Below are 54,590 nucleotides of genomic sequence, written 5' to 3'. Positions count from 1 at the left end.
TGTTTGAAAGCTCTGTCAACTGCCCCATGACGATTTCCTGCGCGGCGTCCGGCAGGGCTATCGCCAAGCTTTCGGAGGTTTCCGCCAGTTCGGCGGGCGAGATGAAGAGGCCCCTCAGCTCAACCAACGCCGTCAGGCCGGGAAACAGTGCCAGAAGCGCGTAAAAAGCCACCCCAGCGGCCACAAGCCCAAGGCGGTCTTCCTTGAACCGGCCGGCAATGCGTTTGGTGATTTGCCAATAACCCTTGAGCGTGATGTCAGTCGGTCGCCTTGCGGTGGCCCCGTAATGAGTTGCGGTATCGCGGTCAGACGTGGCGGACATGGTTGGCTTCCTCGGGTGATGGGGGGAAAGCAAAAGGGGCCCCCATTTTGTAGGGGCCCCCTTGCGTATATCGTGGTTCAGGCCTGAGCGGCAGCTTCGGCCTTGCCGTTGCGCGTCGCCCTCGTCTGGTCTTTTTCGGCGTTTTTGCTGCCGCCGGTCACGGCCTCTTTCACCTTGGCTTGTCCGTCCGCGATGAAGCCTGTCGCGGCCTCGGTCAACTTGGCGCGCTCTTCTTGCAGAACGCGGTCCGCTTCGTCGAACAGACGGTCACGTTGGCCGCCGACAATGCGATTTTCCGTCGAGGTGCGCGGCAGCATTGCGGCCAGCGCGGCCCCGGCGGCGAACGCGAGGGCGCCGACAAGCATGGGATTCTCATGGGCCGTCGTGCGCACGGTATCCGCAGCTTTGGCAGCCTCGATCCTGGCGCGCTCTTGTGCGGACATCGCGGCTTCGCGAGCGGCACGCACACGCTGTTTCGCGGCATCGGGCAGACCATCGAGGCCGTTTTCGATAGTCTCGCGCAAGCGGTCCATGCGCGTGGTGTCGCTGTCGGTCGGGGCGTGTTTGGGGTAGGTCATATCGTAATCTCCTTCCTGAGGGTTCAATGCCGCGTCGCGCTTCATCGCGCGGTCAGCGGCGGCGACCCGATCATCGAAGTCGCCAAGGGATGGATCGTTGACGTGTTCATCGCGAAGACCCGGCGAAGTCGGTTCCGAGCGTGTGTCGTATGCCACGCGCGGGGCGCTTGGGCGGGTTCCGACGGCAGCACTGATGGCAAGCCAGGCAAGGCCCGTGCCGGTCAAAGCGAGGGGCATCTTGTTGTGCCGCGCCACATCGACTGCGCCGCGCACCAGCTTGCCGCCGATAACCTGGGCGGTCTGGCTGGCTTGGGTCGCCATGCGGTCAGGCGTGAATTGTGACCCCAGAAGGCTCAGCTTCGAGCGGAGAGCTTCACGCTCCAAACGCAGTTCTTCCTCAAGCCTGTCGGCGTCAGGCATTGATCTGCTCCTTGATGACGTTGAAGTCGCGTTTCACGTTTTCGATGCTGCGCGACGGCGCGAGGCTTTCGGGCTTCAGGCCGCGCACGCCGATCGTGGCGAAAATCGCGGCAATCACCGCAAGGCCGCCGCCGACCACAAGGGCCGAGAGCCATACGGACCAGCCAGCCGCCACAAGCCCGGCAACACCGGCCCCGGCGAGCGTCACAAGGGCCACGAGAGCCAGAACGACGGCGCCGACCAGAAGGCCAAGCGCCACGCCGGCGCGGCCCAGGTTCTCGGACAACTCGGCCTTTGCCAGCGACGCCTCCTTCCGCAAGATGCGAACACCTTGCGAAAAGATGTCGCCGATCAGGGATGCGGCGGCCGAGGGGGAAAGACCTGGCTCGACCATTACGACTGCCCCCACTCGGCGCGTGCGCTTTGATCGGGCAGACGGTGTTGCGACACAGTGGCAGGCTCAGCCCGCTCGGACGCTTTCAGAGCGCGCGCGGCAAGGAAGCCCACTGCCGCCGAGCCGCCGAAAAAGACCAACGGATTGCGGCGCGCGAAATCGGCGACATCGTGTTGAATGCTCGACAGATCCGCCTCGCGCAGGGCGTGGGCGGCGGAGCTGAGGTTTTCAGCAATGTGATGCGCGGCCTCACGGGCGAAGGGGTTACCGTCGAAGGCCTCGCCAGCGCGGCGCATCTGCTCGGCCTCTTGCTCGGCGCGGTGGGCGGCGTTGTCCTTGACCGTTTCGCCGCTTGCCGACAGTTCGGCCTTGGCTGTGTCGGCAATGTCCTTGGCGGCGTCATTGACTGTTGCTTCGACGTCTTTCGTGCATTTACGATTTGTCATGTCAAGTCTCCTTCGGGTTGGCGTTGCGCAAGCCTTCATCGTGCACCGGAGGGGCTCCGGCGTCGAAAGTCATCGCAAGAGGTGGTTTGGTTTGGGTGAGCGTGGCGGCCTAGTCGCGCAGCGCGTCGACATGCGTGGCAAGGGCCGCGCGATGCTTCTCAATCAGGCTGCGTTGGGCCGGGTGCTTCTGAAGGTCGTTCAGCGCCGCGTCATAGGATGCGATGATGGTGTCTTCCCCGTCGATGATCTGCGGCAGGCCCGACGCGTCAAGCGTGCCGGTCCAGTCGCGAAGGGTGGCGACGGCCGTATGGACCGTTGCCATGTAAGACCCGGTATCCTTCGGATGCCCGCCCAAATGCTGCAGTTCGGCGAACAACTCGCGGAGGTGGCTCACGTGAAGTGCGCGAAGCAGTTGAACGAACGGCTTCAAATCATCTTCCGCGCGGTCAATCATCGTGACGTAGCCTTCGGTGACGTCTTTGACATCGGTCGCGACGGCGGAAAGCACGTCCACGGGGCGCGTGTCGGTGGGGGTGACGTGTTGATGGGCTTGCATAGCGACTTCTCCATCATGGATCAGAATTGACGTTTCTTGCCAACTCAACATGTGACAGCGCATTTGGTTCCAATCGTATCGTTCAACTTCGTGAGGCGTGAGGTCCTGCCCCAACTCACATCCGAAAGACGCCACGTTCCCGCCAATCGCGCATCTCGCCTTGTGTTGGGCTTTCTCGTGCCCGCTCAAACGCCCCGGCTGTTGTCCTTCTCGATGTCTATCCACCTGACATCGCCGCTTCTTTTACGCGTTCGCGACTACATCCCGCGCAGCACTTCGCGAAGCGCCTTGGCGCGTCTGGAACCTCTGCCTGGGCGACGCGTTATCTTGATGACCTACTAGTAAGGAGGTTTCAGATGACACAATTGCCTCATGACCCGATCGAACAAATTCCGACCACATCGCCGACGGCGTACGCGTTTCGCATTACCTGCCGCGTGGACGACGACGCATCCGAGGCCTTGGCCAAATTCATGCTCAAGGCGTTCGATAAGCACGACTAAAAGGTCGATATCCTGCTTGATATGACGCCATTCACCGGTAGCGACTGGGATGCAATGTTCGACAGCGATGACATCGCCTCTCGGTTTCGAGCCTTGTCGGAAGTTCGCCACTATGCCGTGATCGGCGCGCCCGACAGAGCCGCTAAAATGATCGGCTGGATGGACAAGGTTATCGCGGTGAAGGCCAAGGAATTTGATACCAGCGAACGCGCAAAGGCTTGGGCCTTCATCGGCGCGTCCGAGGCGGACACCGCATCCCGCATCAGGAGCGCCTGAAAAAGGTGAACGCCTGAAAACACCCTGCCCAAGCACATCGGTTTGAGAGGTTCGTCGCTGCCACGCCGCTGCGATCTACGAGTGACAAGCGCCCGCGCCGGAACATGACATTCGCGCGGGTGTTTGTGTCGTTCTTCGCGCAGGGACAAGGTCGGCTCCCTGTTAACGCCCCAAGCATTTTTCCGATTTGTGGATCAGCCATCGTCTGACACCGCGCGTTTGAGGGCATCGGCGATCTGGGTGTCATCGTCTGACTCTGTGACGGCTTTCTCGATCTTATCTGACGCTTGCGTGTCGCCATCGGCATGGTCGGGGTCCTCCGCGTCACCAGGTTGGTCTTTCAGGTCGTGGTGCAACTCAGAATTCTTGAGGTCGGGGTGCTTGACTGTCGGCTGGGTCATGGGCTGAAGCGCTCCTTGGTTGATGAATGGCACACCGAGATTGGCGCGCCTTCTCCATCACAACGCACAGATGCCCCATTCCGTTCCCGGCTTCGATGCGCGTGAGGTGACCGTTGGACACGACTGTCAGGAAGGCCTAGGCACGGCGCTCCGCGCCTTCAATGCAGCGCTTGCTTTCGCGCTCTGCGCCTTCCGCAAACCGTAAAGCGGCTTCCAGGTCCTGTTTGAACCACGCCAAGCCTTCGGCCTTCTTGTCGGCGTCCGGAATACGCAACAGGTAGGACGGATGCACGGTGATCAGGACTGGAGTTCCCCCCGTCGTTTCTACCACCTTGCCGCGCCGCGTCAGAAGATCCTTGCCATTCCCGGTCAGCGCCTCTGCCGCCACGGCGCCCATGGCGAGGATCAGTTTCGGCGCAACGCACGTCACCTCAGCATCAAGCCACCACCGGCAATGGGATATCTCGTCTGAGTTGGGGCGCTGGTGCAGGCGGCGCTTGCCGCGTGGCGTGAATTTGAAGTGTTTGACCGCATTGGTGATGTAGGCACGCGACCGGTCGAGGCCCACCGACATCGCCATCTCATCGAACAGACGCCCGGCGGGACCAACGAAGGGTTGGCCTGCAAGGTCCTCTTGATCGCCCGGCTGTTCGCCTACGATCATCAGCGCCGCGTCGCGGGGGCCCGCGCCGGGCACCGCTTGGGTCGCATCGCGGTGGAGGGGGCAGCGCGTGCAACCGCGCAAGGCCGCGACGAACGCGTCGTCTGAGCCGTCCCACGTCGACACGAACCGCTTGAATTGCGATTGCGCCGACGCCGCCCGCCGGGGGGCGAGCGTGGGGGCGGAGGCCGCCATGGTGCGTGCACGAGCCGGCGCGCCCGCGATCAGATCCGGGATCGCGGCGGCCTCGGGCAGGTTCTTCCAGTATTTCTTGGGCATTTCCGATTGCATCGCCTGAACTTTCAGGCGCGCGGGATTGAAGATGTTCTGGAAGTACGTGATCCACAGCGCCTCGCTTGCATCGTCGGGGAGCTGCGGGTTCGGCTGGTCCTCAAGAAACCTCAACGTGCCATCATCGAACACCGCGGAAATGTCCGGGGTGATGATGCGCCAGTCCATGTCGGCAAAGCGGCGCACGAAAAACTGGGCTGTGGGCTCGACCGTGTGGTGGGTCGGCTCGAACCACGCGGCAAAGGACCGTCGCGGGGCCGCCGGATCGCCGATCTCGCGGAACCGCACGAAAGCTTTCATCTTGTGCTGGCAGCGGCGGACGCTTTTCTCCATCGCGCGTAGCCGGGCCAGATCTGCATCGCCCCTGTCAGACATCAGATGGGGCGCGTCCCGCAGCCGCCACAAGAACGCATAGAGCCGCGCGAAGCGGGCCGGGTCGCTGTGCCACACGACACGGTCGGCCATGTCGATGAAGGCGCGCGGCACGGTGATCTTGCCTGCTGGGGGGAGGGCGGCCTGTTCGTCGAAAAGCCCCCGTTCGGTCGTCGTGTCGCCCCATGCGATCTGATCCGGCGGTGTGCCGGCCACCATATGCGCGCGTGCCGCGTCGCGCCAGGCCTCTGCCGTCCCGATCCGGGGTAGGGTCATGATCCGGCTCATAGCAGTGTCAGCTGCTCGGGCGGTGGCGCAAAACGGGCGCGCAGGGCCTCACTGTCAAGCAGGCCGCCGGGGGTCCACCCCAGTGCCGTCACGAACGGGCGCGCCTTTTTCATCAATGCCCCCATACGCGCGATATCGTCGTAGCGAAGGTTGCGATGGCGTCGGGTGCTCAGGATGCGTTTGACCGTTTTCACGCCAAACCCCGGCACTCGAAGCAGCATCTCGCGGCTGGCGGCGTTCACATCCACCGGAAACACCGCGCGGTTAGCCAGCGCCCAGGCCAGCTTGGGGTCCACCTCCAGATCCAGATTGCCATCCGGCGCGACTGAGGTGATTTCATCAAGCTGGAAGTCATAAAAGCGCAGCAACCAGTCGGCCTGGTACAGCCGATGCTCGCGCTGCAAGGGCGGGCGGATCAGCGGCAGTTTGGCAGAGCTGTCGGGGATCGGCGAGAACGCGGAATAGTAGACACGCTTCAACTTGTAGCTGGAATATAGCCGCGTCGATTGGCCCAGAACCGTGGCGTCATTCGACCCATCGGCGCCAATGATCATCTGCGTGGACTGACCGGCTGGCGCAAAACGTGGTGGGCGTTTGCCGGTGAAGGACCGCTCTGCCGCGCCCTCCTTGTGCATGCGCACGTTGGCCATCGCCTGGCGGATCTGCGCGGGTTTCTTTTCAGGCGCGTAATGGGCGACCGCTGCGTCCGTTGGCAATTCCACGTTGATCGACAGCCGATCCGCCAGTAGCCCGGCTTCCGCGATCAATTCGGGTGCCGCGTCGGGAATGGTCTTGAGGTGGATGTACCCGCGAAAGTTCTCTTCCTGCCGCAGGCGACGCGCGATCTGCACCATGTCCGACATCGTCGCATCCGGTGAGCGGATCACGCCCGAGGACAGAAACAGCCCTTCGATGTAGTTGCGCCGGTAAAACTCAATCGTCAGCTTCACGACCTCGTCGATGCTGAACCGCGCCCGTTCCACATTCGACGACACGCGGTTCACGCAGTAGGCGCAATCGTAGATGCAGAAATTCGTCATCAGGATCTTCAGAAGGCTGATGCAGCGGCCATCGGGCGCATAGGCGTGGCAGATGCCGGACCCCTCGTTCGAGCCGAGCCCCTTGCCATCGCGAGAGTCGCGTCGGGTCGATCCCGACGAGGCGCAGGATGCATCATATTTGGCCGCATCGCTGAGCACGGCGAGTTTTTCAGAAAGGGAACGCTTTGCCATTTGTTCACCTTATGTTCCAGGCGACGCCGGAGCAACAAGATAGATTAATCGTGGCTAGACCATTGCGTCAGGCACACCCGGCAGATCGGAGGCAAGCTCTGCGTGGCGATCGGTATCGTAGGGCAGCAACAGGTGTTGCCGGTCCGGCGGCGCGAGCGCTGCATTCTTGCACAGCAGGGCGTTGATCGAGGCAATGAATGCGGGTGGGTTGCCAAAAGGGTCGGCGGGAACATGAGCCCCAAGCCAATGGTCGAACACGCGCGGCCAGAGGGGTTTCACCATCGCGGGATCAGTCAAATGAATCCCCGCTTCCGTATCCCAATGCATGCTGCGCCCGTTCAGGTTTGCAGAAGATATGATCGCGGCGTCGGTGCCGAACAAGGATAATTTGGAATGCACATAGATCAACGGCGCGCCGCTGATTGTCGCGGCGTCAGGTGTCGTTTCGCCCGCATGCTCGGGCTTCGCCGGGGCCGCGATGGCAAGCCGCTCGCCCAGTCCGTCGGCCAGAATGCGCAGGGCTTTCGTTTGTTTTTCGGCCCCGAATTGAGCATCCTCACTGGAATTGCCATTGAAGGCGACATCCTCGGGCGCGGCTGGCAGGACCAACAGCACGGCGATATCATCGCAGCGCTTTGCTGCGGCCGCCAATGCCTTGGCCAAGGGGGCGTGGCGGAAGAACTGCGTTTCAAGATAGATGAGGCCCCGCGCGCGTTCGATCTCGGCCAAATGCGCGTCCTCCACCTCGGACACCAGTGGCTTCGGGCCGATGTGCAGCAGGTTGCGCGGGCGCTTGCCCGACAGCGTCCGCAAGAACCCGGGCGCTTGCGGCGGCGCATCCATGCGCGCATCGGTGACGTCGAGAAAGGATCTGAGGTGATGCTCGGCCGCCGCCACGACCGGGCCGCGCACGATGGCTTGGATATCGGCCCAGGTTTGCTCGGACCCTCTCTCGTGATCATTGGTGTCATAGCGGCGATCGTTAAGGTCCAAGCCGCCGATATAGAGCGTCTGCCCGTCGATCACGGCCAGTTTTTGATGATGGGTGGCAGGCACCAATGGCAGATCATCTCCGGGTGACAGATCTTCCAGCCCCGGCGTCAGCGCGTCGGCATCGCTGTCCTTCAAGGTGTCGGTGGTCTTCTTGCTCAGGATTTGCCGCGGGACAAACCCGACGCGGGCCGGGTGCATGGCGATGCGAAACGACAGGGCCGCGCCTTCTGACAGCTCGTTCGCGGCCGCCATCTGGCGCGCGCTCGTCCATGATCGCCGATGATCGTCGGTCGCGACAATCGGATCGAAGTCGGTCACGGTGATCTCGAAGCGAACCCCTTGATTCAGCATATGCAGCACAAGGTCGAACCAGGTCTGCCCGATCCGGCGGGCGGCGTCGCTGCGCAGCTTCGTCGTCAGGTCGAAGACCCGAAAGCTTGCGATGACCTCGGTATGGGCGGACAGGCAGAGTTGTTCGAAGGCGGGATAGGCGTCCTCTGCATTGAAGCAGACCTGACACTCCGTGATTGCCGGCGTGTCCTCGGCCGTCTGATTGTCTTGCATCGAATACTCCTGCCGGGATCAGCTGGAAATGGCGCGGCTTGCGCGGGGGGCGGCATCTGCTTCGCGAGCTTGTTCAATCTTGCGTTTTGCGGGCCCGTCGTTGTGGGTCTTGAATGTTACTGTGACACGATATTCCGTATCGCTGTGAGTGATATCCATCTCGCCCATCAATTGAGCGGCAAATGCCTCGATCAATTTTGCGCCCAGGCCGGTTCCTTCGGTCGCGAGGTCGGTTTGCAATCGTGTCCCCACGGTATTGGCGATTGACAGGCGGACAAGCTGATTTTCATCCACATCCAACCGGATCTCCAGCTGGGGCGCGCCATCGGTCGGCTTTCCAAGGTATTTTGCGGCATTGGTCAGCGTTTCCGTGACCAGCAGGGCAAGGGGAACGGTCTGGTCGGGGTCCAGCATCAACGGCTCAAGATGGGTTTCGATCTTTACCCCCGCGCCGGGCTTGATCCCGATCGCGAGCGTTGCCTGAATGACCTCTTCCAGCAGCCGGTCCGCCTGCGCGGTGGAAACGGTGTCGCCGGAATAGAGCATCTTGTGGATCGACGACAGGTTCATCACCCGGTCCTGCACCCGCTTGAGAACATTCTTGGACGGCCCCTCCGGGATCGCGCGCATCTGCATGTTGAGGATTGAGGCGATCAGCTGGAGGTTGTTTTTCACACGGTGGTGCACTTCGCGCAGCAACAGCTCTTTCTCGGTGATCGTCTCTTGCAGATCGCGGCCATCGGCAAGGATGCGATCCACCATTCTGTTGTAGGTGTTCGCAATATCGTTGATTTCCGCCGGTGCATTGTCGAGGGCCGAATAGGAATCCTTGGGTTCATCCAGAGAGAACGAGCGCATGCTTGCGCGCAACCGCTTGAGGTGCCGAAGCACCAGCCGATCAACAGCAAGCATCGCCACGGCAAGGGTCGCGGCCCACATCAGAAGCGGGAACACGGGCGCGGCGCGGGCCAGAAGCGGCTCCATCGCGGCGCGTGAGCCCGGTTGCCAGATGCCGGCAACAAACACGCGATCTTCCAGTAACGGGACGACGGTGACCAACCGGTCGTCGCCATCCACCGCCGTTGCCGTAAAGGCCGCACCGGTGGCGGGCATATCCATCGTGGAGGGGGTGATCCCAAGTCGATTGAACAATAAGAGATCGTCCGCGCTTCCCTCGGCGGTCAGGATGCGCCCGTCTTCATCCAGCAACGCCAACGCCACGTCCTGTGTGCCCGCGCTAAGCAAGGCGTCCGTCAGCCGAACGGGGATCGATATCGACGCAGCCCCAAGCAACGTCGCGGTGCCGCTTTCGTAGACCGGCACGCTGATGATGATCACCGGCAGACCCGTTACCGCGCCGCTATGATTGATCTCGATCAGATCGCGCGGCTCTGCCAAGAAACTTTGCCAATTGGCATACCCACTGAAATCCACCGCCTCTGACCCGGACGAGCAGCGCATCATGCCATCTGCGGCGATGAACCCGGCAAACGAATAAATCGTGTTGCTGACAACCATATCGCTCATGATGTCGGAGCACGCCTGTTCATCGTCACCGAGGTTGGCGGCGGCCATCCCCAGCGCGTCAGCCACGCCGTATGTCCGCCTGAGGACACCGCCTTCCGCGCTTGCAGCCTGAACGGTACGGGCCAGAAAATCCCGCTGCTCCAAGGACCGCGCTTCTTCGATCACGGTGATGGTTTGCAGCACGGCAATGACCCCAAGGGGCAGGACCGCAAGGCTAAGCATGATGACAAGGCGCGCCCTGAGGGATTGTACAGCCGAGCGTAGTGACGTGATCATGCCGCCGGTCGACCCGTCACCACGGCAGCCGTCGCCGCGTCCGTCATCTCCATGGCCTCGTTTTCGTCCAGGTGCAGAAGTTCGGCCAAGCGCTTGCGGCCACGGTTCGCGCGGCTCTTGATCGTGCCCACGGCGCAGTCGCACATGTCGGCCGCCTCTTCGTAAGAAAAGCCGGTCGCACCGACCAACAACAGGGCCTCGCGCTGTTCATCGGGCAACTGCGCGAAGGCGGCCGCGAAATCCATCATGGCAAGACGGCCATCATGGGCTGGTTTTTCCGACAAATGTGCAGCCATGTCGCCGTCGATGTCCTCGACTTCGCGGCTGCGCTTGCGGCGCAGCGAATAGAAGGTGTTGCGCAGGATCGTGAACAGCCATGCGCGCATGTTCGTTCCCGCCTGAAACTTGTCGATGTTCGACCAGGCCTTCACGACGGTGTCCTGCACCAAATCGTCCGCCGCCGAGGCGTTGCGTGTCAACGAGCGTGCGAAAGCGCGCAACGCACCCAGATGCTCGACGATTTCGTCGCGTGGGTCATTTGTCATCGGAGTCATCCTGACCCTTGGAGCGCAATTGCGCGATGAGATCAGTGAAGCGGTCGGGCAAGGGTTCATGGAGCGCATCGTCGTAGACGCGCTTGAGATTCTCATCGATCTGCTTGTCGATGTTCTTCTTTTGTGGGTTTGATGGCATCGGGTTCTTCTTCAACGAAAAAAATGTGTCTGAGTTGGGAACTTTCGAGTTCCAGGTTAGTTCCATACCAAATGCAAATAAAGGAGACGCACGATGGACCCTAAGGACCTTTCGCAACAATTGGCACAGGAGTTGCCGTTCCTGCGTCGCTATGCGCGGGCTCTGACGGGCGGGCAGGGGACTGGCGATCGCTATGCGGTCGCGACCTTGGAAGCGATCGTGGCCGACCCCGGCATCATCGATGCAGCCGCCAGTGCCCGCGTCGGCTTGTTCCAGACGTTCCACGGCATCTGGATCAGTGCCGGAGCACCGGTGCCCGATGCTGATGACGAAAGCCTGGACCTTTTGGAGGGGCGCGCGCAATCGCGGCTCAAGCAACTGACGCCCAACACGCGTGAGGCGTTGTTGCTGCATTCGATCGAGGGCTTCGGCTTCGATGCGATCTCGCAGATCATGCAGTTGCCGCAAAGTGAGGTGGAACAACTCTATGCCCTCGCGATGGCTGATATGGGCCAGATGGTCACCGGCGACATCCTGATCATCGAAGATGAAGCGATCATCTCGATGGATCTTCAGTCGATCGTCACGGACATGGGGCACAACGTCACCGCCATCGCCCGGACCCGCGATGACGCCATTGCCAAGGGCAAGGCGAAGGTGCCGGATCTTATCCTGGCGGATATCCAGTTGGCGGATAGATCCTCTGGCATCGATGCGGTCAATGCGCTGTTGCGTGAACTTGGTGATCGTCCGGTCATTTTCATCACCGCCTTCCCTGAGCAGCTTCTGACCGGCGAGCGGCCAGAGCCCGCGTTCCTGATCAGCAAGCCCTACGCGGAAGAACAGGTGCGCGCCGCCGTCAGCCAAGCCATGTTCTTCGCCACGACCGAGCAGATGCAAGTCCCGGCCTGAGACCGCTTCAACCGATAGGAAAACGCCCCGACCGCAAGGCCGGGGCGTTTTTCGTTCATCCATAAGTTCATCCTGTCAGGACGCGATCAACGCCCGCAACATCCAGGCCGCTTCTTCGTGAAACGCCGAACGTTCGGTCGCCAGATCCTCGGTCACGGGATCACGGCGGCCTTCCGTCAGCTCGATCAAGGCATGGAGGCGGTTCGCGAGTTTCTCATGGTCGTTGGCAAGATCGCTGATCATGTCGCCAGCAGAGGGTGTGACATCCAGGTCGGTAACGCGCGAGCGCTCCATGATGTCCGCCATCTTCATCGGTGCCAATTGTCCCAGGGAACGGATCCGCTCGGCCAACTCATCAGCCGCCGCGAACATGTTCTCGTATTGCCCCTCGGTCAGTTTGTGGACTGAATAGAACAGTGGGCCCGTCACGTTCCAATGATAGGCGTGGGTCTTGAACGTCAGCCGATAGGTGTCGGCCAGAACGTTCGCCAAGCCGTTCGCGATGCCCTCGACGTCGCGAACACCGGTTTTGACGGTGTCTGGGTCGGGCACGATATTGAGCGTGTTGGTCATGGTAGATCTCCTTTCGACACACTCAACCGCTCCGCCCCGGTGAAGTTCCCGCCTTTTTGGAGGGAACTCTTTGCGTCCACCCACGTTGAGGCCTGCATCACGGAGGGTCCCATGCGCGAAGAAGAAGCCATTGACGAGGCAACGTCTCTGTCATCCAAACTTGTCTACGAGGTTATCCGCCGTGAGGGGGAGGAAGAGCTGTCGCGACCCGCGAAATCTCTCATCTATTCGGGCATCGCGGCGGGCATCCTGATCTCATTCTCGGTCATCGGGGAAGCGATCCTGCGCACCTATCTGCCCGATACGCCCTCACGTTACCTGATCGAGAACCTCGGCTATAGCTTCGGCTTTCTGCTGGTCATCATGGGCCGGATGCAGTTGTTCACCGAAAACACGATCACCACCATCCTGCCCCTTGCCGCCGAGCGCAGCATGAGCTGTCTGGTGGCTGTCGTGCAGCTTTGGGTCATTGTGTTAGTGGCCAATGTTGTTGGTGCCGCGGTTGCAGCCGCCTTCATCGTTTTCGGCGGCGCGCTTGCCCCTGAAATCGTGACGACGATCAACGACCTGTCTTATCACGCCACCGGCTTTCCGCCGCTGGAGGGGTTCATGCGCGCAATTCCTGCGGGCATCCTCGTGGCGGCCATCGTGTGGATGCTCCCCAGCCAAAGTGGCAGTGAACTATTGTTGATCGTGCTGTTCACATGGCTCATCGCGGCGGGTGATTTCACCCATATCATCGCCGGCTCGGTCGAGATGTGGGTGCTTTTGTTGCAAGGCGACCTGGTGCTTGGCCAGGCCCTCTTCTCGTTCTTCTTGCCCGTCCTGACAGGCAACATCGTCGGCGGAACGCTTGTCTTCGCGCTGCTGGCCTGGGGTCAGGTGAAATCAGAGGTCGAGGAGGAAGCATAAGCGGCATCGCTTCAAGGTTTGCAACAAGCTGTGGAACCAAACCACGCGAGGTCGCGTTTACCCTCGGAAAGGAGAACAAACATGTCCGCACCAGATACCAACGTCGAAAAGCAAGCCCGTCGCCACAAGGGGTCCTTCTGGGGCCTCGCGATTGCGCTTTTCGTCGCCGCAATCGTGGCATTCTACTTCCTCGGTTGGACCAACGTCCCGGATGAAGAGCAGGCCGCACCGGCAACGGTCGTGCCCGCAACCGACTGATGGCATTCAGCGTCGGCGACAGCGTCGCTTGGGAGTGGGGCGAGGGCACCGCAGAGGGCAAAATCACCGAGCGCTTCACCGAAAAGGTAACGCGCACGATCAGCGGCACAGAGGTGACGCGCAACGCCAGCAGCCAAGAGCCCGCGTTTCTGATCGAGCAAGAGGACGGAAGCCGCGTCCTGAAATCACGTACGGAATTGAAGGCGGCTTGAGCCGCGCGAAAGGAGCAATACAATGCTGGAAGTAACTGGAATTGGCGGCATCATCCTGTTGGGCTTGGCCATTTGGGCCATCGTCTCGATCATCGGATCGAATGCATCAACGGGGAAAAAGGTGCTTTGGTGCCTGCTCGTGCTGGTGCTGCCGCTGTTGGGCTTCATCCTGTGGTTCTTCCTGGGGCCGCGATCGAGCCAGATGAACGCGTGATCCACAGACGAGTTCGAAGATAAATCCAATGACAAGCCCGGCCTGATTGGCCGGGCTTTTTCGTGTCCGATCAGTAGACATCATGATTTCAGATCAACGGCCGCCGCGCAGGTTGTTCGACTTCAAGGGGGCTCATTGTGCTTAGCTGGTCGCGATCCATGATGCTCAGGGTTCCATCTTGCACCGAAAGGATCTGCTTGTCGCGCAGCTTCATCAGCGTCTTGTTGGTATGCACAAGCGACAACCCAAGCGCGTCGGCCAAGTCCTGCTGGCGATAGGGAAACGGACAGCGGGCGCCTTTGGCCAATCCCAAGGCTTCGCATCGCGTCATGAAGCGCAACAGGCCCCAGCCAATCCTTTGCAGGGCGGTCATCTGGCCGACCGAGGTCAACGCGTCGCCCAGAAAATGCTCTTCAACCGATGCGCTCCACGTCAGGTCAAAGGCGCGCTCCGGTTCGGTCTTGAACAGGTTCCACAATTCGGATCGGTTGAAGACACACAGAACCATGGGGGTCGTTGCCTCGACCGAGTGCTTCATCTCGCCCATGACACCAGCCTGAAGGCCCAGAAAGTCGCCGGGCATCACGAAATTCACAACCTGCCGGTCCCCCTCGGGCAGCAACTTGTAGCGTAAGCCCATCCCCTTCAGGACGGTGAACAATTGCGGGCTGTTGGACCCTTCCATCAGCAGTGTCGTGCCCGCGTCGACCTTCAACTCGCCGGACTTGAACCGCCGCATGAAGGTCACGCCGTCGGGCGTCAGGTCCTCGAAGAGATCCAGTTTTCGCAATGGACAGTTCGCGCAATCAACAACCATTTTTCCCCGCGTCAGCTATGTCACAGTTTAATGCACCGACGTTTTCGCCGGGTTAGTGAATGAAACGTGCACGCTGCGCGAATGTTCCGAAACCGACTGAAAGCGCCATGGATCGATCTGCCAAGACCACCGTGGCGCCCTGTCTGGTGATCCACGACAGCCCCATTTTTGCACAGGATTTGTTGGAAATCCTAGAGTCCTGTTGCGCGGGCGACGTCGCTGTCGCGCGCGACGTCTCCCAGATCACAATCACGCCTGTCCGCGTCGTGATCATGACGCATGAGGCGTTCTTGTCGATGCCAAAAGACCGCATCGCGCAGTGGCGCGCCCTGGATGTGCCGATCCTGGTACTTGATGGAGCGCCCTGCGACGACCCCGGCATAGGCATGGTCCAACAGCCCTTCCGACGCGAAGACATCACGGCGGCCTTGGGCGACTTGGGCATTTTCTGATCCTTTCTGGAACCAAGCCCCAAGTCGGGCGTTGGAAATGCATACCAGAAAAGGAGAGAACCAATGCTCAGATGGGCTATCGCATTCCTCGTCGTCGCACTGATCGCGGCTGTTTTCGGCTTTGGCGGCATCGCCAGCGCCTCTGCCGGGATCGCTCAGGTGCTGTTCTTCATCTTCATCGCCTTGTTCGTGATCGCCATGGTCGCGCGCGCCATTCGTGGCACGACATCCTGACACCGCACCGGTGTCGAAAAAGGGCGGCTTGCTCCTGACCTCGTGGAGCAAACCGCCCTTTTCTTGTGAAAAAAAAGGAAAATTCATGGGACGCGAAGCGCTTCTTGAAGGATTCATGGACCGGGTGGTGGAACTGGCGCCTGATCAACCCGAATTTCAGCAGGCCGTAGCCCACGTCGCACGCGACGTGATCACGATAGAAAAGGCCCATGCCGGCTACGCCCGCGCCAAGGTGCTGGAGCGGCTGGCCGAACCTGATCGTATCATCGGCTTCCGCGTGACCTGGCTGGACGACGAAAACGAGGTGCAAGTGAACCGCGGCTGGCGCGTGCAATATTGCGACGCCATTGGGCCCTACAAGGGCGGTCTGCGGTTTCACCCCTCCGTCAACCAATCGGTGCTGAAGTTTCTGGGCTTTGAGCAGACCTTCAAGAACGCGCTGACGGGCCTGCCGCTGGGGGGCGGCGAGGGCGGGTCGGATTTCGACCCTTCGAGCCACTCAGAGGCGGAAATCATGCGTTTTTGTCAGGCCTTCATGCGCGAGCTTGCTCCCTACATCGGGCCCGACCGTGATATTCCGGCCGGGGACATCAATGTTGGCACCCGCGAGATTGGCTGGCTTTTCGCGGCCTACAAGGCCCATGCGCGCGAGTTCGCCGGTGCCCTGACCGGCAAGGGCCAAAGCTTTGGCGGGTCAGCCATGCGCGTGGAGGCGACGGGTTATGGCTTGATTTATTTCGTCGAAGCGATGCTGGCCGAACAAAGCGCTGATCTGCAAGGCGCACGCGTCGCGATTTCCGGCAAGGGCAATGTCGCCACCCATGCCGCCGAGAAAGCATTGGCACGCGGGGCGCGCGTCGTCACGCTGTCCGATACCTCCGGCACGCTTTTGGCAGAAGACGGGATGACGCAAGATCTGATCGATTGGGTGCGCGCGCGCAAAGCGGCGGGTGAAGACATCGCAAGCCCGCCGGGTCAGACGCGCTTCGTCGACGGGGCCGTGCCGTGGGAACATGAGGTAGATATCGCACTGCCCTGCGCCACCCAGAACGAGCTTGATGCGGAAATGGCTCAACGGCTGGTCGATGGCAGCACCAAGATCGTGGCAGAGGGGGCCAACATGCCCCTGACCGATGGTGCGCGCGAAGTGATCGAACAAGCCGCGATGCTGCACGCGCCGGGAAAGGCGTCGAATGCCGGGGGCGTCGCCGTCTCGGGCCTTGAGATGAGCCAGAACAGCCACCGACGGTTCGACCGTGTGGCAGAGGTGGACGCGGATCTGAAGCAGATCATGTGCGACATCCACAAGCGCGTCGCCGACGAGGGGCGCGACGGCAATCGCATCGACTACAGCCGGGGCGCGAATATCGCGGGTTTCCGCAAGGCGGCCGACGCGATCAGCGCAATGGGTGCGATATGACCGGGGCTGAGCTGTTCGTGCGCTGCCTAGAGGAAGGCGGCGTCGATACGGTCTATGCCTTGCCCGGGGAAGAGACTACCGATCTGATGGAGGCCTTGGGGGCATCCGATATCGACATCGTGCTGTGCCGCCACGAACAGGCGGCTGCGTTCATGGCATCGGTCCACGGTCGGTTGACGGGTCGCCCGGCGGCCTGCCTTGCGACGCTGGGGCCGGGGGCTACCAATCTTGTCACTGGCGTAGCCGATGCCCAGTTGGACCATGCGCCGCTTCTGGCGATCACCGGACAGGGCGCGCGGTCGCGCATCGGGCAGGGGCAGGACAGCCACCAGATCATTGATCTTGAGCGTCTGTTCGCCCCGGTCACCAAGTTGTCGCGCAACTTGCGTACAGCGCAGGAAATTCCGGGCGCCGTGGCAGAAGCCTTGCACACGGCCACCCAACCGCGCCCCGGTGCCGTGCATCTGAGTTTGCCGGAGGATCTGGCGGCCGAGGAAACTGACGGCACGCCGGTGCCCGCCACGCTCGCCACTCAACCCGGCCCAAGCGCGGAGGCCATGGCCGAAGTCGCCAAGCAACTGGCCGCCGCCAAATGCCCGATCGTGTTGGGCGGGGCCGGGGTGCTGCGTGCAGGTGCATCAGACCCTTTGCGCGCGTTCCTGGAAGAAACCGGACTGCCGCTGGCCACCAGTTTCATGTCAGCGGGCATTCTTCCCGCAGATCACCCTCAGAACCTCGGTGCATTCGGATTGCCGACGCACGACCATGTCGACGACGCGATTGCGGCGGCGGACATGATCCTGACGGTGGGTCTGGACCCAGTAGAATACCCGTTGGGCAAGTTGACGAAACACGGGCAAACGCCCGCGCTGTCAATTGCAGAGGTCAGTCTGCCGCGCGATGCAGGTTGGCACCTTCAGGCTGAAGTGGTGGGCGACGTGGCTGTCACGTCGCAGCAATTGGAAACCACGTTGTCAGCACAACGGTTGGCACTGCCCGAAGCAGCCATTACAGCGCGCGACGCCCTGCGCACTGATCGGGCCGCAGCCGCCTGGCAGCCCGTAGGGGAATCGAACCCCTCTTTCCAGGTTGAAAACCTGGCGTCCTAACCGATAGACGAACGGGCCGCAGTTGGCGGTAGCGCGTCTTTAGAAAATGCGGGCGGGGGGTTCAAGGGGATTCTTTCACTGATTGTTCAATCAGCCCAGGCCGCGTCTTCGAGGCGCAGCTGAACGCGGGCGCGACCCTGCCAGTGGTTGAGCTCTACACGGCCTGCCACATGGACGCTGCGGCCATTGTGGGCCTGAAGCGCATCGAGGCCCGAGCGCACGGCGTCAAAGCAGATTGCGTCAAGCGTGACAGGGCCTCCATCACTCAGGGTCAGCTTCAAGTGGGTCTCTCCGACAGGGCGCGTATGGCGGATGCGCAGGGCAGGCAGGGCGAAACGCGGGGCAGGTGCGCCCGCACCGTAAGGGCCTGCTGCTTCGATCTTTTCGATCAGCTCGGGCGTTGCGGCGGCGGGCATCAGGGTTCCGTCGAGGCGCAGATCGGCGGGCCCGCCCGTGCCCGCGCCCTGCTTGGCCAACAACTCGGTCAGGCGCGCCATGGCAGGTTCCAGTTGCATACGGCTAAGCGACAGGCCCGCCGCCATCTTGTGGCCGCCGCCCTTCTGGATCAGCCCCTCGGCGGCGAGTTTCTGGATCGAGGCACCGAGGTCCACGCCCGCCACGGATCGGCCCGAGCCTTTGCCGTCGTCACCGTCAAAGCCGATAACAATCGCGGGCCGCCGCGTCTGGTCCTTCAGGCGCGATGCGACGATACCGACGACGCCCGGGTGCCACCCGTCCTCGGCAGCCCAGACCAACGGGGCCTCCAGCCCACGGGCCTCGGCCTGTGCCAGCGCAGCCTCGCGCACGCGCTGCTCGATCTCTCGGCGGTCGGTGTTCAGGGTGTCCAGTTTCGCGGCCAGCGCCTCGGCCTCGGACATGTTGTCGGTCGAGAGACAACGCGCGCCCAGGTCCGCCGCGCCAATGCGACCGCCCGCGTTGACGCGGGGGCCAAGGACAAACCCCAGATGATAGGACGTCGGCGCACGGTCGAGCCGCCCAACGTCCGACAAGGCCACAAGGCCCGGGCGTTGCCGCCGCGCCATGACCTTCAGGCCTTGCACCACCAGCGCCCGGTTCACGCCGATCAACGGCGCCACATCGGCCACGGTCGCCAAGGCGACCAGATCCAGCAAGTCCATCAAATCAGGGCCTTTCTCGCCCGCCTCGCGCATGCGGCGGTTGGCGTCGACCAGCACCATGAACACCACGCCGGCGGCACAGAGGTGCCCGGACGCGCCATCTTCATCGACGCGGTTGGGGTTCACCACGGCCACGCAGTCGGGCAACTCGGCGGTGGCAAGGTGGTGGTCCAGCACCATCACATCTGCCCCTTTTGCCGCCGCAATCGGGCCGTGGGACAGCGTCCCGCAATCGACACAGATGATCAGGTCATGGTCTTTCGCCAATGCGGCCATGGCTTCGTCGTTGGGGCCATAGCCTTCGTCGATGCGGTCGGGAATATAGAGCGTAGCTTGCCGCCCCAGCGCGCGCAGCCACCAGATCAGCAGCGCGGCCGAGGATCCGCCGTCGACGTCATAATCGGCGAAGATCGCAATGCGCTCTCCGTTGCGGGCGGCCGTCACCAGCCGTGTGGCGGCGGGTGCCATGTCTTTGAGGGTCATCGGGTCGGGCAACAGGTCGCGCAGGGACGGCGCGAGGAAACTGGCGACGTCCTCGGGCTGCACGCCGCGTCGCGCCAGGATCGCGGCCACGGCGGGCTCTACATCGGCACGTTGCACAAGTGTCTGTGCCAGACGCTCGACCTCGGCCGAAGGGCCGACCCAGCGGCGGCCCGTCAGCGATGTTTCGACGCCCAAAAAGCTCATGGCCCTTCCAGGAGAACAGCGTCCGTCGTCATGGCGCGCGCAAATTCGCCGTGCAGGTGGCTGATCGCGGTGTCATGGATGACCTGCGGCGTCAGGGCCGCCAGACTCTCGGCCCATTCGGTCGAGGCATTCGCCGCGAAGGCCGCGCAGGCGTCATGGGCCAGCCGCACGCCGAACCCAAGGTTCGCGGCCATGCGCGCGGTGGTAGAGACGCAGTGGGGCGTCGTCAGGCCACAGATCACCACGTCCGCGATAGAGGAATGGGTCAGGTGATTTTCCAGATCTGTGCCGATGAAAGCGGAATTGACGTGTTTCTCGAACACAGGCTCATTGCCCTGCGGTGCGACCTGGGGTTTGAACGCGGCACCGGCACCGACCAGAGGGCTACCGGGTTCTGTGCTGATATGGCGGATGTGGCAGATCGGGGCAGAGGCCTTGCGCCAGGCGACCAGGAGCCGCGCGGCGTTATCCTCGGCGCCAGGATTGTTCCGGGCGCCCCAGACAGGGCTTTCAAAGCCCTGCTGGATGTCGATCAGGATCAGCGCAGAGGCCATATCTCAGCTTCTCGGGTTGCGGTAGCTCATCCGCCGCACGGAGCCGGTCTTGGAGCGCATCAAAAGCGTCTCGATCGTCAAATGCGTGGGTTCACGTTTGATGCCGGGCAGGATGGAGCCATCGGTGACGCCTGATGCCGCAAAGATCACATCCGCCGTGACCATGTCATCGCGCGCATAGATCCGGTCCAAATCCTCGATCCCCGCCTTTGCGGCACGGCCCTTCTCGTCATCATTGCGGAATACCAGACGGCCCCACATCTGCCCGCCCATGCATTTCAAAGCCGCGGCCGCCAGCACGCCTTCGGGTGCGCCACCCAGACCCATGTACATGTCGATGCCCGTCACATCGGCCTCCGCGCAATGGATCACGCCTGCGACGTCACCGTCGGTGATCAGACGGATCGCGGCGCCGGTTTTGCGCAGCTCGGCGATCATTTCCTCGTGGCGCGGGCGGTCGAGCACGCAGACGGTGATGTCCGCCGTAGTGCAATGCTTGGCGGCCGCCAGCAGACGCACCCGCTCACCGGGGGTTTGGTCAAGCGACACGATGTCCTTGGGATAGCCCGGCCCGATCGCCAGCTTCTCCATGTAGACATCGGGCGCATGCAGCATCGAGCCGCGCGGGCCCATGGCGATAACGGTCAACGCGTTGGGCATATCCTTGGCGGTCAGCGTCGTGCCTTCCAGCGGGTCCAGCGCGATGTCCACATCGGGGCCTACGCCACTGCCGACCTCTTCGCCGATGAACAGCATCGGCGCTTCGTCCCGCTCACCCTCGCCGATGACCACGACGCCTTTGATGTCCAGCTTGTTGAGTTGGTCGCGCATCGCGTTCACAGCCGCCTGATCCGCTGCCTTTTCATCCCCGCGTCCGATCCATAGCGCCGAGGCAATCGCCGCCGCCTCGGAAACACGGGCAAGGCCCAATGAGAGCATACGGTCGTTGAAGTCAGTCTTGGGCATGAGGTCCGTCCCTGCGAGATGTAAGATCTGTAGTCTTCGCCTTACCGGGCGCGGCGTGGGGCGGCAAGGCTGGGGGCGCTAACGGCGCGTCGATGCAGGCGCGCGGGTGTGTCAAGTCGGTGCGTTAAAGGGTCAGGGCAGGCGAGGGGCCGGAATGCTCGAAATGCCAGACGGCCTGCCATTGATCCCCGCGCCGCGCCAAGACCAGCGCATTGCGCTCTGCCACATAGCGTAGCTTCTGCCCGGGGATGCGGCGGATGCGGATGCGGTGGCCGGGCAGGGGTGCCTCGCCCAACCGCGAGAGCGCGCCAAGGGTGCGCGCCCAGGCCTTGGGCGGCGGACGGTGTGTAATGCCCGAGGCGACCAATTGTTGCAGCACCTGCCCATTGAGTGTCCCCATGGTGGCGCGGGTCGCAAGGTGGATTTCCCCCGACAAGATGGTGACGTCTTGACCGTCTTGTTCCTGCATCTGCATCATCAGGCGCAACATCCGTCGCCAGCTGTCGCGGTGCGCACGGCTTTGCCATTGGTCGCGCAGATCGTCTTCGTATTTCTGCATCTTGGGCGTCAGCACCATCAAAGCCTCAAGGATTGAAAGGCGCGGCCCCAATAGCGGGACCGAGGACATGACCAGCGTGCGCCCCTCGAACACCGCCCCGGCGTGGGCCTCCACATCCGCCCATCCGCCCGTGTCCATCACCTGTCGGCGCGTCCTCTCCGATCGCAGGTCAGGACCAAGCAGGCGCAGGCCCGGGGCCTCAATGGCCCAGTTCAGGTGATATCCCGCAGGGTCGGCGAAACGCGGTGGCAAGTCGCCCGCGACCGTGCCGTGCTGGAACGCAAGCGCGGCCTCTTTCGCGACGTCGAACAAGACCTGGCCGACCGGAGAATAGGTCCGGGACCGCCGCAACGATCCCCAACCGTCACAAATGTCGTGATCATCCCATTGCGCAAGGCTCGGCACGCGGGCCACCAGCCACGCGTAGTCCGCATGTTTCAGCTGCGCAATGTAGCGCGCCGCGAACCGCTCGCGCAGGTGTACGCGCAGATCGTCAAGGTCGTGGGGCAGGGGATCGCGGGGCAGACTGTCGGGCCATTCCTCGCTCAGCGGATGGCCCTGCGTGGCCTCATCGGCGTAGACCTGATCACCCCCGTGGAGCAGCAGCGCGAAGGGCGCCTCGCGGTGCTGCGCGGCCAGGTGCGCCCACATCGCGTTGCGCTCATCCTCATGGCGATCCATGTCGCCATGTTCTTCGCCATTGCACGAGGCATAGGCCAGCCGCAGGTCGCCGCTGAGGTCACTCGCTAGATCATACCGCGTGCCGTCCCATTCATACGCCGAAGGCGCATTGGCGGGCCGCACAAAGCGCGCCCGCCACAGGTGTGCCGAACCGTAGGCGAGAAGGGGCTCCACGGGCACGGCCCCATCATCAACGCAGACCGGAGGGACACTTTGCCCGGCAGGCGCCACGAAAATCGCAGCCAGATGCATCTGGCCCTCGGCCACGTGATCGAGGATCAGAAGCGGCCCGAGGATGCGCTCTACCACTTAGCTCACACGTCCTCGATCCGAAGCGCCACCGGCGCGCCCGCGACCACGCCTGTCGCGGGCAGGGCGGCCAAAGCGGCATCCAGATCAGGCCGTGCGGCTTTGTGGGTGATGATCAGGACCGGCGCGTTGGTGCCGTCATGGTCATACTGGCGCATCCGGTCGATAGAGATGCCGTTTTCGCCCAAGGCCGTCGCGACCTTGGCCAAGGCGCCGGGTTTGTCGACCAGTTCCATGCGCAGGTAGAAGCACGCGGGGCTTTCCGCATTGGCAGGCGGTGCCGTCGTCAGGCTGCCCGCGGGTTGGCCGAAGACTGGCAACCGCAGGCCGCGCGCGATATCGCAGATGTCGCCCACGACAGCGCTGGCTGTGGGGCCTTCACCCGCACCGGGGCCGCGCAGGACGATCTGCTCGACCGCGTCGCCCTCGATCACCACCATATTGGTGCCGCCAACCAACTGTCCCAGCGGCGAGGTTTCGGGCACCAAACAGGGTGTCATGCGCTGCTCCAGACCCCGGCCCGTCATCTGCGCCACGCCCAGAAGCTTGATCTTGTAGCCCAAATCACCCGCGCGGCGGATATCGTCGATGGATACCGCGCCGATGCCTTCCAACCGCATATCGTCGAAAGCCACCTTGGTTCCGAACGCGATCGAGGCCAGAAGCGCCAGCTTGTGACCGGCGTCGATGCCGCCCACGTCCAGGTTGGGATCGGCCTCCAGGTAGCCCAAGCCGTCTGCTTCATCGAAGGCCTCCTGATAGGACAACCCCGCCTCGTCCATACGGGTGAGGATATAGTTGCACGTCCCGTTCATCACGCCCATGACGCGGGTGATGCGGTTGCCTGCCAGGCCCTCGGTCAGGGACTTGATCACCGGGATGCCGCCCGCCACGGCGGCCTCAAAGCGCAGGGCCACTCCCTGGGCCTCGGCCAGTTCCGCCAGCGCCTGCCCGTGGTGGGCCAAGAGCGCCTTGTTGGCCGACACCACGTCCTTGCCCGCCTTCAGCGCGGCTTCGGTCGCGTCCTTCGCGGGGCCTTCATCGCCGCCCATCAACTCCAGAAACACGTCCACATCGTCGCGTTTAGCCAGCGCCACCGGGTCATCTTCCCATGCATAGGCCGCAAGGTTCACCCCGCGATCCTTATCGCGGGTGCGCGCGGAGACGGCAGATATCGTGATCTCATGCCCCGTGCGCGCGGACAGCAACGCCGCCTGCCGCTGGACGATCTTCACCACGCCAACGCCGACGGTGCCAAGCCCTGCGATGCCAAGTCTGAGAGTGTCGGTCATGGAGGCCTCCGGGCGCTTCTGTAATGGTCGCGTCGGTGTAGCGGCTTGGGCGCAGGCCTGCAACGGATCGTGGGTCCGAAAGCGACATCGCCCGAGGGCGCGCGCTAAAGCGCCATGGCACGCAGCCACGCGGCGCGGCGGCGCAGATCCTCGGCGCGGGCTTCCAGGCTGCTGCCCTCTGTGGCGGCGGTGCGGAGCAGCGGCGCCTCGGCCTGAGCAAGCAGGGGCCCAAGGGCCACAAGGCTGGGGTACCCGGCGGCTTGCGCCTCGGGGCTCAGCTCTCCCTGCAGGTCGGGCATGCCAGGGCCGCATGCGACAGGAAGCAGACACAAGAGAAGGGCGGCGGATCTCATGGAACAGGCGTAGCGGATGGGTGGGGGGCAAGTCCAGAAGGGACAGACAAGCGGGTTGAATTGAACGTGTGTTCATATAATCATCCCGCCCATGGCACGCACACAAGGCAGTCACGCGGGCACGACCGGCCCGAAAGTCCGTGAAGCAGCCCTGCGGCTATTTGCGCAGCACGGCTACGCGGCCGTATCAATGCGCCAGATTGCCCGCGAGGTTGGCGTGCAGGCCGGGGCGCTTTACCTCTATACCCCTGACAAGCAAGCGCTTTTGTTCGAACTGATGCGCGGCCATATGGAAGAGTTGCTTGCCGATTGGACGCCTCCTGGCGGCGGCCCCCTGGCAGAGCTGGAGGATTTTGCGCGCCACCACATCCGCTTCCACCTCGACCGGCCCGAACTGGTTTTCATCGCCTACATGGAGCTGCGCAACCTGAGCCCCGAGAACTTCGCCGTGATCGAGGGCCTTCGCGGCACCTACGAGGCGCGACTGGAGGACATCCTGCGTGCCGGTCTGGTCGAGGGCGTGTTCGACGTGGCCGATCTCCGGCTGGCGACGATGGGCCTGATCTCGATGCTCACGGGCGTGACCACGTGGTTCCGCGACGGTGGCCGCCTGACGCGGGCGGATGTCGAGACGATCTATTGGGACATGGTGCGTCGGGCAGTTGGTGCGCAAGCCGCTGGCGCCGTTTGATTATTCCGCTGGAACCACCGGGACGCGTTGTTCTTGCGCCTTCGGAAAGGCGACAAGTCGTCCCTGATTCTCATCCCACAGCTTCAACGTGAACGACCGCAACGCCTCGCCCCATCCAATGGTTTGAACCTCATAATGCTGCCGCAGCGCGCGGTGACACTCGCGCAGACGATAGCTTGGGATGTTCGCATTGAAATGGTGGATGTCGTGATAGGTGATATTGGCCACGGCCAGATCGAACCACCACCCCAGATCAAGCGCGGAAGACCCCTGCAACGCGGCGCGCGCGGGGTTGAGATCCGGCTTCCGATCCCACCACGTATCCTCGAAATTATGCTGCAAATACACAAGGAACACACCGATGCAGCCCGCCGCAAACACCGTGCCGCCGTAGACGACAAGCCCGGGAATGCCCGCGATGTACCACAGCAATAACACCCACAGCGCGAGGCCCACGTTGTGCATAAGCACTTGGAACGGCGCCACTTTCGCTGCGTTTTTGGGCCAACGATAGGCAATCGCATAGGTGTAGATCCCGCCTACGGGGATCAGCAGAAGCGGATGGCGGTAAAGGCGATAGAACAGCCGCCGGAACGTGCTGGCCTCCTGCCACTCGCGCAGGGTCATGGTGAAAATCTCGGTCGTGTCGCGGGCGTCCAGATTGCCAAGGTGGCTGTGATGGGCGTTGTGATTGTGCTGCATTACCGCGAAAGGCGTCAGGGTAAACACGCTAAGCCCATGGCCCGCGATCGTGTTCATCCGCGAGGTGGAGAACAGCGAATTATGCCCGGTGTCGTGCTGCAAGACGTACAGCCTTACCCCGATAAAGGCGTTGAGCACGATCAGGGGCACCACCGCCCAGGCCGCGGGCCAAGCCCAGATGCTAAGGGCAAGCGTACTGAAATATGCAATGAAAGTAAGCGCATAGCTGGTGGCGGCCAGGGTGTCGTTGCGCTTGGTCCAGTCGCGGGTGAAACGGCGAATCTCGCGTTCGGCCTCACGGGTGTAGGTCTGGGTGATCTCGGGATGGGACGATATGGCGTGCATGGGTCCGGTCCAGGTCTCGAATGATTTGATTCAAAGTGTGTCTACTCAGGCAGATAAAAGACGGCGATCCGTCGAGGGGTATGTAGGATGTCGTTTGCAAAGTGCAAAGTGCAAAGTGTCATGGCGGCAAAAACACCGCAACGACACTGCCGCGTTGGTCTGAGTTTGCGCAGGAAATGGCTTAGGGGAATAGGGGTTTTCCTTTGCTGGCCTGCCCTGATAGATGTTTGAACGACGTTCAGGAGACTCCGAGATGGCAGGAAAAGTAGAGGCCCGCAAAGCGGCGTTGCGAGAAAAACTGATCGACCTGGCCGAGGCCCAGATCGAGGCGGAGGGCCTTGCGTCCTTGCGTGCGCGCGAATTGGCGCGGCAGGCGGGCTGCGCCGTAGGGGCGATCTACACGCATTTTGAAGATCTCAACGCTCTGACGCTGGAGGTGAACGGGCGCACCTTCACGCGCCTCGGTGCGGCCGTAGGTGCGGTTGTGCAAAGCGGGCAGGGGCAAAAACCCAACGCGCGGCTGATCGCGATGTCCCATGCATACCTCGCCTTCGCGCGTCAGCATCCCAAGCTGTGGCGCGCGCTGTTCGATGTGGAAATGCGCAGCGACGGCCCGGTGCCGGAATGGTACGGGCACGCCATGGCGCAGCTTTTCTCTTATATTACCGCGCCCTTGGCCGAGATTTTCCCGGACTTCGACGGGGCCGAATTGGACCTGATGACCCGCACGCTGTTCTCCAGCGTCCATGGCATTGTGCTTTTGGGGTTGGAAAACAGGATATCGGGCGTGCCGGGGGAACAGTTGAAAACCATGATCCGCCTGCTTCTGGAGCAGGTCGGTCCAAGAAATTGAACATCGTTCAAAATATTTCTTGAACATCGTTCACAAATTGGGTATAGGCGATTCGCTGAACGATGTTCATTAATTGGAGAGCTAGGATGTTCAGAACGTTGACGACCCTTGTGAACGGCGCCAATGCCCGCGCGGAAGAGCGGGTGAGGGACCACTACAGCATTGAACTCATTGACCAAAAGATCCGCGAAGCGGAGGCGAGCCTGAAGGCGGCGAAGTTCTCGCTGGCCTCGCTGATCCAACGCGAACGATCCGAAGCGCGGCAAGTCGATGCGCTGTCGAACCGGATCGCGGACCTGACGTCTCGCGCCAAATTGGCGCTGGCCGATGGCCGAGAGGACATGGCGACCGAGGCCGCGGGCGCGATCGCACAGCTGGAAAACGAGTTGAAGGTTCGCCACACGACAGTGGAACGGCTGGAGACGCGCATCTTGAAGCTGCGCCACTCCGTCGAAGGCGCCACGCGGCGAATTACTGATCTAAAACAAGGCGCTATCGCGGCGCGCGCGGCCAAGAAAGAGGCCGACATCCAGCGCCATCTGGGCCGCCACGTGAGCCAGGACACGGCGTTCGAGGAGGCGGAAGAACTGATCGCCCGGGTCCTTAACCGCGATGACCCGTTCGAGCAGACGCAGATTCTGCGCGAAATCGACGAGGGGCTGGACCGCTCAGACATGACCGAACGCCTCAGCGATACGGGCTACGGTGATCCGCTGAAATCAACCGCCGCAGACGTGATGCAACGCCTGCGCGCCAACACTTGAACCCAATTGTTTTGGCCTATCGCGCTGTGCGCTACTTGAGGCCCCATAAGGAGAAGACCTATGATTGACCGTCACCATAACACCCTGATTATGAACCTGAATTTCCTTGGCGTCGCCGTCGCCTATGGCCTGCTTGGCATGTCCCTGTGGCTGTCAGTGGACGTACCGCTGGCCACGAAAGGCTACTGGGGAATGGGCATTCTGCTGCTGACCCTTAGCCTCATCAACGTGGTGAAATACCGTTTCGACATGCGCTTCAGCGACGACCGGCTGCGCAAGATCGAGGACGCGCGCAACGAAAAGCTGCTGGAGGACGCGTTGAAAGAAGAGGTCTGACGCGCCCTCACCTGCTGACAAAAAGGCCGCCGGGGAGGGATCCTCGGCGGCCTGGTCTTTTCCCCAACAGGACGGCTCAGGCCGCGACGGGGTATATCAATGGTATATCAATTCCGAAATCAGAGGTTCGGATAGATCGGGAAGCGGTCGCACATTTCCTGCACTTCAGCCCGCACCTTCGCTTCGACCGCACCGTTGCCATCCTCGCCATTGGCGGCAAGACCGTCGACCACCTCTACGATCCAATCGGCGATCTGGCGGAACTCGGCCTCACCAAACCCGCGCGTGGTGCCTGCCGGGGATCCAAGGCGCAGACCAGACGTGATCATCGGCTTTTCAGTGTCGAAGGGAATGCCGTTCTTGTTGCAGGTGATGTGTGCGCGACCCAGGGCCTTTTCGGCGGCGTTGCCCTTCACCCCCTTGGGGCGCAGATCGACCAGCATCAGGTGCGTGTCGGTGCCGCCGGTGACGATGTTCAAGCCGCCCTTGATCAGCTGCGCGGCCATCGCCTGGGCATTGGCGATCACTTGCGTCTGGTAGTCCTTGAACTCGGGCCGCAGCGCCTCTCCGAAGGCAACGGCCTTGCCCGCTATCACATGCATCAGGGGCCCGCCCTGGATGCCGGGGAAGATGGCAGAATTCACCTTTTTCGCGATTGCCTCGTCATTGGTGACGATCATCCCGCCACGGGGGCCGCGCAGGGTCTTGTGGGTTGTCGTCGTCGCGACATGCGCGTGCGGGAACGGCGAGGGGTAGTGGCCAGACGCGACCATGCCTGCGAAATGCGCCATATCCACCAAAAGGTACGCGCCCACGGTGTCCGCAATCTCGCGCATGCGGGCGAAGTCGATGATGCGTGGGATGGCAGAGCCGCCGGCGATGATCATCTTCGGCTTATGCTCGGCGGCGAGCGACGCGATCTGGTCGTAATCGATGTCGAGCGTGTCTTCCCGCACCCCATATTGCACGGCGTTGAACCATTTGCCCGACTGGTTGGGCCGCGCGCCGTGGGTGAGGTGGCCGCCCGCGTCAAGGCTCATGCCAAGGATGGTGTCGCCGGGTTGCAAGAGCGCGGTGAAGACACCTTGGTTCGCTTGAGAGCCAGAGTTCGGCTGCACGTTGACGAAATCACAGCCAAATAGCTGTTTGGCGCGGTCAATCGCCAGTTCCTCGGCGATATCAACGTATTGGCAGCCGCCATAATAACGACGCCCTGGATAGCCCTCGGCGTATTTGTTGGTCATCACGCCGCCCTGGGCCTCCATCACGGCGGCGGAGACGATGTTCTCGGACGCGATCAACTCGATTTCATCGCGTTGGCGACCCAGTTCCTTTTGGGTGGCGGCGAAGATCTCGGGGTCGCGGGTTTCGAGGCTTTCGGTGAAAAAGCCAGCGTCACGATGTGGGGCATTCATGAGGAAACTCCTGCCTTCGGGGAAATGCGGTTGGGGTGCATGTAGGGCAGTTTCGGCGATCGGGGAAGCCCGGATTGCGGCGCTGAGGCTACGTAAAACGGCAAAAGCAGGCCGTCTGAGGCCGCCAAGACCCCGATGCGGGATTGTGTTTCTTATAGGCGCGCGCAATGGTCTGCGGTGTAAGTCCTTGATTGAAAGGGGCATCGGTGCCCTCTGCCCGTAATATTTCATTCCTGGCCTCCGACACGCCCATGGCGCTAGAGGCCAAGGCCGCGTTGGAAGCGCGCTACGGCAGCTTCGCGCCAGCGGATGCAGATGTGATCGTGGCGCTGGGGGGTGACGGCTTCATGCTGTCGACGTTGCACGGAACCCGCGCCCTGCCTGCGCCGGTCTATGGGATGAACCGGGGAACGGTCGGTTTCTTGATGAATGCCTACGCCGAAGAGGACTTGATCGAGCGCTTGGAAAAGGCAGAAGAAGAGGTGATCAACCCGCTGCACATGCGCGCGGAATGCGTGGACGGCACCGTGGTGGATGCGCTGGCGATCAACGAGGTGAGCTTGCTGCGGGCCGGGCCGCAAGCGGCGAAGTTGCGGATCTTTGTTGATGGCAAGCTTCGCATGGATGAATTGGTCTGTGACGGCGCGCTGATCAGCACGCCCGCGGGCTCGACCGCCTACAATTACTCGGCCCACGGGCCTATCCTGCCGATCGGATCAGACGTCTTGGCGATGACGGCGGTCGCCGCGTTCCGGCCCCGGCGCTGGCGCGGGGCGCTTTTGCCGAAATCCGCTGTTGTGCGGATCGAGGTGGTGGAGGCCGCCAAACGCCCGGTGATGGCGGACGCGGACAGCCGCTCGGTCAAGGGAGTGGTGGCCGTGGAAATCCGCTCGGAGCCGTCGGTGGAGCATCACATCCTGTTCGATCCGGGCCATGGGCTGGAAGAACGCCTGCTGCGCGAGCAATTCCAGTAGCCAGTGGCAGTGGGCAAGGTGCTGTGCTAGGGGCTGTTTAACGCTAAACTATATTCGGGAGGGCTTTGGGATGAGTGACGAAAAAAAGGACGGATTGCGCGAGGCTGCCCTGTTCTATCACGAAAACCCCCGCCCCGGAAAACTGGAGATCAGGGCCACCAAGCCGCTTGCCAACGGTCGCGATCTGGCTCGTGCCTATAGCCCCGGCGTGGCGGAGGCGAGCCTTGAAATAAAGGCCGATCCCGCCAACGCGGCGCGCTATACCTCGCGCGGGAACCTGGTGGCGGTGATCAGCAACGGGACGGCGGTTCTGGGCTTGGGCAACATCGGGGCGCTAGCCTCCAAGCCGGTGATGGAGGGCAAGGCGGTCCTGTTCAAGAAGTTCGCGGGCATCGACTGTTTCGACATCGAAGTGAATGAGTCGGACCCCGAAAAGCTGGCCGATATCGTCTGCGCGCTGGAGCCGACCTTCGGCGCGATCAACCTTGAAGACATCAAGGCGCCGGATTGTTTCATCGTTGAACAATTATGCCGCGAGCGGATGGGCATCCCGGTTTTTCACGATGACCAGCACGGCACCGCCATCGTTGTGGGCGCGGCGGCAACCAACGCGCTGCGCGTCACAGGCAAGAAGTTTGAGGACATCAAGGTGGTGTCCACGGGCGGCGGGGCGGCGGGGATTGCGTGCCTCAACATGCTGCTGAAGCTGGGGGTGCGGCGCGAGAACGTGTTCCTTTGCGATATCGACGGGCTGGTCCATGAGGGGCGCGGCGGCTCTACTCCCCAGAAGGACGCCTATGCGCAGGGGACCGAGGCGAAGGATCTGGGCGATGTCATCGACGGAGCGGACCTGTTCCTTGGCCTGTCGGGGCCCGGCGTTCTGACGCCCGAGATGGTCGCCAAGATGGCGCCCGGTCCGATCATCTTCGCGCTCGCCAACCCCACGCCGGAAATCCTGCCCGACGCGGCACGCGCCGTCGCCCCCGATGCGATCATCGCCACGGGACGCAGCGATTTTCCCAACCAGGTCAACAACGTTCTCTGTTTCCCCTTCATCTTTCGCGGCGCGTTGGACGTGGGCGCGACCGAGATCAACGACACCATGCAGATCGCCTGCATCGAAGGCATCGCCGCCATGGCGCGGGCCACGACATCGGCAGAGGCCGCTGCCGCCTATCAGGGTGAACAGCTGACCTTCGGGCCGGATTACCTGATCCCCAAACCTTTCGACCCACGCCTGATGTCGGTGGTGGCCAGCGCCGTGGCAAAGGCGGCGATGGAATCGGGCGTGGCGACGCGGCCGATCGCAAATCTGGACGCCTACCGCGACAAGTTGAATCAATCGGTGTTCAAGTCGGCCCTCGTGATGCGGCCCGTTTTCGAGGCCGCCGCCACCGCCGAGCGCCAGATCGTCTTCGCCGAAGGCGAGGATGAAAGGGTGCTGCGCGCCGCTCAGGCCATGGTCGAAGAAACCACCGACAGACCGATCCTGATTGGCCGCCCCGAGGTCATCGACGCACGGATTGAACGTGCCGGGCTGGTGATCCGGCCGGACCGGGATTTTGAGCTGGTGAACCCCGAAAACGACCCCCGCTACCGCGACTATTGGGCGACATACCATGGGCTGATGGCGCGGCGCGGCGTCTCGCCTGATCTGGCGCGCGCGATCATGCGCACCAATACGACGGCCATCGGTGCTGTGATGGTGCAGCGCGGAGAGGCCGACAGCCTGATCTGCGGCACCTTCGGGCAGTACCTTTGGCACCTCAACTACGTGACCCAGATCCTTGGCGGGGAAGGGCACAAGCCGGTCGGCGCGCTGAGCCTGATGATCCTGGAGGACGGGCCGCTGTTCATTGCCGACACGCAGGTTCACCCGGTGCCGACACCCCAGCAAATCGCCGACTCGGTGATCGGCTGCGCCCGCCATGCGCGCCGTTTCGGGGTGGAGCCTAAGATCGCCCTGTGCTCGGGCAGTCAATTCGGCAACCTCGACAGCGTTTCGGGGCGCACGATGCGCGCGGCGCTGGAAATCCTCGACAGCGAGACGCGGGGCTTTGTCTACGAGGGAGAGATGCACGTCGACAGTGCGCTGGACCCGGAATTGCGCGCCCGCGTCTTCCCCGATTGCCGTCTTGAAGGGGCCGCGAATGCGCTGATTTTCACCTCGACAGATGCCGCGAGTGCCACACGTAACATCCTGAAGATGAAGGCGAATGCGCTGGAGGTGGGGCCGATCCTGATGGGCATGGGCAACCGTGCCCATATCGTGACGCCCTCCATCACCGCGCGCGGGTTGCTCAACATCTCGGCCCTCGCAGGAACGCCGGTCAGCCTCTACGGATAGCTGTGGATAACCCTGTTCATAACCTATGTATATCTGCATCACACGGCGGGCCTCATGGGGCCCGGTGTGTGGCGCGTCGGGGTGTGATCTGGTAGCGTCAGCAGCAGCATATTTATTTCCGGTGTCCCATGTCTGCCGAGGTTTCCCCGCTTCCCAAAGACACGTCCTCCAACGATGCCCGCCAGCGCGCGTCGGGGACGTTGCAGCAATTGTCCCATGACATCCGCTCGGCCATGTCCGACGTCCTTGGCGGCATTCGGCTGGTCGAGACGGCGCGGCTGGACGCGCAGACACAAACCCAGATCGACCGCATTCGCGCGGCGGCGGATACGCTGGCCGCGCTCGTCGATGACTGCCTGCTGACCGCGTCCGGCGAGACGGTGATCAGCACCGAATTCGCCGTGGTCATGGTGGCCGAATGGGTGCGCGCGCTGGATCGGCGCTGGTCCGGCCGCGCGGCGGAACGCGGCAGCCGTTTCGCAATCACCCAAGCAGGCGATCTGCCCGAGCGGCTGAATGTCTCGGCGATCACCTTGGACCGGATCGTCGGCAACCTCGTGGGCAATGCATTGATGCATGCCGCAGGCGGTGACGTCAGGGTTGAGGTGTCCTGTGAGCCGGGCGCGGACTTCGAAATTCGCGTGAAAGATCAAGGGCCCGGCCTCCCCGCCCACGTCTTGCGCGACGGGCAGGGACCGCAGGCCAGCACCGCTGGTAGCGGACTTGGCCTGCGCATCGTGCGCGAATTGAGCGCCGTGCTGCCAGCCAGTTTGACCCTGTCCAACCTGACACCCGCGGGCCACGGCTGCGCGAGCCTCAAGATCCCGTCCGTCAAGGTCGATTGGACAGCAGACGGACCAGTGCCCGTTGCGCCCCCGGATCTGGAGGGCCTGCGCGTTCTGGTGGCCGAGGACAATCTGACCAACCAGACGATCCTGCGCCAGATGCTTGCGGCGATGAACGCGGAAACGGTCTTCGTGGCCGATGGTGTGGCCGCAATGGATGCCCTGGAAAGTGAAGACTTCGACATCGGCCTGATCGACATCGAGATGCCGCGCATGTCGGGCCTTGAGGTAATGGAGCAGGTGCGCGCCACGCCGGACCCCATGTCGAAGATGCCGCTTGTGGCGATCACGGCCTATGTGTTGCGCGATAACCGCGAGGCGATTTATGCGGCCGGCGCCGATGGGATCATCGGCAAGCCCATCGCCTCCAGCGCCGAGTTTGGGCGCACGATCCTGCGTCATGTCGGGCGGCCTGCGGGCGGACCGGATTCGAATGATGTGCTGCTGGGGCAAGGTCTTGGGCCGCAGATGGACCATGAACGCCTGGATTGCCTGCTGGAGACCGCTGGCGCGCCTGGCAGCGCGGAACTTCTGGAGCGCGTGCTAGAGGATTTGACGGCGGTGCTTTCGGCGCTGGACGACGGCGTGGCCAAAGGCTCGGTCCCCGATATCCGGGCGCAGACCCATATCCTTATCGCGATATCCGGTGCGGTTGGGGCGGATCGTTTGTGCCAGATGGCCGAGGTCCTCAACATCGCAGCCAAGCGCAAAAAGCTGGCGCAACTGGCCCAGATCCACGGCCCTCTGCGGCTGGATCTGGTGGATCTGCTGGACGTCATCGCCACGCGGCGGGCCGAGCTGGGGTGAGCGGCGCTTGCGCTGACGAGCGTATCTCCCCACATTGTCAATGACCCGCAGTGCCAATGAAACATCCCACGAGGAGGCCCCCATGGCTGACGAGACCCTGATCGAGCGCGCGGCCCGCGTGCGCGTGAACGCCCATGCCCCGTACTCGAAATTCAAGGTGGGCTGTGCAATCCGCTCGGTCGAGGGGAATGTCTTCGTCGGCTGCAACGTGGAAAACGTCGCCTATCCAGAGGGCACCTGCGCCGAGGCCGGCGCCATCGCCGCGATGATCGCCGCAGGTGATACGCGCATCGCCGAGGTCGCGGTGATCGCCGACAGCCCCACCCCGGTGCCCCCCTGCGGCGGCTGTCGCCAGAAGCTGGCGGAATTCGCCGAAGGGGATGTCGCGGTCACGATGGCCACAACCGGCGGCTTGTCAGAGCGCACGCAGGTGGCCGCCCTTTTGCCGGGGCAGTTCACCGCTGCCCATATGTCCAAATGACCGACGCGCGCGAAATCCTGACCAAGCTGCGCGAGGGCGACCGCTTGACCGAGGCCGAGCTGTTCTGGTTTGCCGAAGGCCTCGCCACGGGCGCCGTCACCGACGCACAGGCCGGTGCCTTCGCGATGGCCGTATGCCACAATGGCTTGGGCGAAGAGGGCCGCGTGCAGCTGACCCGCGCCATGCGAGAGACGGGCCGCATCCTGAAATGGCGTCTCGATGGGCCGGTGATCGACAAGCATTCCACCGGCGGGGTGGGCGATTGCGTGTCGCTTGTGCTGGCACCTGCGCTGGCGGCGTGCGGGGCCTTCGTGCCGATGATCTCGGGCCGCGGATTGGGCCATACCGGCGGCACCCTGGACAAGTTGGAGGCGATCCCGGGCTACACCACCCAGGTCTCGCCCGATGATCTGCAAGAGATCGTGGCGGATATCGGCTGTGCCATTGTGGGCGCCTCCGAGGATATCGCCCCCGCCGACAAGCGGCTTTACGCGATACGTGACGTGACGGGCACCGTGGCGTCGGTCGACCTGATCACGGCGTCGATATTGTCCAAGAAGCTGGCCGCCGGGTTGGAGGCGCTGGTGCTGGACGTGAAGGTTGGATCGGGCGCGTTCATGGGCTCGGAAGCGGAGGCTCTGGTGCTGGCCCAAGCGCTGGTGGCCACGGCGCAAGGGGCAGGCTGCATGACCACGGCGCTGATCACGGAGATGAACCAACCGCTGGCCAATGCGGCAGGCAATGCGCTGGAAATCATTGAAGTGATGAAGGTCTTGACTGGAGCCACTGGGACCTCGGGCCCATCGGCGCTGGAGAAGTTGACTGTGGCGTTAGGCGGAGAGGTTCTGGCGCTGGGCGGTTTGGCGGCGGATGCCGCGGACGGAGAGGGGCGGATCATCAGTGTGCTGGAAAGTGGCGCGGCGGCGGCGGTGTTTGCAGAAATGGTCGCAGAACTGGGCGGCCCGGCTGATTTCGTGGAACGCTGGCCAGATCGTCTGCCTGCCGCGCCCATCATGATGGACGTGCATCCGGGGCAGGGCGGTGTCGTGACGGCAATCGACACAAGGGCGCTGGGTGAGATCGTGGTGCATCTGGGTGGCGGTCGTCTGCGGGGGGATGACCGTATCGACCCGGCGGTGGGCCTCTCGGATATCGCGCGACTGGGGGCGAAGGTTGACGACACGACGCCGCTGGCGCGCATCCACTCCGCCGATGAAGACACGGGCCGCGCGGTCGCCGCGCAGGTGCGCCGTGCCTTCACCCTGTCCGACACCGCGATCGATGTCCCGCCGCTGATCCATGAAAGGATCGCCTGATGGCCCGCGCGTTTCTTGTGGTGATGGACTCTGTCGGGATTGGCGGCGCGCCGGATGCGGGCGAATTCTTCAACGGGGACCGGCCCGATACCGGTGCCAACACGCTGGGTCACATCGCCGAAGCCTGCGCGCGCGGCGACGCAGAGGAAGACCGCAGCGGGCCCTTGCGGGTGCCGACATTGGACGCCCTGGGCCTGGGGGCCGCTTTGACCCTGGCAAGCGGCATGACGGCAAAAGGCCTGGGGGCCGCGCCGGACGGGTTTTGGGGGGCGGCGCAAGAGGTCAGCGCCGGCAAGGACACGCCCTCGGGCCATTGGGAATTGGCCGGCCTTCCGGTGCCCTGGGAATGGGGATACTTCCCTGATACGACAAACAGCTTTCCCCCCGATGTGCTGGAGGCGGCGGCGCGGCTGGCGGGCACCGACGGCGTCTTGGGCAATGAGCACGCCAGCGGCACCGAGATCATCGCCCGGTTGGGCGAGGCCCATCAACAGAGCGGCTGGCCGATCTGCTACACCTCTGCCGATTCCGTGTTCCAGATCGCTGCCCATGAAGAAACCTTCGGGCAGGAGAGGCTGCTGAAGCTATGCCGCGACCTTGCGCCGATCCTGCATGAAAGGCGCATCGGCAGGGTGATCGCGCGGCCCTTCATCGGCACGCCGGGGGCCTACACGCGCACCGGCAACCGCCGGGACTACGCGATCGAGCCGCCGGGCGAAACGCTGCTGGATGCGGTGGCCGAGGCGGGCCGGGAGGTGATCACCATCGGCAAGATCGGCGACATCTTCGCCGGGCGCAACACCGGGACGGTCCTGAAGGGCGCCGACGCGGCACTGATGGACCATCTGCGCGACAGCGTGGCCACCGCGCCTGATGGCGCCCTGGTGTTCGCGAATTTCGTGGAGTTCGACAGCCTTTATGGCCACCGCCGCGACGTCTCGGGCTATGCGCGGCATCTGGAGTGGTTCGACGCGGCGATTGTGCCGGTGCTGGCAGGCTTGCGCGCGGATGACCTGCTGATCCTGACGGCGGATCATGGCAATGATCCGACGTGGTCGGGAACGGATCACACCCGTGAAAGGGTGCCGGTACTTGCCAAGGGGCCGGTTTCGGGGCAGGGGAGCGCCAAGGAACTCGGTGTCGTCGGGTTCGCCGATGTGGGCGCCTCTGTGGCGGCTCACCTGGGTCTTGAATTTCGCGGCGCAGGAGAGAGCTTCCTATGAGAGAACTGCCAAAGGTCGAGTTGCACCTGCACCTCGAAGGCGCTGCCCCACCCGCGTTCATTCGCGGGTTGGCACAGGAAAAGCGCATCGATATCAGCGGTATCTTCACCGAAGACGGCGGCTACGCCTATCGTGACTTCAACCATTTCCTAGAGGTCTACGAGGCCGCGTGCTCGGTCCTGACGGGACCCGAGGAATTCGCACGCCTGACCCGCGCGGTGTTGGAGGAAAGCGCCTCTCACGGGGTTGTCTATACCGAGGCCTTCTTGTCGCCCGACTTCTGTGGCGGCGCTGACAAAGGCGCGTGGCAAGAATATCTGGCCGCGATGGAAGAGGCGGCCGCATCGGTGCCCGAAATCACCCTGCGCGGCATCGTCACCTGCATCCGCCATTTCGGGCCAGAGCAGGCCAGGAAGGTCGCGGCCTGCGCGGCAGATACGGCGGACGATTTCATCGTGGGCTTCGGCATGGGCGGGGCCGAGGATGTGGGCGCGCCCGCTGACTACAAGTGGTCTTTCGACTGCGCGCGCGAGGCGGGCCTGCAAATCACCACCCATGCAGGCGAGTGGGGCGGCGCGAAATCGGTGCGCGACAGCATCGAAGCGCTTGATCCCGTGCGCATCGGCCATGGGGTGCAGGCGATCGATGATCCCGCGCTCTGCGATCTGCTGGCCGAGCGCAAGATCACGCTGGAGGTTTGCCCCGGCTCGAACGTGTTTCTGGGCGTCTATCCGCGCCTCGACAAACACCCGATCGAACGCCTGCGCGAGCGCGGCGTGAAAGTCACGGTGTCGACCGATGATCCGCCGTTCTTCCGCACCACGATGACCCGCGAATACGAGGCGCTGGCCCGGACCTTCGGCTATGACGAAGCGGTCTTCGCCGAGTTGAACCAGACAGCGCTGGACGCAGCGTTCTGCGACGCCGCCACCAAAGAGACGATCCGAAAGAGGCTAAATCCATGACAGATCACCTGACAATCGTTGACCACCCGCTGGTGCAGCACAAGCTGACGCTGATGCGCGATGTCGATTGTTCGACCAAGTCGTTCCGGCAATTGCTGCGTGAGATCAGCCACCTTCTGGCCTACGAGGTGACGCGCAACCTGCCGATGGAGATGGTGACGGTGAACACGCCGCTGGAGCCGATGGAGGCCCCTGCAATCAAGGGCAAGAAGCTGGCGCTGGTGTCGATCCTGCGGGCGGGCAATGGCCTTCTGGATGGCATTCTGGAGCTGATCCCCAACGCGCGGGTCGGGTTTGTCGGCCTCTACCGCGACCCCGAAACGCTGCAACCGGTCGAGTATTACTACAAGGTGCCCGAAGCGATGGAGGACCGCTTGACCATTGTGGTCGATCCGATGCTGGCCACGGGCAATTCCTCGGCCGCCGCCGTGACCCGCCTGAAAGAGGGCGGGGCCCGCAACATCCGGTTCCTGTGCCTGCTTGCAGCACCAGAAGGTGTGGCCCGCATGAAGGAAGCACATCCTGATGTGCCCATTGTGACGGCCGCGCTGGACAGCCATTTGAACGATCACGGCTACATCGTTCCCGGCCTGGGCGATGCCGGCGACCGGATGTTCGGAACCAAATAACCGTTTGAAACCCTTTACTTGGCGTCACGATTTGCCCTAGAAATCCATAAGCGTTTATCTGGGGGATATCGCATGCCTAACAAGAAATGGCATCTTGCCATGGTCTTGAGCCTGTCTGCAGGGCTCGCAATTCCTGGCGCAACGCTCGCCCAAGGCATCCCGGCGGAGATACCGTCTTCATCTTATACCGGCGATCAATACGTCGACAGTCGTGGCTGCGTTTTCGTGCGCGTCGGCTTTGGGGCCGCCACCGAATGGGTGCCGCGCGTGGGCCGGGATCGCAACCAGGTCTGCGGCATGGCACCCACGACCGGCGTGGCCCGGACCCAGCCGGATCTGACAGCCGACAGCAGCGTGACCATCATCGGTGGGGCCACGCCTGCGCCTGCGCCAGCACCGGCGGCAGCCCCCGCTGCGCCTGCGCCTGCGCCCGTCGTGCGAACGGCCCCCGTGGTCGCCGCAGCCCCGGCTCCGGCTCCGGCGCCGGTTGTGGTGCCGCAGGTGCAGACCGCACCTGTCACCATTCAAGCCCCGGCGGTGACGACCGGGTGCCCGAACTTGCCCGCGGCACATCAGCCCTACTTCTCGGGCGAAGACGTGCGGTGCGGCCCGCAGGCCAACTTCCCCGGCTATGTTGTCGAACCCCAATCGCGCTTGGGCGGTGTCGGCGGCGACGCTCAACCCCGCACCGGTACCCCGCGCAGCTTCGCGTTGAGCGCACCGCCACCGGGCTATGAGCTGGCGTGGGACGATGGCCGCCTGAACCCCTATCGCGGCATCGGCACGCCCGAAGGCGAGGCGCAGATGGCGCAGGTGTGGACCAACACGGTGCCGCGCCAGATCGCCTCGGTCCCGCTGACCCGTGGCACCCAGGTGCTGACCCGTCGCCAAGCCGCCGCAGCGGCCTTGGCTGCACGCGGTGACGCATATGTCGCCCCGGAAATCACGGGTGTCCCGACGGGGACGCCGGGCACGCGGGCACGGGCGCCGCTTGATGCCGCGCCGTCGGCCCCCGCCAACGAGGTCCGCGTGGGCGCCAACCACCGCCACGTGCTGGCCGGAACGTTCCAGGGCCAAGGGGTTGCGACAAGCGCTTACACCCGTTTGGCCGCTGCCGGGCTTCCGGCACGCATCGGGCAGGTGCAGCGCCAGGGCCAGACGCTTTACGTCGTGATGGCGGGACCCTACGGCGACCCGCAATCATTGGGCCGCGCGCTGGTGCAGACCCGTGGCGCAGGCTTCACGGGCGCGATTACCCGCAACTGAGATGATTTTCAGACAAAGAGAGGGGGCGCGGGAAACTGCGCCTCTTCTTGCGTTTCTGAGGGCTAGCTTGCGCAGATTTCTTGCAGGCTGACCCAGTCGGCATCGTTCAAGACAACGGGCGCACCGCCTCCGCGCATGGGGTCTGCCTCGATCAGCCCCAGCACCGACTCGCCCGAGACGTCGCGGGCGAACGCATAGGGCTGGGAAGAGATCTCTGCCGCCTCGAACCGCGCCAGCAGCGCGCCGGTATCCACCGGTACCGCGTCGCGGGACAACAGGCGGGCGGCATGGGCGTGGATCGCCTCTTCGGTGATCTCTCCGGTTGTCAGCAGGCGAAACGTGACGCCAAGCCCGGCCTCGGACAGGAATGTTTCCAGCGGATCGCGCGTGGCGCGGCGCGTGGCCTCGGCCAGCAGGTAGCCTGCAAGAACCTCGGGCGTCTCGAAGTCCTCGGCCAACGCGGCGGAGGCGGCAATGATGTTGCCGGGCAGGCTGAGCGTGTCGGGGATGGTGGCGGGAAAAATCACCAGCTGCGGCGCGTTCTCGGTCCCGAAGGTGCGCACGGACAGGCGCAACAGCGCGGTGCGCCCGCCGCGCCCGGTACAGGGGCGGCCCGCGATGTTGGTCATCTGCACCAAAAGCTGTTCGCCAATTTCCACCCGCTTGGCCTCGGGCAGCAGCGACACCGTTTGCCGGGTCAGGGCACCGGGCAGCCAGAAGACGCCCAAGGTCATCGCCGCCACGGTGAACCCCACGCCAAGGGCCAGACGCAGGCGACCCGGGCGGGGGCGCGATTTGGCGATGGCGGCGCGAATACGTTCAATGGCGTCGACCATGTCGGCGTCCGCGATTTCCAGTTCTTCGTCGCTATCGCTGGCGGGCGCATAAAGGGCGGGGGATTTGCCGGGATTGAGGCGTTCCACGGCAGGCAGGGACCAATGGCCCAACGCAGTCCCCGAGGCCGAGGACATCACAAGCGTCGCCTCGCCCAACGACACGACAACCTCGCGCCGTTGATCCTGGGCCTGCTCGCGCCAAAGGCCGAGGGCCTCTAGTCGCCTGTATTCGTTGAGTGCGGTCATCCGCCTGCCGATCGCGTTTTAGCGTTGTTAACCATCAGCCTATAGGAGGCAGCGGTACGGCTCAATGCAAGGCACGTCAGATGCTTTTGGCAATCCCGCGCAGCTCGAATTTCTGGATCTTGCCGGTGGATGTCTTGGGCAGCTCTTTGAACACCACGCGCTTGGGGGTCTTGAAACCGGCCAGCCGTTCGCGGACGAAGGCAATGATCTCGGCCTCCGTCGCCTCGGCGCCCTCCTTGAGTTCTACGAAGGCGCAGGGCACTTCCCCCCATGTGTCATCGGGCTTGGCCACGACGGCACAAAGCGACACGGCGGGGTGGTGCATCAGCGCGCCCTCGACCTCGACGGACGAGATATTCTCGCCGCCCGAAATGATGATGTCCTTGGCGCGATCCGCGATCTGGATGTAGCTGTCGGGGTGCTGCACGGCGATGTCGCCAGTGTGGAAATAGCCGCCCGCAAAGGCCTCGGCGGTGGCTTCGGGGTTCTTGTAGTAGCCCTTCATGATGGCGTTGCCGCGCATCATGATCTCGCCCGTGGCGGTGCTGTCCATCGGGATCTGTTGCATGGTTTCGGGGTCCATGACGGTGATGTGGTGCATGTTTGGCAGTTCCACCCCCTGGCGCGCCTTGATCCCGGCGCGGGCCGCCGCATCCAGATCAGCCCAGTCGCTATCCTGCCAGACGCATTCCGTCGCGTGGCCGTAGCTTTCCGTCAGCCCGTAGACCTGGGTGACGTGGAAGCCCATCGTCTCGATCGCGGCCAGCGTTGCGGCGGCGGGCGGGGCTCCTGCGGTGAAGACCTCGACCGTGTGGGCGAACGCGCGACGGTCCGCGTCTTTGGCATTCACCAGCATGTTGAGCACGATCGGTGCGCCCCCCATGTGGGTCACGCCCTCATCCGCGATGGCGTTGTAGATGGCGCTTGCGGTGATATCGCGGCAGCACACCAGCGTGCCGCCCACGGCGGGCATCATCCACGTGTGGCACCAGTTGTTGCAGTGGAACATCGGCACGATGGTGAGGTAGATCGGAAACAGGGTCATCCGCCACGAAATCGGTGTGCCCATGGTGATCAGATACGCGCCCCGGTGGTGATAGACGACGCCTTTTGGCCTCCCCGTGGTCCCGGAGGTGTAGTTGAGCGCGATGCTTTCCCATTCGTCTTGGGGCATGTGCCACGGCGCGGTGGGGTCGCCTTCGTCCAGCAACTCCTCATAGGTGGTGTAGCGGCCCGTGGCGGGGTGGCCTGCGTCTGCGTCGGGGACCTCAATGATAATGGGTGCGGGGCCTTCCATGGCCCTGAGCGCATCTTCCACCAGCGGCAGGAACTGCGTATCGGCCAGCACCATCGCGCTTTCGGCATGGTCGAAGATATAGGCGACCGTGGCGACATCGAGGCGGATGTTGATGGCGTTCAGCACCGCGCCCGCGGCGGGAACGCCGAAATGCGCCTCGGCATGGGCGTAGGTGTTGGGCAGGAGGGTGGAGACGACATCGCCGGGGGTGATGCCTCGCTTGGCAAGGGCCGAGGCAAGGCGCGAGACGCGGGCGTGGTATTGGGCGTAGGTCTTGCGATGGGCACCGTCGATCACGGCGGTGCGGGTCGGGAACACACGGGCGGCGCGGGCCAGATGGCTGAGGGGTGTCAGCGGCACGAAATTGGCGGGCGTCTTTTCCAGCCCGGTCTCATCTTTCATCCAACCCATCGGCGCATCCTCCCAGAAAGCTGGCAAGAGTTTTGCCGGAGGGGTGGGAAAAAGGGAAGGGGGAATGGGCCGCCTGCCCCCGGCAGGGATGAGAGAAGAGGGCAGGCGGCTGGCAGCCCGAAAGCTGCCGGGGACGATGTCACCACGCAGGCGGCCGGGGTTTCCGTCGGAGAAGCGAGAAGAAATCGGCGAGACATTGCTGATCTGGGGCTGATTTGGGGCTAATGCGGGGCCGATGTGGGCGATTTGCACGGGTCACAAGATATTTGCGGTCTCACAAGCAATTGTGTTGCTTTCAACCTTGGTGCAGACTTATCCACAATCAAAACGAACAAAAACACATGAGGCAGATATGCAGTTTTTCCGCGCTTTCGCGTGCGTGGCCTTGATGGGCGTCGCCGCCCCGGCCTCGGCACAGAATACTGACTGGACCGGCTTTTACGCAGGTGGCCTGCTTGAGCTTGCCCGCGTCGACATCGACACGCCGGGCGGCGTGACCCTGAATGAGGGCAGTGGCCCGATGGTGGGTGCCTTCGGCGGCTACCGCTATGATCTGGGCAATGTCGTGTTGGGGGCCACGGGCTCGGCCACGTTCGGCAACGTCGGGGTGGAGCCGCTGATCCCCGCCGCGACGCCCGATCCGACCCTCGACATGCTGTTCCGGGCGGGCATCGAGATCGGCTACGATCTGGGGCCGGTGCTGGTCACGGGCGGCGTCGGTCAGACCCTCGGGGTGATGACGAATGCCGCCAACAGCCGCCAGTCCGAGTTCGGGTCCTACTACGGGATCGGCGCGGACTACATGCTGAACGAGGATATCATGATCGGCGCGGATATCACGCGCACGAACCTGAACAACTTCTCGGGGCAGGACGTGACGGTCACGTCTTTCGGGATCGGGGCCGCGTACCGGTTCTGACCCGGTTCAACACCCTGCTCAAGCTTGAGCAGGGTGTTAAGCATTTGATTTCAAAAAATATCCCATTATTATAGAAGAATTCACGCGCGCGCCCTCCGTGTCGGTCGTTTGTCACGGGCGCATCGGGCGACAGCGACAGTGGCAGCGGCGTGCGGCCTTATTTGCCTCGAGGGTTTTCGGTCTCGCTCGACAGGACGATGCCCTTGGCGTCGCGCTTGAAGGTCGGCTCATGGCTCTCGCTGGACAGGACGACGCCTTTGCTCGGCTCGCGGCCTTCGCTGGACAGGATGACGCCCTTGGTGGAGGCCTGCTGCACGCGGTTGCCTGCGCCTTGCACGGCGTCGAGGTCATCGTCGGACAGCTCGGTTGCGGGGATATGATCAGGGGTTTTGGTCATTGTGTTGTCCTTTGAAAATGTGAGGGGCCGGAGGTGGCGATCAAATCTCGCCAGTTCCGGTTTGCGCGACGATGCCCTTTTCGCTTTTGCGGAAGGATGGCTCCTCGCTTTCGCTGGACATGATGATGCCTTTGCGGTCTCGCTTGAAGGTGGGCTCTTCGCTCTCGCTGGACAGGACGATGCCCTTGGCGGAAGCTTGCTGCATGCGGTTGCCTGCGCCTTGGACTTGGTCGAGGTCATCGTCGGACAGCTCGGTCGTGGCGGGGATGGATTGATCTTTGGTCACTGTCTTTGTCCTTTGATTGAATGCTGTCCTAGAATTAATTCAAACCTGTCTAGCGGGTTAGACGCGGTTTCCCAATATTGACAGATGCGATTCCCTGTGATCGTGCCCATGAAAAAGGGGGCCGTGACGCCCCCTTTCCCAGATCAAACGTCACAGGCGAGCCTAGGCGGCTTTCCTGTTCCTTGTTGATTATGCCGCGTTCGCGGCGGGACCTTCCCCAAAGCGGCCGTAGAAGCTTTGGCCCTTGTCGGCCATTTCGCGCAGCAGGGCTGGGCAGGCGAAGCGGGGGCCGTATTGCTCGGTCAGTTGATCACAGCGTTCGGCGGCATAGGGCGTTCCGAGGATATCGAGCCAGGAGAACGGGCCACCGGACCACGGCGCGAAGCCCCAGCCCAGGATCGCGCCCACGTCGCCTTCGCGGATGTCCATCAGAACGCCGGCCTCCAACGCGCGGACGGCCTCCAACACCTGGGCGAACAGCAGGCGGTGCTGCACGTCGGTCAGATCGGGCTGGTCGTCCTTGACCGCGTAGCGCGCGCCCAGTCCGTCCCAGAGGCCCGTGCGCTTACCCTTGTCGTCATAGCTATAGAAGCCCGCGTTGGCCTTGCGCCCGAGGCGGCCCTCGGCCTCCATCCAGAAAATCAGCTCGTCCGTGGTGTCGTCATAGTCCGGGTCGCCCGCCTTGGTGGCGCGGGCGATCTTGGCACCGAGATCGATGGAGGTCTCATCGGTCAGTTGCAGCGGACCCAGCGGCATGCCGACCAGCTTGGCGGCGTTCTCGATCAGGGCCGGGGCCACGCCTTCCTGCAACATGCGCACGCCTTCGTTGACGTAAGGCAGGATGCAGCGGTTGGCGTAGAAGAAGCGTTCATCATTAACGACGATGGGCGTCTTGCGGATCTGGCGCACGAAATCCAGCGCCTTGGCCACGGCGACGTCCCCGGTTTGCTTGCCCTTGATGATCTCTACCAGCGCCATCTTGTCGACGGGAGAGAAGAAGTGGATGCCGATGAACTGTTCGGGCCGCGCGGAGGCCTTGGCGAGCATGGTGATCGGCAGGGTGGAGGTGTTGGTGGCGAAGATGCCGGTGTCCAACATGGCGGCCTCGGCCTTTTGCGTGACCTCTGCCTTGACCTTCGGGTCTTCGAACACGGCTTCTACGATCAGGTCGCAGCCTTTGACGGCGGCGTAATCGGTGGTGGCGGTGATGCGGGCGAGGACTTCGGCCTTCTTTTCAGACGTGACCTTCTTGCGGGCCACGCCCTTGTCGAGGATGCCTTCGGCGTGGGCCTTGCCCTTGTCCGCAGAGTCCTGCTTGGCGTCGATCAGGACCACTTCGATGCCTGCATTGGCCGAGACGTAGGCGATGCCCGCGCCCATCATGCCCGCGCCGAGGATGCCGACCTTTTTCACGGTTTGGTCCGGCACAGCGGGGCGGTTCGCGCCCTTTTCCAGCGCTTCTTTGTTGATGAAGAGCGAGCGGATCATGGCCGACGACGAGGGGTTCATCAGGATCTGGGTGAAATAGCGCGCCTCGATCTTCAGGGCGGTGTCGAAGTCCACCAGTGCGCCTTCATAGATGGCCGAGAGCAGCGCCTTGGCCGCCGGGTAGACGCCCTTGGTCTTGCCGTGGATCATGGCGGAGGCCCCCACGAAGGTCATGAAACCCGCGGGGTGATAGGGGGCACCGCCGGGCATCTTGTAGCCCTTGGCGTCCCACGGCTTGACGATATCGGCGGGGGAGGCGTTGAGGACCCAGTCTTTCGCGGCTTGCAGGAGTCCCTCGGCGGGGACGACGTTGTCCACCAGTTGCGCGGATTTGGCCTTTTTCGGGTCCAGCATCCGGCCTTCCAGCAGCACGGGTGCTGCGGCCATGGCGCCGACCATGCGGGAATAGCGGGTGGTGCCGCCCGCGCCGGGAAAGAGGCCCACGAGAATCTCGGGCAGGCCGATCTTGGCCTTGGGGTTGTCGGCCATCACCCGGTGGTGGCAGGCGAGCGCGATTTCCGTGCCGATGCCCGCACAGGTGCCGGGAATGGCGCATGCGATGGGTTTGCCGCCCTTGTTGGTCTTGGGCTCCATGCCTGCGCGTTCAATCTTGCGCAGGATGCGGTGGCCGTTCATCGTGAAGTTGAACAGCCCCTCGGCGGGGTTGTCGCCGGATTCGTTGCGGATCGAGGCCAGTACGTTGAGGTCCATCCCGCCTGCGAAGGTGGACTTGCCCGAGGTGATGACAATGCCTTTCACGGCGTCGTCGGCCAGGGCCTGATCGATCAGGGCCTCGCAGGTCGTGAAGGCCTCCCGGTTGAGCACATTCATCGACTTTCCCGGCACGTCCCAGGTGATCACGGCGACGCCTTCGGCGTCGATTTCCATGGTGAAATCGGTCATTTGGTCATCCTTTCTTCGATCTGGCGGATCGTGGGCAGCGCAGGGGTGGGTTGAAGGACGGTATCGCTGGGGAACGCGGCCTTCATTGAATTGGTGATCGACACGCAAAGCCATTGCCCGTCGCGGTGTTCATAGATTTGGCGGCTTTTGACCGGCGTGAAGCAGGGCGCGCCATCGCGCAGCAGCACGGCGTCGTGATAGCCCAGGATGCGCCCGGGTTCGCTGAAGGCCGCGAAGGTGGCGGTGCGCTTGATGTGGGTCGCGCCCAGTTCGTGCATCCTGTTGCGGATGCGGGTGAAGAAGGGCCGCAGATCCTCGGGGTGTTGAATGTTGAAATCGCCGTCGTAGTGGTGCATTTGCGCGAGAAGGGCGAAGCGGGTGGTCCAGCTGTCGAAATCATCGCTGTTCATGTCGTCGTCCATCTGGGCGATGGCATCGGCGTAGATGCGGATGGCATCGGCCTCGGAATGGGTTGGGGCGGCGCGGTCCAATTGCCATGGGCCCGAAAAGAGGCCCGGCATGGGCGTGGGCGTCTTGTTGATGAACAAGCAGGCGGCCAGTTCATGTTCGGCCATCTGCGTGCGCCATTGCCCGTCTTCAAGCCGCAGCAACTGGCGGCTGTGGTAGGGCTTTGTCAGGTTGACCGCGCCGTGCATGGCATAGGTGGTGTGAAACCCCTCGATCATGTTGGGCGAAAGGAACCGGGCCTGCCGCGCGATGCGGTGATATTCGGTCGCGCCGCGGTTGATCAGCCACTGCGAGACTTTCTGCATGTCCTTGTTCTGATCCTCGACGGTCTCGACCACGGTCGTGCCTTCGCCGGTGCGGTAGATGAAGACGGAGGCGATGTGATCGCGCGCGAAGGTATGGGTATCGCCCGAAAGGACCAGCGCGCTCGTGATGTCGAGGTGCGTCTGGTAGATCTCCTGCGCGCGGGTATCGCACAGGTTCGGATCGGTATCGAGATTGTCGGGCGTCTGGGCCATGGGCTACACGCGTTCCAGGATCGTGGCCGACCCCATGCCCGCCGCGACACAAAGCGTCGCAAGCCCGGTTTCCTTGTCCGTGCGCTCCATCTCATCCAGTAGCGTGCCGAGGATCATGGCCCCCGTGGCCCCCAGCGGGTGGCCCATGGCAATCGCGCCGCCGTTCACGTTCACCTTGGAAGGATCGACGTCGAAGGCTTGCAGGAAGCGCAGGACGACGGCGGCGAAGGCCTCGTTGACTTCGAACAGGTCGATGTCGCCGATATTCATGCCGTTTTCCATCAGGATCTTGGTCGTCACGGGCACAGGGCCGGTGAGGTTGATCGTGGGGTCGGTGCCGATCTTGGCGTTGGCGCGGATGCGGGCACGGGGCTTGAGGCCCCATTTTTCGCCGAACTCCTTATTACCCACCAGAATGGCGGCGGCGCCGTCCACGATGCCCGAGGAATTGCCCGCGTGGTGGATGTGGTTGATCGCCTCCAGATGCGGGTATTTCATAAGCGCCACTGCGTCGAAGCCGGGCATCATTTCACCCATCTCCTTGAACGCGGGCTTGAGCGCGCCGAGCGATTGCATGTCCGTCTGGGGGCGCATGTATTCGTCGCGGTCCAGAATGGTCAGGCCGTTCTGGTCCTTCACCGTGATGACGGAGCGGGCAAAGCGGTTGTCGGCCCAGGCCGCCGCCGCCCGGTTCTGGGATTCCACCGAATAGGCGTCGACCTCATCACGGGTGAAGCCGTATTCGGTGGCGATGATATCGGCGGAAATGCCTTGCGGCACGAAATAGCTGTCCATGGCCAGTTGCGGGTCCACGGCCATGGCGGCACCGTCGCTGCCCATGGGGACCCGGCCCATCATCTCGACCCCGCCCGCGATATATCCGTCGCCCGCGCCGCCGCGGATCTGGTTGGCGGCAAGGTTCACGGCCTCCAGACCGCTCGCGCAGAAGCGGTTGATCGCAAGGCCGGGGATGCTTTCGTCAAGGTCCGAGGCCAGAACAGCGGCGCGCGCAAGGCAGCCGCCCTGTTCCATCACCTGGGTGACGTTGCCCCAGATCACGTCTTCGACGGCGTGGCCTTCAAGGCCGTTGCGTTCTTTCAGGGTGTTGAGCGTGAACGCGGACAGCCGCACCGAGGTGACCTCGTGCAGGGCACCGTCACGGCGGCCCTTGCCACGGGGGGTGCGGATCGCGTCGTAGATATAGGCATCGGTCATGGGGTGTCTCCAAAGCTCTGGCACCGCGGGGCGGGCGAGGGATGATCAGAATATGGGTGGTCCGGGTGCGGCGGTACAACCGGGGCATGCATTTCGGGGCGATGTGGGCACGTTTGCGCCCCCAAGGGAGGCGCCGTTACCCGCAGGACGGGGCGCAATCGCAGCCGCCACAGCCATCACACGACGGGGCCGCGCAATCGAGACCGCCGCAGCCGTCTGCGCCGCCCCCTTCAACGGGGACGCCAAGCTTGTCGGGCGTGCTATCCTGCGCGCCGGCGCTTCCGGCAGCACAGAAAGCGGGCAGGGCAAGGCCGCAAAAGGCGACATCGCCACAGTCGCAGGCATTTCCGAACCAGCCGCTGTCCTTGGATTTCTTGCGGCGCTTGCGCCCGCGACGGGGGCTGTCATTGGCCTGCTCTTCCGCCCAATTGGCATGGACGGCGCAATTGGCCCGGAGTGTTTCGGACGCGGATCTGCAATCGCGAAACCGTTGCCGGATGGTTGGGAGCGCGCCCCAAAACCCGTGATCGCGGATCGCGTGTTTGGCATAGCCCGAACAGCCCGTTCCACCGTGCAGCACCGAATGCGCGCAGCGGAACCCTTTGTAGGGAGAAACGTATCGCTGATATCCCCAGATTGCCCCGAGGGCGAGTTTGCTGACCATCGGCGCGCCTTGTGTCCTTCCTTACGGCGAAGGTGCCAAGGCAGGCGCGCTTTGGCTAGGGGGAAGGTCGCGGGTGCAAGGATCATCCGGGGAAGGCCCGCGCCATCAGGTCGTAGGGGTGTTTCCAGCCGGGCGTCTCAGTAATCCGCGTCAGCCATGCGTCGATGGCCGGATAGTCGGCGCGGGTGAAGGTGAAGGGCTCTTCATAGAAGAGGTATCCGGCACAGGAGATGTCGGCACAGCTGATCGCGTCGCCCGCCAGCCAATCGCGCTTTGTCAGCTCCCCCTCCAGGATCTGCAACGACGCCTTCAGGCGGCCTGCGTGGAAGGCGATCACATCGGCGTTGCGCTTTTCCTCGGGCAGGAAATTCATCAGGAACCGAAGGGGGCCCGCGACGCCCGAGACCTTTTGGTTGTCGAAAATCGTCCAGCGCAACACGTTGCGCGGCGTGTCGCCTGTCAGCTTTCCGGTCGTTTCCATCACCCAATGCTGGATCACGCCGGATTGGGTCATGATTTCGTCGCCGGTGTCGAGGGCGGGAACCTCGCCCATCGGGTTGAGTGCGCGGAATTCTTGCGTGCGCGTTTCGCCGTTGAAGAAATCCACATGGGCGGCTTGCCAGGGAATGCCTGCCAGTTCCAGCGCCAGCGCGGCCTTGTAGGCGTTGCCGCTTTCGCCAAAGCAATAGAGCGTGTTGGTCATGGGGCGCTGCCTTCGATGTCGGTGATGTTGAGGGTCGTCTCGATGCTGATGCGGCCCGCAGGGAACGAATGGACGATTGTCATCGGACACCACCTGTCGCCGCAGGGGCGGTCCCACTCGGTGGCGCTGGTAAGCGGGGGCGTGCCGCCCGCGAAGGGGCGCGAGGCGTGGATCAGCGCGAAGCTCCACGGCACCCACTGTTGCAGGTAATTCGCGATGGATTGCTGACGCGCCTCGGGCACGTCGGGGCCGATGTGCCATTCGATGCGGCAGGTCATGCCGGTCTCTTCAGGGGCCAGCCAGATGGATGGGTGGCCGTTGCCTTCGTCGGCATCAATGGAGCCGGTGGGCGACAGAACCCGGCGGCCCGGCGTGAACAGCGGCGCGGTGACGTCGCCGAAGGAATAGGGCAGGGTTTCGTAGGGCGCGAAGCCGTTGGGGGTGATCTCGGCCAGGGACTGGCCCCGCTCGATCCCGAGGCAGGTGTTGCGGAAGATGCGCAGAAGCAGGTCGGTGCCAAGCTCTGTTGCGAGCGGTTGGGTCACGGCGCCGTGACGCTCGGCGGTGAATTCGGCGTAGCCTTCGATATGGGAAAAGATGTCCAGCGCGCGGGGAGTATCTGTCGCGGCGGGGGGCTGGCCGAAGACGAAGCCCGATTGCGCCGAAGCGGGCAGGGGAGCAAGCGCGATCAGGAGGAGGGCGGCACGGATCATCGTTTGCGGTCCTCCAACTCGGAATTGAAGATCCGGATGCGGGCAATGAATTTTTCTTCGTTGATGACGCTGCCCCAGTTCTCGAACACGAAGGACAGGAATTCGCCCTCGTCCAGGCCCGCCTCCTTGGAGAGGGTGCGCAGTTTTCGGTAGGCGTCTTCTGTCGTGGCGATGTTGGTGCGGCGGGTCAGGCGCAGGCGTTTGGGCATCAGGGATCCTCCCATATGAAACGTGAGCCGATGATGGTGAGAATTCCCACGACAATAAAGGCCCAAGGAATTTCAAGCAGTGTCCGGGTCCGCTCGGACGGGCCAAGATGCATTTCGCTCCAGCCCACGGACCACCCCCAAACGGTCCACGCGAGGCCCACCAGCAAAAAGGTGAGCCCCAGTAGCAGAGTGCGCCGCCGCCGAATCATCAGAAGTTGGCGGCGTCCAGCGCCATGACCGCCTCGCCGCCCGCCTGGATGCGGGTCAGGTGCACGGAGGTCATCGGCAGGGTGCGGGTCATGTAGAACCGGCCCGTCGCCAGCTTCGTCTCATGGAACACCGGGTCAGACGTGCCGTCCGCCAGCGCCTTGAGCGAGGCCTTCGCCATCATCGCCCACATCAGCCCCAGGCAGGTATGCCCGAAGAGGTGCATGAAGTCGGTCGAGCCCGAGAGCGCGTTGTTGGGGTTTTTCATGCCTTCCTGCATGAAGTACATCCCCGCTGCTTGCAGGTCCTTGGAGGCGGCTTTCAAGGGCGCGATGAAGTCTTCCATCCCCTCAACCTCGGCATTCTCCTTGCAGAAGCCCTTCACCAGATCGAAGAACGCCATGACGTGCTTGCCGCCGTCTTGCGCCAGCTTGCGGCCCACCAGATCGAGCGCCTGGATGCCATTGGCCCCCTCGTAGATCATCGCGATCCGGGCATCGCGGGCGAATTGGGACATGCCCCATTCCTCGATATACCCGTGGCCACCATAGACCTGCTGGGCCTGAATGGTCATGTCGAAGCCCTTGTCCGTCAGGAAGCCCTTGATGACGGGCGTCAGCAGAGAGATCAGGCCATCGGCGTCCTTGTCCTCGCCCCGGTGGGCGGCGTCGATCAGCGAAGAGCCCCACAGAAGAAACGCGCGGCCGCCTTCGGCAAAGCTTTTCTGCTCCATCAGGTTGCGGCGGATGTCGGGGTGGACGATCAGCGGATCGGCGGGGCCGTCGGGGTTTTCAACGCCGGTGACGGCGCGGCCTTGCAGGCGGTCCTTGGCGTACTCCAGCGCGTTCTGGTAGGCGACCTCGGCTTGGGCCAGGCCTTGCATGCCGACGCCCAGACGCGCTTCGTTCATCATGGTGAACATCGCGCGCATGCCCTTGTGCTCTTCGCCCAAGAGGTACCCCGTGGCCTCGTCGTAGTTCATCACGCAGGTGGAGTTGCCGTGGATGCCCATCTTCTCTTCGATCTTGCCGCAGGACACGCCGTTGCGTGCGCCAACCGAGCCGTCCTCGTTCACCAGGAACTTGGGCACGATGAACAGCGACACGCCCTTGATCCCCTCGGGGCCGCCGACGATCTTGCCCAACACGAGGTGGACGATGTTGTCGGCCATGTCGTGTTCACCGGCCGAGATGAAGATCTTCTGGCCGGAAATCTTGTAGGTGCCGTCGCCCTGCGGTTCCGCCTTGGTGCGCATCAGGCCCAGATCGGTGCCGCAATGTGGTTCCGTCAGGTTCATGGTGCCGGTCCATTCGCAGGAGACCATCTTGGGCAGATAGGTGGCCTTCTGACCCTCGGTGCCATGCACAAGGATCGCGGAGGCCGCGCCGTGGGTCAGGCCCTGGTACATGGTGAAGGCCATGTTGGCGCCGGAGAACATTTCGCCCACCGCTGTGTTCATCACATAGGGCAGGCCCATGCCGCCGAAGTCTTCGGGCATGTCGATGCCGGGCCAGCCGCCCTCGGACATTTGCGCGAACGCGTCCTTGAAGCCCGTGGGCGTGCGGACGACGCCGTTGTCCATCACGCAGCCCTCGGTATCGCCGACCGCGTTCAGGGGCGACAAAACCTCGGACGCGATCTTTCCGGCTTCGCCGAGAATGGCACCGGTGAAATCACGGTCAAGATCGCCGTAGCCCGGCGTCGCATGTCCCGAGATATTCAGCACATCGTGCAGGACAAACTGGATGTCCTTGGTGGGGGCGGTGTAGCTCGGCATTAGGGGGTCTCCCGAAAGTGATGGCTAGGCGGCGCTGCTGCGACTTGTCAGCATTTCGGCCACAAGGGTCATCTGGTTGCGCAGCTCATCGATGGCTTCATCAAGTTCTGCGCGTTGTTTTTCCATGTCGCTCAGGCGGTCACGGGCAATTGAAAGCGTGCTGACCAACTGCGTCTCCTGGCTGTCGCCGACGTAATAGAGGTCGAGCAGCTGGCGAATTTCTTCGAGGCTGAATCCAAACCGCTTGCCGCGCAGGATCAGCTTCAGGCGCGCGCGGTCGCGGCGGGTGAACAGGCGGCGCTGACCTTCCCGGATCGGGTAGAGCAGTTCCTTGGATTCGTAGAAGCGCAGGGTGCGTGGTGTAACATCGTAGGCGTCGCACATCTCGCGGATCGTCATGGTTTCCGTGGTCATGGCTTGAGTCTCACTATGATCAAACATTCAACATTGAGGTCCATGTGCGAGTCGTTGGGCTACCGTACAAGTCGCGATCAGGTTTACGTAACATGGACGTTGCGTCACTTTGGCGTTGACGAAAGGTTAACCAAGTTGACGCATGGTCATGCGAAACTTTTGCAAAGCGGTTTGGGCGCTGAAAGGGGCTGCCTTGCCGTTGATTCCCGGGCGGTGTAGCGTTTTGAAGGTCCAGATTTGAGGCGACGTGGGGCGACATGAGGTGCAAGTGAAGCCAACAGGGGCTGACGCGCCAACGGGGCCCGAGGGGTCACGTGCGCCCTAGCAAGCCGAGGCACCCAATGAGGCAAGCAAGGCGCTTAACCTGGCTCAGGCCGTATCGGTGATCGGCGCGCAGCAGCGCGCGCGGCCGCCGCGCATCCTGCATCAGTATTGGGACAACGATCCCCCACACCAGGTCCAGAAGCTATTGCGCCATTGCGGCAAGGTCGCGGCGGCGGCGGGGGTGAGCCAT

60 protein-coding genes, 1 tRNA gene and 1 pseudogene (2 of these 62 cut by a window edge) are annotated in these 54,590 nt (G+C 63.2%); 26 read left to right on the top strand and 36 right to left on the bottom strand.

What is annotated here, in order from left to right:
- The 5 genes from KUL25_RS08910 to KUL25_RS08890 all read right to left on the bottom strand — a co-directional run.
- Positions 1 to 322: the beginning of a YihY/virulence factor BrkB family protein gene (locus KUL25_RS08910; RefSeq protein WP_257892620.1), read on the bottom strand. It extends 668 nt beyond the left edge of the window; 322 of the gene's 990 nt are visible here — the first part of the coding sequence; it begins with the start codon at positions 320 to 322; the stop codon falls past the left edge of the window.
- Between the two features lie 77 nt (positions 323 to 399).
- Positions 400 to 1,320, bottom strand: a complete 921-nt coding sequence (locus KUL25_RS08905) for a hypothetical protein (RefSeq protein ID WP_257892619.1) — start codon at positions 1,318 to 1,320, stop codon at positions 400 to 402.
- Positions 1,313 to 1,714, bottom strand: a complete 402-nt coding sequence (locus KUL25_RS08900; protein WP_257892618.1) for a phage holin family protein — start codon at positions 1,712 to 1,714, stop codon at positions 1,313 to 1,315. Before KUL25_RS08900 ends, KUL25_RS08905 begins: the two co-directional genes overlap by 8 nt.
- Positions 1,714 to 2,160 (bottom strand): hypothetical protein, encoded by a 447-nt coding sequence (locus KUL25_RS08895; RefSeq protein ID WP_257892617.1) that lies wholly within the window; start codon positions 2,158 to 2,160, stop codon positions 1,714 to 1,716. Before KUL25_RS08895 ends, KUL25_RS08900 begins: the two co-directional genes overlap by 1 nt.
- A 109-nt stretch (positions 2,161 to 2,269) precedes the next feature.
- Positions 2,270 to 2,716: a DUF2383 domain-containing protein gene (locus KUL25_RS08890; protein WP_257892616.1), complete on the bottom strand. Its 447-nt coding sequence runs from the start codon at positions 2,714 to 2,716 to the stop codon at positions 2,270 to 2,272.
- A gap of 356 nt (positions 2,717 to 3,072) precedes the next feature.
- On the opposite strand from KUL25_RS08890, the gene KUL25_RS08885 reads away from it, so the two are divergent.
- Positions 3,073 to 3,219: a hypothetical protein gene (locus KUL25_RS08885; RefSeq protein ID WP_257892615.1), complete on the top strand. Its 147-nt coding sequence runs from the start codon at positions 3,073 to 3,075 to the stop codon at positions 3,217 to 3,219.
- A gap of 9 nt (positions 3,220 to 3,228) precedes the next feature.
- Complete coding sequence (locus KUL25_RS08880) at positions 3,229 to 3,495, top strand: SpoIIAA family protein (RefSeq protein WP_345791019.1); 267 nt, start codon at positions 3,229 to 3,231, stop codon at positions 3,493 to 3,495.
- Between the two features lie 194 nt (positions 3,496 to 3,689).
- Here the strand turns inward: KUL25_RS08880 and KUL25_RS08875 are convergent, their stop codons facing one another.
- From KUL25_RS08875 to KUL25_RS08845, 7 genes are all read right to left on the bottom strand, one after another.
- Positions 3,690 to 3,896: a hypothetical protein gene (locus KUL25_RS08875; protein ID WP_257892613.1), complete on the bottom strand. Its 207-nt coding sequence runs from the start codon at positions 3,894 to 3,896 to the stop codon at positions 3,690 to 3,692.
- 136 nt (positions 3,897 to 4,032) lie between these two features.
- Positions 4,033 to 5,496 (bottom strand): UdgX family uracil-DNA binding protein, encoded by a 1,464-nt coding sequence (locus KUL25_RS08870; RefSeq protein WP_427854412.1) that lies wholly within the window; start codon positions 5,494 to 5,496, stop codon positions 4,033 to 4,035.
- A gap of 8 nt (positions 5,497 to 5,504) precedes the next feature.
- Positions 5,505 to 6,740, bottom strand: a complete 1,236-nt coding sequence (locus tag KUL25_RS08865; protein WP_257892611.1) for a putative DNA modification/repair radical SAM protein — start codon at positions 6,738 to 6,740, stop codon at positions 5,505 to 5,507.
- Positions 6,741 to 6,794: 54 nt separating this feature from the next.
- Positions 6,795 to 8,297 (bottom strand): phospholipase D-like domain-containing protein, encoded by a 1,503-nt coding sequence (locus KUL25_RS08860; RefSeq protein WP_257892610.1) that lies wholly within the window; start codon positions 8,295 to 8,297, stop codon positions 6,795 to 6,797.
- An 18-nt stretch (positions 8,298 to 8,315) separates the two neighbouring features.
- On the bottom strand, positions 8,316 to 10,100 hold the full coding sequence (locus KUL25_RS08855) for a sensor histidine kinase (protein WP_257892609.1): 1,785 nt from the start codon (positions 10,098 to 10,100) through the stop codon (positions 8,316 to 8,318).
- A complete protein-coding gene (locus KUL25_RS08850; protein ID WP_257892608.1) occupies positions 10,097 to 10,645 on the bottom strand; it encodes an RNA polymerase sigma factor in 549 nt (182 codons plus the stop codon). The genes KUL25_RS08855 and KUL25_RS08850 overlap by 4 nt, the downstream gene beginning before the upstream one ends.
- Positions 10,635 to 10,793: a NepR family anti-sigma factor gene (locus tag KUL25_RS08845; RefSeq protein WP_161489765.1), complete on the bottom strand. Its 159-nt coding sequence runs from the start codon at positions 10,791 to 10,793 to the stop codon at positions 10,635 to 10,637. The genes KUL25_RS08850 and KUL25_RS08845 overlap by 11 nt, the downstream gene beginning before the upstream one ends.
- Positions 10,794 to 10,886: 93 nt before the next feature.
- Between KUL25_RS08845 and KUL25_RS08840 the strand changes: the two genes are divergently transcribed.
- Entirely contained in the window at positions 10,887 to 11,705 is an 819-nt protein-coding gene (locus KUL25_RS08840) for a response regulator (RefSeq protein ID WP_257892607.1), read from the top strand.
- 75 nt (positions 11,706 to 11,780) lie between these two features.
- On the opposite strand, the gene KUL25_RS08835 is transcribed toward KUL25_RS08840, so the two are convergent.
- Positions 11,781 to 12,278 (bottom strand): Dps family protein, encoded by a 498-nt coding sequence (locus tag KUL25_RS08835; RefSeq protein WP_257892606.1) that lies wholly within the window; start codon positions 12,276 to 12,278, stop codon positions 11,781 to 11,783.
- A 111-nt stretch (positions 12,279 to 12,389) separates the two neighbouring features.
- On the opposite strand from KUL25_RS08835, the gene KUL25_RS08830 reads away from it, so the two are divergent.
- From KUL25_RS08830 to KUL25_RS08815, 4 genes are all read left to right on the top strand, one after another.
- Positions 12,390 to 13,190 carry a formate/nitrite transporter family protein gene (locus KUL25_RS08830; protein ID WP_257892605.1) on the top strand — a complete coding sequence of 267 codons (801 nt, stop codon included), beginning with the start codon at positions 12,390 to 12,392 and terminating at the stop codon, positions 13,188 to 13,190.
- An 81-nt stretch (positions 13,191 to 13,271) separates the two neighbouring features.
- Entirely contained in the window at positions 13,272 to 13,448 is a 177-nt protein-coding gene (locus KUL25_RS08825) for a hypothetical protein (protein ID WP_161489762.1), read from the top strand.
- A complete protein-coding gene (locus tag KUL25_RS08820; protein ID WP_257892604.1) occupies positions 13,448 to 13,660 on the top strand; it encodes a hypervirulence associated TUDOR domain-containing protein in 213 nt (70 codons plus the stop codon). Before KUL25_RS08825 ends, KUL25_RS08820 begins: the two co-directional genes overlap by 1 nt.
- Before the next feature lie 22 nt (positions 13,661 to 13,682).
- Positions 13,683 to 13,874 carry a PLDc N-terminal domain-containing protein gene (locus KUL25_RS08815; RefSeq protein WP_068354749.1) on the top strand — a complete coding sequence of 64 codons (192 nt, stop codon included), beginning with the start codon at positions 13,683 to 13,685 and terminating at the stop codon, positions 13,872 to 13,874.
- Positions 13,875 to 13,962: 88 nt separating this feature from the next.
- On the opposite strand, the gene KUL25_RS08810 is transcribed toward KUL25_RS08815, so the two are convergent.
- Positions 13,963 to 14,691 carry a Crp/Fnr family transcriptional regulator gene (locus tag KUL25_RS08810; protein ID WP_257892603.1) on the bottom strand — a complete coding sequence of 243 codons (729 nt, stop codon included), beginning with the start codon at positions 14,689 to 14,691 and terminating at the stop codon, positions 13,963 to 13,965.
- A gap of 59 nt (positions 14,692 to 14,750) precedes the next feature.
- Between KUL25_RS08810 and KUL25_RS08805 the strand changes: the two genes are divergently transcribed.
- The 4 genes and pseudogenes from KUL25_RS08805 to KUL25_RS08790 all read left to right on the top strand — a co-directional run.
- Positions 14,751 to 15,143, top strand: coding sequence for a hypothetical protein (locus KUL25_RS08805; RefSeq protein WP_257892602.1), 393 nt, complete (start codon positions 14,751 to 14,753; stop codon positions 15,141 to 15,143).
- A 63-nt stretch (positions 15,144 to 15,206) separates the two neighbouring features.
- On the top strand, positions 15,207 to 15,377 hold the full coding sequence (locus KUL25_RS08800; RefSeq protein ID WP_082916442.1) for a DUF1328 domain-containing protein: 171 nt from the start codon (positions 15,207 to 15,209) through the stop codon (positions 15,375 to 15,377).
- 85 nt (positions 15,378 to 15,462) lie between these two features.
- Positions 15,463 to 16,797 (top strand): NADP-specific glutamate dehydrogenase, encoded by a 1,335-nt coding sequence (gene gdhA, locus KUL25_RS08795; protein WP_257892601.1) that lies wholly within the window; start codon positions 15,463 to 15,465, stop codon positions 16,795 to 16,797.
- Positions 16,794 to 17,696 (top strand): annotated as a pseudogene (locus tag KUL25_RS08790) (thiamine pyrophosphate-binding protein); the annotation flags it as partial. The gene gdhA and the pseudogene KUL25_RS08790, both read left to right, overlap by 4 nt.
- 153 nt (positions 17,697 to 17,849) lie before the next feature.
- Here KUL25_RS08790 and KUL25_RS08785 read toward each other — a convergent pair.
- The 7 genes from KUL25_RS08785 to KUL25_RS08755 all read right to left on the bottom strand — a co-directional run bounded on the left by KUL25_RS08785 (position 17,850) and on the right by KUL25_RS08755 (position 24,392).
- Positions 17,850 to 17,924, bottom strand: a tRNA-Glu gene (locus KUL25_RS08785).
- Between the two features lie 68 nt (positions 17,925 to 17,992).
- Positions 17,993 to 19,732 carry a single-stranded-DNA-specific exonuclease RecJ gene (gene recJ / locus KUL25_RS08780; protein WP_257892600.1) on the bottom strand — a complete coding sequence of 580 codons (1,740 nt, stop codon included), beginning with the start codon at positions 19,730 to 19,732 and terminating at the stop codon, positions 17,993 to 17,995.
- Positions 19,729 to 20,286, bottom strand: coding sequence for a cysteine hydrolase family protein (locus KUL25_RS08775; protein ID WP_257892599.1), 558 nt, complete (start codon positions 20,284 to 20,286; stop codon positions 19,729 to 19,731). The genes recJ and KUL25_RS08775 overlap by 4 nt, the downstream gene beginning before the upstream one ends.
- A 3-nt stretch (positions 20,287 to 20,289) precedes the next feature.
- The gene (gene glpX / locus KUL25_RS08770; RefSeq protein ID WP_068360790.1) at positions 20,290 to 21,252 is read right to left on the bottom strand and encodes a class II fructose-bisphosphatase; all 963 of its coding nucleotides are present in this window, start codon (positions 21,250 to 21,252) and stop codon (positions 20,290 to 20,292) included.
- A 124-nt stretch (positions 21,253 to 21,376) separates the two neighbouring features.
- Positions 21,377 to 22,801 (bottom strand): alkaline phosphatase D family protein, encoded by a 1,425-nt coding sequence (locus KUL25_RS08765; RefSeq protein WP_257892598.1) that lies wholly within the window; start codon positions 22,799 to 22,801, stop codon positions 21,377 to 21,379.
- Between the two features lie 5 nt (positions 22,802 to 22,806).
- A complete protein-coding gene (locus KUL25_RS08760) occupies positions 22,807 to 24,093 on the bottom strand; it encodes a homoserine dehydrogenase (protein WP_257892597.1) in 1,287 nt (428 codons plus the stop codon).
- Between the two features lie 104 nt (positions 24,094 to 24,197).
- Complete coding sequence (locus tag KUL25_RS08755; RefSeq protein WP_082916673.1) at positions 24,198 to 24,392, bottom strand: hypothetical protein; 195 nt, start codon at positions 24,390 to 24,392, stop codon at positions 24,198 to 24,200.
- Between the two features lie 145 nt (positions 24,393 to 24,537).
- On the opposite strand from KUL25_RS08755, the gene KUL25_RS08750 reads away from it, so the two are divergent.
- Positions 24,538 to 25,137 carry a TetR/AcrR family transcriptional regulator gene (locus tag KUL25_RS08750; protein WP_257892596.1) on the top strand — a complete coding sequence of 200 codons (600 nt, stop codon included), beginning with the start codon at positions 24,538 to 24,540 and terminating at the stop codon, positions 25,135 to 25,137.
- Here KUL25_RS08750 and KUL25_RS08745 read toward each other — a convergent pair whose 3' ends face one another.
- A complete protein-coding gene (locus KUL25_RS08745; RefSeq protein ID WP_257892595.1) occupies positions 25,138 to 26,184 on the bottom strand; it encodes a fatty acid desaturase in 1,047 nt (348 codons plus the stop codon).
- 253 nt (positions 26,185 to 26,437) lie between these two features.
- Between KUL25_RS08745 and KUL25_RS08740 the strand changes: the two genes are divergently transcribed.
- From KUL25_RS08740 to KUL25_RS08730, 3 genes are all read left to right on the top strand, one after another.
- Positions 26,438 to 27,037 (top strand): TetR/AcrR family transcriptional regulator, encoded by a 600-nt coding sequence (locus KUL25_RS08740; protein ID WP_257892594.1) that lies wholly within the window; start codon positions 26,438 to 26,440, stop codon positions 27,035 to 27,037.
- An 86-nt stretch (positions 27,038 to 27,123) separates the two neighbouring features.
- Entirely contained in the window at positions 27,124 to 27,801 is a 678-nt protein-coding gene (locus KUL25_RS08735; protein WP_257892593.1) for a PspA/IM30 family protein, read from the top strand.
- Positions 27,802 to 27,861: 60 nt separating this feature from the next.
- The gene (locus tag KUL25_RS08730) at positions 27,862 to 28,137 is read left to right on the top strand and encodes a YiaA/YiaB family inner membrane protein (RefSeq protein ID WP_068360764.1); all 276 of its coding nucleotides are present in this window, start codon (positions 27,862 to 27,864) and stop codon (positions 28,135 to 28,137) included.
- Positions 28,138 to 28,256: 119 nt separating this feature from the next.
- On the opposite strand, the gene glyA is transcribed toward KUL25_RS08730, so the two are convergent.
- Complete coding sequence (gene glyA, locus KUL25_RS08725) at positions 28,257 to 29,552, bottom strand: serine hydroxymethyltransferase (protein WP_068360761.1); 1,296 nt, start codon at positions 29,550 to 29,552, stop codon at positions 28,257 to 28,259.
- A gap of 206 nt (positions 29,553 to 29,758) precedes the next feature.
- Here glyA and KUL25_RS08720 point away from each other — a divergent pair, with 206 nt between their 5' ends.
- The 9 genes from KUL25_RS08720 (at position 29,759) to KUL25_RS08675 (ending at position 40,405) form a co-directional block, all read left to right on the top strand.
- Positions 29,759 to 30,526 (top strand): NAD kinase, encoded by a 768-nt coding sequence (locus KUL25_RS08720; RefSeq protein WP_257892592.1) that lies wholly within the window; start codon positions 29,759 to 29,761, stop codon positions 30,524 to 30,526.
- Positions 30,527 to 30,596: 70 nt separating this feature from the next.
- The gene (locus KUL25_RS08715; protein ID WP_257892591.1) at positions 30,597 to 32,873 is read left to right on the top strand and encodes an NADP-dependent malic enzyme; all 2,277 of its coding nucleotides are present in this window, start codon (positions 30,597 to 30,599) and stop codon (positions 32,871 to 32,873) included.
- A 128-nt stretch (positions 32,874 to 33,001) separates the two neighbouring features.
- A complete protein-coding gene (locus KUL25_RS21780) occupies positions 33,002 to 34,525 on the top strand; it encodes a response regulator (protein ID WP_282563155.1) in 1,524 nt (507 codons plus the stop codon).
- A 40-nt stretch (positions 34,526 to 34,565) separates the two neighbouring features.
- Entirely contained in the window at positions 34,566 to 35,006 is a 441-nt protein-coding gene (locus KUL25_RS08700) for a cytidine deaminase (protein WP_257892590.1), read from the top strand.
- The gene (locus tag KUL25_RS08695) at positions 35,003 to 36,322 is read left to right on the top strand and encodes a thymidine phosphorylase (protein ID WP_257892589.1); all 1,320 of its coding nucleotides are present in this window, start codon (positions 35,003 to 35,005) and stop codon (positions 36,320 to 36,322) included. Before KUL25_RS08700 ends, KUL25_RS08695 begins: the two co-directional genes overlap by 4 nt.
- Positions 36,322 to 37,545: a phosphopentomutase gene (locus KUL25_RS08690; protein WP_257892588.1), complete on the top strand. Its 1,224-nt coding sequence runs from the start codon at positions 36,322 to 36,324 to the stop codon at positions 37,543 to 37,545. Before KUL25_RS08695 ends, KUL25_RS08690 begins: the two co-directional genes overlap by 1 nt.
- A complete protein-coding gene (locus KUL25_RS08685) occupies positions 37,542 to 38,510 on the top strand; it encodes an adenosine deaminase (protein ID WP_257892587.1) in 969 nt (322 codons plus the stop codon). Before KUL25_RS08690 ends, KUL25_RS08685 begins: the two co-directional genes overlap by 4 nt.
- A complete protein-coding gene (upp, locus tag KUL25_RS08680; RefSeq protein ID WP_257892586.1) occupies positions 38,507 to 39,139 on the top strand; it encodes a uracil phosphoribosyltransferase in 633 nt (210 codons plus the stop codon). Before KUL25_RS08685 ends, upp begins: the two co-directional genes overlap by 4 nt.
- Before the next feature lie 72 nt (positions 39,140 to 39,211).
- A complete protein-coding gene (locus tag KUL25_RS08675) occupies positions 39,212 to 40,405 on the top strand; it encodes an SPOR domain-containing protein (RefSeq protein ID WP_257892585.1) in 1,194 nt (397 codons plus the stop codon).
- Positions 40,406 to 40,467: 62 nt separating this feature from the next.
- On the opposite strand, the gene KUL25_RS08670 is transcribed toward KUL25_RS08675, so the two are convergent.
- Together KUL25_RS08670 and KUL25_RS08665 are read right to left on the bottom strand one after the other, a co-directional pair.
- Positions 40,468 to 41,487, bottom strand: a complete 1,020-nt coding sequence (locus KUL25_RS08670; protein WP_257892584.1) for a hypothetical protein — start codon at positions 41,485 to 41,487, stop codon at positions 40,468 to 40,470.
- 76 nt (positions 41,488 to 41,563) lie between these two features.
- A complete protein-coding gene (locus tag KUL25_RS08665; protein WP_257892583.1) occupies positions 41,564 to 43,195 on the bottom strand; it encodes an AMP-binding protein in 1,632 nt (543 codons plus the stop codon).
- 352 nt (positions 43,196 to 43,547) lie between these two features.
- On the opposite strand from KUL25_RS08665, the gene KUL25_RS08660 reads away from it, so the two are divergent.
- Positions 43,548 to 44,114 (top strand): porin family protein, encoded by a 567-nt coding sequence (locus KUL25_RS08660; RefSeq protein ID WP_257892582.1) that lies wholly within the window; start codon positions 43,548 to 43,550, stop codon positions 44,112 to 44,114.
- A gap of 157 nt (positions 44,115 to 44,271) precedes the next feature.
- On the opposite strand, the gene KUL25_RS08655 is transcribed toward KUL25_RS08660, so the two are convergent.
- The 11 genes from KUL25_RS08655 to KUL25_RS08605 all read right to left on the bottom strand — a co-directional run bounded on the left by KUL25_RS08655 (position 44,272) and on the right by KUL25_RS08605 (position 54,076).
- Positions 44,272 to 44,511 (bottom strand): hypothetical protein, encoded by a 240-nt coding sequence (locus KUL25_RS08655; RefSeq protein ID WP_257892581.1) that lies wholly within the window; start codon positions 44,509 to 44,511, stop codon positions 44,272 to 44,274.
- A gap of 40 nt (positions 44,512 to 44,551) precedes the next feature.
- Complete coding sequence (locus KUL25_RS08650; protein WP_257892580.1) at positions 44,552 to 44,797, bottom strand: hypothetical protein; 246 nt, start codon at positions 44,795 to 44,797, stop codon at positions 44,552 to 44,554.
- Between the two features lie 189 nt (positions 44,798 to 44,986).
- Positions 44,987 to 47,188, bottom strand: coding sequence for a 3-hydroxyacyl-CoA dehydrogenase NAD-binding domain-containing protein (locus KUL25_RS08645; protein ID WP_257892579.1), 2,202 nt, complete (start codon positions 47,186 to 47,188; stop codon positions 44,987 to 44,989).
- Positions 47,185 to 48,174: a hypothetical protein gene (locus KUL25_RS08640; protein WP_257892578.1), complete on the bottom strand. Its 990-nt coding sequence runs from the start codon at positions 48,172 to 48,174 to the stop codon at positions 47,185 to 47,187. The genes KUL25_RS08645 and KUL25_RS08640 overlap by 4 nt, the downstream gene beginning before the upstream one ends.
- A gap of 3 nt (positions 48,175 to 48,177) precedes the next feature.
- Positions 48,178 to 49,389: an acetyl-CoA C-acetyltransferase gene (locus tag KUL25_RS08635; RefSeq protein WP_257892577.1), complete on the bottom strand. Its 1,212-nt coding sequence runs from the start codon at positions 49,387 to 49,389 to the stop codon at positions 48,178 to 48,180.
- A gap of 136 nt (positions 49,390 to 49,525) precedes the next feature.
- Positions 49,526 to 50,053 (bottom strand): membrane protein insertion efficiency factor YidD, encoded by a 528-nt coding sequence (gene yidD / locus KUL25_RS08630; RefSeq protein WP_257892576.1) that lies wholly within the window; start codon positions 50,051 to 50,053, stop codon positions 49,526 to 49,528.
- A gap of 82 nt (positions 50,054 to 50,135) precedes the next feature.
- On the bottom strand, positions 50,136 to 50,756 hold the full coding sequence (locus tag KUL25_RS08625; RefSeq protein WP_257892575.1) for a glutathione S-transferase family protein: 621 nt from the start codon (positions 50,754 to 50,756) through the stop codon (positions 50,136 to 50,138).
- Complete coding sequence (locus KUL25_RS08620; RefSeq protein WP_257892574.1) at positions 50,753 to 51,469, bottom strand: hypothetical protein; 717 nt, start codon at positions 51,467 to 51,469, stop codon at positions 50,753 to 50,755. The genes KUL25_RS08625 and KUL25_RS08620 overlap by 4 nt, the downstream gene beginning before the upstream one ends.
- On the bottom strand, positions 51,466 to 51,678 hold the full coding sequence (locus tag KUL25_RS08615) for a hypothetical protein (RefSeq protein ID WP_068360700.1): 213 nt from the start codon (positions 51,676 to 51,678) through the stop codon (positions 51,466 to 51,468). Before KUL25_RS08615 ends, KUL25_RS08620 begins: the two co-directional genes overlap by 4 nt.
- 208 nt (positions 51,679 to 51,886) lie before the next feature.
- Complete coding sequence (locus tag KUL25_RS08610) at positions 51,887 to 53,662, bottom strand: acyl-CoA dehydrogenase C-terminal domain-containing protein (RefSeq protein ID WP_257892573.1); 1,776 nt, start codon at positions 53,660 to 53,662, stop codon at positions 51,887 to 51,889.
- Positions 53,663 to 53,686: 24 nt separating this feature from the next.
- Positions 53,687 to 54,076, bottom strand: coding sequence for a MerR family transcriptional regulator (locus tag KUL25_RS08605; RefSeq protein ID WP_257892572.1), 390 nt, complete (start codon positions 54,074 to 54,076; stop codon positions 53,687 to 53,689).
- Positions 54,077 to 54,458: 382 nt separating this feature from the next.
- Between KUL25_RS08605 and KUL25_RS08600 the strand changes: the two genes are divergently transcribed.
- Positions 54,459 to 54,590, top strand: the start of a protein-coding gene (locus KUL25_RS08600; RefSeq protein ID WP_257892571.1) for a glycosyltransferase family 32 protein. It continues 327 nt past the right edge of the window; only the first 132 of its 459 coding nucleotides appear in the window; its start codon is at positions 54,459 to 54,461; the stop codon falls past the right edge of the window.

It is taken from the genome of Gymnodinialimonas phycosphaerae (assembly GCF_019195455.1).
GTDB lineage: Bacteria > Pseudomonadota > Alphaproteobacteria > Rhodobacterales > Rhodobacteraceae > Gymnodinialimonas > Gymnodinialimonas phycosphaerae.
The sequence above is the reverse complement of the archived record's forward strand: the minus strand, read 5'-3'. Positions and strand labels throughout refer to the sequence as shown.

Coding starts and splice junctions, on each gene's coding strand:
- KUL25_RS08905 (WP_257892619.1), bottom strand. CDS start 1,320: ATGCCTGACGCCGACAGGCTTGAGGAAGAACTGCGTTTGGAGCGTGAA.
- KUL25_RS08900 (WP_257892618.1), bottom strand. CDS start 1,714: ATGGTCGAGCCAGGTCTTTCCCCCTCGGCCGCCGCATCCCTGATCGGC.
- KUL25_RS08895 (WP_257892617.1), bottom strand. CDS start 2,160: ATGACAAATCGTAAATGCACGAAAGACGTCGAAGCAACAGTCAATGAC.
- KUL25_RS08890 (WP_257892616.1), bottom strand. CDS start 2,716: ATGCAAGCCCATCAACACGTCACCCCCACCGACACGCGCCCCGTGGAC.
- KUL25_RS08885 (WP_257892615.1), top strand. CDS start 3,073: ATGACACAATTGCCTCATGACCCGATCGAACAAATTCCGACCACATCG.
- KUL25_RS08875 (WP_257892613.1), bottom strand. CDS start 3,896: ATGACCCAGCCGACAGTCAAGCACCCCGACCTCAAGAATTCTGAGTTG.
- KUL25_RS08870 (WP_427854412.1), bottom strand. CDS start 5,496: ATGACCCTACCCCGGATCGGGACGGCAGAGGCCTGGCGCGACGCGGCA.
- KUL25_RS08865 (WP_257892611.1), bottom strand. CDS start 6,740: ATGGCAAAGCGTTCCCTTTCTGAAAAACTCGCCGTGCTCAGCGATGCG.
- KUL25_RS08860 (WP_257892610.1), bottom strand. CDS start 8,297: ATGCAAGACAATCAGACGGCCGAGGACACGCCGGCAATCACGGAGTGT.
- KUL25_RS08855 (WP_257892609.1), bottom strand. CDS start 10,100: ATGATCACGTCACTACGCTCGGCTGTACAATCCCTCAGGGCGCGCCTT.
- KUL25_RS08850 (WP_257892608.1), bottom strand. CDS start 10,645: ATGACAAATGACCCACGCGACGAAATCGTCGAGCATCTGGGTGCGTTG.
- KUL25_RS08845 (WP_161489765.1), bottom strand. CDS start 10,793: ATGCCATCAAACCCACAAAAGAAGAACATCGACAAGCAGATCGATGAG.
- KUL25_RS08840 (WP_257892607.1), top strand. CDS start 10,887: ATGGACCCTAAGGACCTTTCGCAACAATTGGCACAGGAGTTGCCGTTC.
- KUL25_RS08835 (WP_257892606.1), bottom strand. CDS start 12,278: ATGACCAACACGCTCAATATCGTGCCCGACCCAGACACCGTCAAAACC.
- KUL25_RS08830 (WP_257892605.1), top strand. CDS start 12,390: ATGCGCGAAGAAGAAGCCATTGACGAGGCAACGTCTCTGTCATCCAAA.
- KUL25_RS08825 (WP_161489762.1), top strand. CDS start 13,272: ATGTCCGCACCAGATACCAACGTCGAAAAGCAAGCCCGTCGCCACAAG.
- KUL25_RS08820 (WP_257892604.1), top strand. CDS start 13,448: ATGGCATTCAGCGTCGGCGACAGCGTCGCTTGGGAGTGGGGCGAGGGC.
- KUL25_RS08815 (WP_068354749.1), top strand. CDS start 13,683: ATGCTGGAAGTAACTGGAATTGGCGGCATCATCCTGTTGGGCTTGGCC.
- KUL25_RS08810 (WP_257892603.1), bottom strand. CDS start 14,691: ATGGTTGTTGATTGCGCGAACTGTCCATTGCGAAAACTGGATCTCTTC.
- KUL25_RS08805 (WP_257892602.1), top strand. CDS start 14,751: ATGAAACGTGCACGCTGCGCGAATGTTCCGAAACCGACTGAAAGCGCC.
- KUL25_RS08800 (WP_082916442.1), top strand. CDS start 15,207: ATGCTCAGATGGGCTATCGCATTCCTCGTCGTCGCACTGATCGCGGCT.
- gdhA (WP_257892601.1), top strand. CDS start 15,463: ATGGGACGCGAAGCGCTTCTTGAAGGATTCATGGACCGGGTGGTGGAA.
- recJ (WP_257892600.1), bottom strand. CDS start 19,732: ATGAGCTTTTTGGGCGTCGAAACATCGCTGACGGGCCGCCGCTGGGTC.
- KUL25_RS08775 (WP_257892599.1), bottom strand. CDS start 20,286: ATGGCCTCTGCGCTGATCCTGATCGACATCCAGCAGGGCTTTGAAAGC.
- glpX (WP_068360790.1), bottom strand. CDS start 21,252: ATGCCCAAGACTGACTTCAACGACCGTATGCTCTCATTGGGCCTTGCC.
- KUL25_RS08760 (WP_257892597.1), bottom strand. CDS start 24,093: ATGACCGACACTCTCAGACTTGGCATCGCAGGGCTTGGCACCGTCGGC.
- KUL25_RS08755 (WP_082916673.1), bottom strand. CDS start 24,392: ATGCCCGACCTGCAGGGAGAGCTGAGCCCCGAGGCGCAAGCCGCCGGG.
- KUL25_RS08750 (WP_257892596.1), top strand. CDS start 24,538: ATGGCACGCACACAAGGCAGTCACGCGGGCACGACCGGCCCGAAAGTC.
- KUL25_RS08745 (WP_257892595.1), bottom strand. CDS start 26,184: ATGCACGCCATATCGTCCCATCCCGAGATCACCCAGACCTACACCCGT.
- KUL25_RS08740 (WP_257892594.1), top strand. CDS start 26,438: ATGGCAGGAAAAGTAGAGGCCCGCAAAGCGGCGTTGCGAGAAAAACTG.
- KUL25_RS08735 (WP_257892593.1), top strand. CDS start 27,124: ATGTTCAGAACGTTGACGACCCTTGTGAACGGCGCCAATGCCCGCGCG.
- KUL25_RS08730 (WP_068360764.1), top strand. CDS start 27,862: ATGATTGACCGTCACCATAACACCCTGATTATGAACCTGAATTTCCTT.
- glyA (WP_068360761.1), bottom strand. CDS start 29,552: ATGAATGCCCCACATCGTGACGCTGGCTTTTTCACCGAAAGCCTCGAA.
- KUL25_RS08715 (WP_257892591.1), top strand. CDS start 30,597: ATGAGTGACGAAAAAAAGGACGGATTGCGCGAGGCTGCCCTGTTCTAT.
- KUL25_RS21780 (WP_282563155.1), top strand. CDS start 33,002: ATGTCTGCCGAGGTTTCCCCGCTTCCCAAAGACACGTCCTCCAACGAT.
- KUL25_RS08700 (WP_257892590.1), top strand. CDS start 34,566: ATGACCCGCAGTGCCAATGAAACATCCCACGAGGAGGCCCCCATGGCT.
- KUL25_RS08695 (WP_257892589.1), top strand. CDS start 35,003: ATGACCGACGCGCGCGAAATCCTGACCAAGCTGCGCGAGGGCGACCGC.
- KUL25_RS08690 (WP_257892588.1), top strand. CDS start 36,322: ATGGCCCGCGCGTTTCTTGTGGTGATGGACTCTGTCGGGATTGGCGGC.
- KUL25_RS08685 (WP_257892587.1), top strand. CDS start 37,542: ATGAGAGAACTGCCAAAGGTCGAGTTGCACCTGCACCTCGAAGGCGCT.
- upp (WP_257892586.1), top strand. CDS start 38,507: ATGACAGATCACCTGACAATCGTTGACCACCCGCTGGTGCAGCACAAG.
- KUL25_RS08675 (WP_257892585.1), top strand. CDS start 39,212: ATGCCTAACAAGAAATGGCATCTTGCCATGGTCTTGAGCCTGTCTGCA.
- KUL25_RS08670 (WP_257892584.1), bottom strand. CDS start 41,487: ATGACCGCACTCAACGAATACAGGCGACTAGAGGCCCTCGGCCTTTGG.
- KUL25_RS08665 (WP_257892583.1), bottom strand. CDS start 43,195: ATGGGTTGGATGAAAGATGAGACCGGGCTGGAAAAGACGCCCGCCAAT.
- KUL25_RS08660 (WP_257892582.1), top strand. CDS start 43,548: ATGCAGTTTTTCCGCGCTTTCGCGTGCGTGGCCTTGATGGGCGTCGCC.
- KUL25_RS08655 (WP_257892581.1), bottom strand. CDS start 44,511: ATGACCAAAACCCCTGATCATATCCCCGCAACCGAGCTGTCCGACGAT.
- KUL25_RS08645 (WP_257892579.1), bottom strand. CDS start 47,188: ATGACCGATTTCACCATGGAAATCGACGCCGAAGGCGTCGCCGTGATC.
- KUL25_RS08640 (WP_257892578.1), bottom strand. CDS start 48,174: ATGGCCCAGACGCCCGACAATCTCGATACCGATCCGAACCTGTGCGAT.
- KUL25_RS08635 (WP_257892577.1), bottom strand. CDS start 49,389: ATGACCGATGCCTATATCTACGACGCGATCCGCACCCCCCGTGGCAAG.
- yidD (WP_257892576.1), bottom strand. CDS start 50,053: ATGGTCAGCAAACTCGCCCTCGGGGCAATCTGGGGATATCAGCGATAC.
- KUL25_RS08625 (WP_257892575.1), bottom strand. CDS start 50,756: ATGACCAACACGCTCTATTGCTTTGGCGAAAGCGGCAACGCCTACAAG.
- KUL25_RS08620 (WP_257892574.1), bottom strand. CDS start 51,469: ATGATCCGTGCCGCCCTCCTCCTGATCGCGCTTGCTCCCCTGCCCGCT.
- KUL25_RS08615 (WP_068360700.1), bottom strand. CDS start 51,678: ATGCCCAAACGCCTGCGCCTGACCCGCCGCACCAACATCGCCACGACA.
- KUL25_RS08610 (WP_257892573.1), bottom strand. CDS start 53,662: ATGCCGAGCTACACCGCCCCCACCAAGGACATCCAGTTTGTCCTGCAC.
- KUL25_RS08605 (WP_257892572.1), bottom strand. CDS start 54,076: ATGACCACGGAAACCATGACGATCCGCGAGATGTGCGACGCCTACGAT.